The organism is Planomonospora alba (assembly GCF_039534085.1).
Lineage (GTDB): Bacteria > Actinomycetota > Actinomycetes > Streptosporangiales > Streptosporangiaceae > Planomonospora_B > Planomonospora_B alba.
This window is the reverse complement of the sequence record NZ_BAAAUT010000057.1, coordinates 1-42,683: the sequence shown is the minus strand read 5'-3', so window position 1 is coordinate 42,683 and position 42,683 is coordinate 1. Positions and strand designations below refer to the sequence as shown.

The 42,683-nt window shown below is 72.6% G+C and carries 36 protein-coding genes; 21 read left to right on the top strand and 15 right to left on the bottom strand.

The window, feature by feature from the left end; translation table 11 throughout:
- Positions 1–896, bottom strand: an 896-nt coding sequence (locus ABD823_RS27730) for a serine/threonine-protein kinase (protein WP_344864657.1), incomplete at its 3' end; no start/stop codon positions are given.
- 213 nt (positions 897–1,109) lie between these two features.
- On the opposite strand from ABD823_RS27730, the gene ABD823_RS27725 reads away from it, so the two are divergent.
- The 7 genes from ABD823_RS27725 to ABD823_RS27695 all read left to right on the top strand — a co-directional run bounded on the left by ABD823_RS27725 (position 1,110) and on the right by ABD823_RS27695 (position 5,851).
- Positions 1,110–2,243, top strand: a complete 1,134-nt coding sequence (locus ABD823_RS27725) for a CaiB/BaiF CoA transferase family protein (RefSeq protein WP_344864655.1) — start codon at positions 1,110–1,112, stop codon at positions 2,241–2,243.
- A gap of 165 nt (positions 2,244–2,408) precedes the next feature.
- Positions 2,409–3,254, top strand: a complete 846-nt coding sequence (locus ABD823_RS27720) for an ABC transporter ATP-binding protein (RefSeq protein ID WP_344864653.1) — start codon at positions 2,409–2,411, stop codon at positions 3,252–3,254.
- A complete protein-coding gene (locus ABD823_RS27715; protein ID WP_344864651.1) occupies positions 3,251–4,087 on the top strand; it encodes an ABC transporter permease in 837 nt (278 codons plus the stop codon). The genes ABD823_RS27720 and ABD823_RS27715 overlap by 4 nt, the downstream gene beginning before the upstream one ends.
- A gap of 19 nt (positions 4,088–4,106) precedes the next feature.
- Complete coding sequence (locus ABD823_RS27710; RefSeq protein WP_344864649.1) at positions 4,107–4,343, top strand: helix-turn-helix transcriptional regulator; 237 nt, start codon at positions 4,107–4,109, stop codon at positions 4,341–4,343.
- Positions 4,340–4,933 (top strand): hypothetical protein, encoded by a 594-nt coding sequence (locus tag ABD823_RS27705; protein ID WP_344864647.1) that lies wholly within the window; start codon positions 4,340–4,342, stop codon positions 4,931–4,933. The genes ABD823_RS27710 and ABD823_RS27705 overlap by 4 nt, the downstream gene beginning before the upstream one ends.
- A gap of 130 nt (positions 4,934–5,063) precedes the next feature.
- Positions 5,064–5,267: a helix-turn-helix transcriptional regulator gene (locus tag ABD823_RS27700; protein WP_344864645.1), complete on the top strand. Its 204-nt coding sequence runs from the start codon at positions 5,064–5,066 to the stop codon at positions 5,265–5,267.
- Complete coding sequence (locus ABD823_RS27695) at positions 5,264–5,851, top strand: hypothetical protein (RefSeq protein WP_344864643.1); 588 nt, start codon at positions 5,264–5,266, stop codon at positions 5,849–5,851. The genes ABD823_RS27700 and ABD823_RS27695 overlap by 4 nt, the downstream gene beginning before the upstream one ends.
- Before the next feature lie 148 nt (positions 5,852–5,999).
- Here the strand turns inward: ABD823_RS27695 and ABD823_RS27690 are convergent, their stop codons facing one another.
- Positions 6,000–6,467: a GyrI-like domain-containing protein gene (locus ABD823_RS27690; RefSeq protein ID WP_344864641.1), complete on the bottom strand. Its 468-nt coding sequence runs from the start codon at positions 6,465–6,467 to the stop codon at positions 6,000–6,002.
- Positions 6,468–6,658: 191 nt separating this feature from the next.
- On the opposite strand from ABD823_RS27690, the gene ABD823_RS27685 reads away from it, so the two are divergent.
- From ABD823_RS27685 to ABD823_RS27675, 3 genes are all read left to right on the top strand, one after another.
- Entirely contained in the window at positions 6,659–8,098 is a 1,440-nt protein-coding gene (locus ABD823_RS27685; RefSeq protein ID WP_344864639.1) for a GuaB1 family IMP dehydrogenase-related protein, read from the top strand.
- Positions 8,099–8,321: 223 nt separating this feature from the next.
- Positions 8,322–8,903 carry a general stress protein gene (locus ABD823_RS27680; protein ID WP_344864637.1) on the top strand — a complete coding sequence of 194 codons (582 nt, stop codon included), beginning with the start codon at positions 8,322–8,324 and terminating at the stop codon, positions 8,901–8,903.
- Positions 8,904–9,221: 318 nt separating this feature from the next.
- Positions 9,222–9,704, top strand: a complete 483-nt coding sequence (locus tag ABD823_RS27675; protein ID WP_344864635.1) for a hypothetical protein — start codon at positions 9,222–9,224, stop codon at positions 9,702–9,704.
- Between the two features lie 591 nt (positions 9,705–10,295).
- Here ABD823_RS27675 and ABD823_RS27670 read toward each other — a convergent pair.
- The 7 genes from ABD823_RS27670 to ABD823_RS27640 all read right to left on the bottom strand — a co-directional run bounded on the left by ABD823_RS27670 (position 10,296) and on the right by ABD823_RS27640 (position 21,396).
- Positions 10,296–12,380 carry a prolyl oligopeptidase family serine peptidase gene (locus tag ABD823_RS27670; RefSeq protein ID WP_344864633.1) on the bottom strand — a complete coding sequence of 695 codons (2,085 nt, stop codon included), beginning with the start codon at positions 12,378–12,380 and terminating at the stop codon, positions 10,296–10,298.
- A gap of 388 nt (positions 12,381–12,768) precedes the next feature.
- Positions 12,769–13,266 (bottom strand): hypothetical protein, encoded by a 498-nt coding sequence (locus tag ABD823_RS27665; RefSeq protein ID WP_344864631.1) that lies wholly within the window; start codon positions 13,264–13,266, stop codon positions 12,769–12,771.
- Positions 13,267–13,650: 384 nt separating this feature from the next.
- On the bottom strand, positions 13,651–14,646 hold the full coding sequence (locus ABD823_RS27660; RefSeq protein WP_344864630.1) for a LacI family DNA-binding transcriptional regulator: 996 nt from the start codon (positions 14,644–14,646) through the stop codon (positions 13,651–13,653).
- A 158-nt stretch (positions 14,647–14,804) separates the two neighbouring features.
- Complete coding sequence (locus ABD823_RS27655; RefSeq protein ID WP_344864628.1) at positions 14,805–15,761, bottom strand: carbohydrate ABC transporter permease; 957 nt, start codon at positions 15,759–15,761, stop codon at positions 14,805–14,807.
- Positions 15,758–16,732 carry a carbohydrate ABC transporter permease gene (locus ABD823_RS27650; RefSeq protein ID WP_344864659.1) on the bottom strand — a complete coding sequence of 325 codons (975 nt, stop codon included), beginning with the start codon at positions 16,730–16,732 and terminating at the stop codon, positions 15,758–15,760. The genes ABD823_RS27655 and ABD823_RS27650 overlap by 4 nt, the downstream gene beginning before the upstream one ends.
- Positions 16,733–16,837: 105 nt before the next feature.
- On the bottom strand, positions 16,838–18,193 hold the full coding sequence (locus ABD823_RS27645; protein ID WP_344864626.1) for an ABC transporter substrate-binding protein: 1,356 nt from the start codon (positions 18,191–18,193) through the stop codon (positions 16,838–16,840).
- A 371-nt stretch (positions 18,194–18,564) separates the two neighbouring features.
- Positions 18,565–21,396 carry a glycosyl hydrolase gene (locus ABD823_RS27640; protein WP_344864624.1) on the bottom strand — a complete coding sequence of 944 codons (2,832 nt, stop codon included), beginning with the start codon at positions 21,394–21,396 and terminating at the stop codon, positions 18,565–18,567.
- A 254-nt stretch (positions 21,397–21,650) separates the two neighbouring features.
- On the opposite strand from ABD823_RS27640, the gene ABD823_RS27635 reads away from it, so the two are divergent.
- From ABD823_RS27635 to ABD823_RS27620, 4 genes are all read left to right on the top strand, one after another.
- Positions 21,651–23,048, top strand: a complete 1,398-nt coding sequence (locus ABD823_RS27635; RefSeq protein ID WP_344864622.1) for a GH1 family beta-glucosidase — start codon at positions 21,651–21,653, stop codon at positions 23,046–23,048.
- Positions 23,049–23,052: 4 nt separating this feature from the next.
- Positions 23,053–24,057 (top strand): LacI family DNA-binding transcriptional regulator, encoded by a 1,005-nt coding sequence (locus ABD823_RS27630; protein ID WP_344864620.1) that lies wholly within the window; start codon positions 23,053–23,055, stop codon positions 24,055–24,057.
- A 211-nt stretch (positions 24,058–24,268) separates the two neighbouring features.
- A complete protein-coding gene (locus tag ABD823_RS27625) occupies positions 24,269–24,646 on the top strand; it encodes an FKBP-type peptidyl-prolyl cis-trans isomerase (protein ID WP_344864618.1) in 378 nt (125 codons plus the stop codon).
- 130 nt (positions 24,647–24,776) lie between these two features.
- Positions 24,777–26,300, top strand: coding sequence for an ATP-dependent DNA ligase (locus ABD823_RS27620; RefSeq protein ID WP_344864616.1), 1,524 nt, complete (start codon positions 24,777–24,779; stop codon positions 26,298–26,300).
- A gap of 46 nt (positions 26,301–26,346) precedes the next feature.
- Here ABD823_RS27620 and ABD823_RS27615 read toward each other — a convergent pair whose 3' ends face one another.
- The gene (locus ABD823_RS27615) at positions 26,347–26,892 is read right to left on the bottom strand and encodes a DUF1707 and DUF4870 domain-containing protein (RefSeq protein WP_344864614.1); all 546 of its coding nucleotides are present in this window, start codon (positions 26,890–26,892) and stop codon (positions 26,347–26,349) included.
- Between the two features lie 232 nt (positions 26,893–27,124).
- Here ABD823_RS27615 and ABD823_RS27610 point away from each other — a divergent pair, with 232 nt between their 5' ends.
- Positions 27,125–27,463 (top strand): hypothetical protein, encoded by a 339-nt coding sequence (locus ABD823_RS27610; RefSeq protein ID WP_344864612.1) that lies wholly within the window; start codon positions 27,125–27,127, stop codon positions 27,461–27,463.
- A gap of 10 nt (positions 27,464–27,473) precedes the next feature.
- Here ABD823_RS27610 and ABD823_RS27605 read toward each other — a convergent pair whose 3' ends face one another.
- The 5 genes from ABD823_RS27605 to ABD823_RS27585 form a co-directional block, all read right to left on the bottom strand.
- A complete protein-coding gene (locus ABD823_RS27605; RefSeq protein ID WP_344864610.1) occupies positions 27,474–28,604 on the bottom strand; it encodes a DUF4192 domain-containing protein in 1,131 nt (376 codons plus the stop codon).
- Positions 28,605–28,798: 194 nt separating this feature from the next.
- A complete protein-coding gene (locus ABD823_RS27600) occupies positions 28,799–29,656 on the bottom strand; it encodes an EI24 domain-containing protein (RefSeq protein WP_344864608.1) in 858 nt (285 codons plus the stop codon).
- Positions 29,657–29,783: 127 nt separating this feature from the next.
- Positions 29,784–30,377 (bottom strand): Maf family protein, encoded by a 594-nt coding sequence (locus ABD823_RS27595; RefSeq protein WP_344864606.1) that lies wholly within the window; start codon positions 30,375–30,377, stop codon positions 29,784–29,786.
- Between the two features lie 88 nt (positions 30,378–30,465).
- Positions 30,466–31,395, bottom strand: coding sequence for a hypothetical protein (locus tag ABD823_RS27590; protein WP_344864604.1), 930 nt, complete (start codon positions 31,393–31,395; stop codon positions 30,466–30,468).
- 148 nt (positions 31,396–31,543) lie between these two features.
- Complete coding sequence (locus ABD823_RS27585; RefSeq protein WP_344864602.1) at positions 31,544–32,260, bottom strand: peptidyl-tRNA hydrolase; 717 nt, start codon at positions 32,258–32,260, stop codon at positions 31,544–31,546.
- Positions 32,261–32,919: 659 nt separating this feature from the next.
- On the opposite strand from ABD823_RS27585, the gene ABD823_RS27580 reads away from it, so the two are divergent.
- From ABD823_RS27580 to ABD823_RS27555, 6 genes are all read left to right on the top strand, one after another.
- Positions 32,920–34,626, top strand: coding sequence for an ABC transporter family substrate-binding protein (locus ABD823_RS27580; protein ID WP_344864600.1), 1,707 nt, complete (start codon positions 32,920–32,922; stop codon positions 34,624–34,626).
- Positions 34,627–34,765: 139 nt separating this feature from the next.
- Positions 34,766–36,274, top strand: coding sequence for an ABC transporter permease (locus ABD823_RS27575; protein WP_344864598.1), 1,509 nt, complete (start codon positions 34,766–34,768; stop codon positions 36,272–36,274).
- A gap of 15 nt (positions 36,275–36,289) precedes the next feature.
- Positions 36,290–37,276, top strand: coding sequence for an ABC transporter permease (locus ABD823_RS27570; protein ID WP_344864596.1), 987 nt, complete (start codon positions 36,290–36,292; stop codon positions 37,274–37,276).
- Positions 37,276–38,430 (top strand): ABC transporter ATP-binding protein, encoded by a 1,155-nt coding sequence (locus ABD823_RS27565; protein ID WP_344864594.1) that lies wholly within the window; start codon positions 37,276–37,278, stop codon positions 38,428–38,430. Before ABD823_RS27570 ends, ABD823_RS27565 begins: the two co-directional genes overlap by 1 nt.
- On the top strand, positions 38,427–39,461 hold the full coding sequence (locus ABD823_RS27560; protein ID WP_344864592.1) for an ABC transporter ATP-binding protein: 1,035 nt from the start codon (positions 38,427–38,429) through the stop codon (positions 39,459–39,461). Before ABD823_RS27565 ends, ABD823_RS27560 begins: the two co-directional genes overlap by 4 nt.
- 127 nt (positions 39,462–39,588) lie before the next feature.
- Positions 39,589–42,683: AfsR/SARP family transcriptional regulator (locus ABD823_RS27555; protein ID WP_344864590.1), on the top strand; the 3,095-nt coding region annotated here is incomplete at its 3' end.

The following is a 42,683-nucleotide window of genomic DNA, read 5'->3' as shown; positions in this document are numbered from 1 at the left end:
GCCCCGGGGGGGCCCGCGGTCCGTGCGGGGCGGGTGCCCGGCTCCGCCCGGTGTCCCGCGGCCGGCCCGGGACGGCCCTCCGCGGTACGGCGCGCCGGCGCGGGCGCCTCACCGCTCACCCCGGCCAGCAGGACGTCCGCCTGCTCGGCGGTGAGGCGATGCGCGGGATCGCGCCGGAGCAGCCCGGCGAGGACCTCCCGCATCGCGGGGTGCACCCGGCCGAGGTCGACCTCCTCGCTCAGGAGCGCCCCGAGCGTGGCCATCGCGTCGCGGCGCTCGAACGGCCCCCGCCCGTCCGTCAGCATGGCGTACAGCGTGGCGCCGAGCGACCACAGGTCGGACCACGGGCCGGCCTCCCCGCCCACGGCGCGCTCGGGCGGCAGGAAGCTGGGCGAGCCGGTGACCATGCCGGTCTGGGTGAGGGAGGCGTCGCCCTCCACGGTGGCGATGCCGAAGTCGGTGAGCACGGCCCGGCCGTCCGGGGCGAGCAGGATGTTGCTCGGCTTGACGTCGCGGTGCATGATCCCGGCCCGGTGGGCGGCCTGCAGCGCCGCCAGCACCTGGCGGCCGATGGCGGCGACCTGGCGCACCGGCAGCACGCCGACCTCGTCCAGCCCGCGGGCCCGCACCAGCTCCATGATGATCCAGGGGCGGCCGTCCTCCTCGGCCACGTCGTAGACCGCCACGATGCCGTGGTGGTTGAGCCGGGCGGCGGTCCTGGCCTCGCGCGAGGTCCGGGCCAGCTGGCGCTCCTGCTCCGTCGGCGGCAGGTGGGGCGGGAGCAGCACCTCCTTGACCGCGACCGGGCGGTCGAGGACCGTGTCGTGCCCCTCCCACACCACGCCCATGCCGCCCCGGCCGAGCTCGCGCACCAGCCTGTAACGTCCGGCGATCATCCGTTCCCCGTGCGGATATGCCATTACGAAATCTCCCCGTTGCCAAACCGACGGCGGCAAGTTTCCCACAGGTGCCGGTCGCCGGGTGGGGCGTCTTGCCACGAGGATCCGAATGTTGTTCTACTTGCCCGGAGGAGAACCGCGGCCGGCCGGGCAGCCGCTCGGCGGCGCCGGATCCGGCCGCGTTCCGGGGACGCACCCGAGGAGACGCCGATGGAGCAGATGAGCAGGCAGGGCCCGCTGGCCGGAGTCCGCGTACTGGAACTGGCCGGTCTGGCTCCGGGCCCGTTCGCCGGGATGATGCTGGCCGACCACGGCGCCGAGGTGCTGCGGATCGACCGGGTCTCGGCCGTGGCCGCCGCCGGGGACGGGCCCCGCCGCGACGTGATGGACCGGGGCAAGCGCACGATCGGCCTGGACCTGAAGTCCCCCGACGGGATCGCCGCGTTCAAGGGGCTCGCCGCGCACGCGGACGTCGTCATCGAGGTCTTCCGCCCCGGGGTCGCCGAGCGCCTGGGCATCGGCCCGGACGACCTGCACGCCGTCAACCCGCGCCTGGTCTACGGGCGGATGACCGGCTGGGGCCAGGACGGCCCGCTGGCTCCGACCGCCGGGCACGACATCGACTACATCGCGGTCTCCGGCGTCCTGTCGATGCTCGGCCGCGCGGGCGACAAGCCCACGCCGCCGATCAACATCCTCGGCGACTTCGCGGGCGGCGGCCTGATGCTGGCCTACGGCGTGCTGCTCGCCCTGATCGAGCGGGAGCGGACCGGGCGGGGCCGGGTGATCGACGCCGCCATGGTCGACGGGGCGGCGACGCTGTTCGCGATGTTCTACCACGGCGTACAGTCCGGCTTCTGGGGCCCGCGCGGCACCAACCTGCTCGACACCGGCTCGCCCGTGTACGACACCTACGAGACGGCCGACGGCAAGTACCTGGCGGTGGGCGCGCTGGAGCCGCAGTTCTGGGCGCAGCTGGTCGCGCTCATGGGCCTGACCGACCTGCCCGACCGCGAGGACCGGGCCAACTGGCCGGTCCTGCGTGAGCGGCTGGCCGAGGCGTTCCGGTCTCGGACCCGCGCTGAGTGGGAGGCGGTCTTCGACGGCACGGACGCGTGCGTGTCCCCCGTGCTGGAGATGTCCGAGGCCCCCGAGCACCCGCACAACCGGGCGCGCGGCACGTTCGTCGAGGTCGGCGGAGTGCGGCAGCCCGCCCCGGCGCCCCGGCTGCTGGGCGTGCCCGAGCAGGACCTCTCCCCCGCCACCCGGCTGGCGGACCTGTCCTCCTGGGGCCTGCCGGACGAGACCGCCGCGAAGCTGCGCGAGGCCGGGGTGCTGGCCTGAGCGGCCCGCCGGCTCCTCCGCCGGGAGCAGCGGCCGCTCCTGCCCGGCGCGCCCCGAGCGCCCCCTGGACGTCTTCGGAACGAGGGCGGCACACCTGAGCACAGGTGTGCCGCCCTTCGTCGTAGGACTTGATTGAGATGTAGTACATCTACTACATTCATCCGCATGAGTACTGCGGTAAGCGTGCGCGGGCTGCGGATGTCGTACGGCGCGGCCGAGGTGTTGCGAGGGGTGGAGCTGGAGATCCGGCGCGGGGAGATCTTCACCCTGCTCGGTCCCAACGGGGCGGGCAAGACCACCACGATCGAGATCCTGGAGGGGTTCAGGAAGCGGTCGGCCGGCGAGGTCGGCGTCCTCGGCACCGACCCGGAGAAGGGCGGCGACGCCTGGCGGGCCAAGCTGGGGATCGTCCTGCAGAACTGGCGCGACCACAACAAGTGGGGCGTGCGGGAGCTCCTCGTCCACCTCGGCGAGTTCTACGACGACCCGCGCGACCCGGACGAGCTGCTGACCGCCGTCGGCCTGGCCGGGCAGGCCGGGCAGCAGGTGGGCCGCCTCTCCGGTGGCCAGCGCCGCCGGCTGGACGTGGCGCTGGGCATCGTGGGCCGGCCCGAGCTGCTCTTCCTGGACGAGCCGACCACCGGCTTCGATCCGGAGGCGCGCCAGGAGTTCCACCGGCTGCTCACCCGGCTCGCCGCCGAGGACGGCATGACGGTGCTGCTGACCACCCACGACCTGGTCGAGGCCGAGAAGCTGGCGCACCGGACCGCGATCCTGGTCGGCGGGCGGATCGCCGTCTGCGGGACCCCCGCGGAGCTGGCGCAGGCCGTGCAGGCGCCCTCGCAGGTGCGTTGGCAGGAGGACGGGCGCGAGCAGGTCCTGGCCACGGACGACCCTTCGCGGGCCGCGTGGGACCTGCACAAGCGGTTCGACGGGCCGGTACCCGGACTGGAGATCCGGCGGCCGTCGCTGGAGGAGAGCTACCTGGAGCTGATCGGGAGGGCGGCATGAACGCGAAGGCGCTGCGCATCGGGATCAAGCGGGGCTGGGCGGAGCACGCGCAGCTGCTGCGCGACCGCAGGGAGCTGATCACCAACCTGGTCGGCACGGTGGGGATGTTCGCGCTGCTGCTGCTGTGGATCGGCGACGGGAAGGTGGAGGAGACGGGCGTCTCGCTCGGCATGTTCATGACGGTCGGGTTCCTGGCCTTCACCGTCTTCTCCAACGCGCTGCTGACACTGCCGATGGCGCTGGCCACCGACCGGGAGGAGGGGACCCTGCTGCGGCTGCGGACCGTCCCCGGAGGGATCACCGCCTACCTCGTCGGCCGGGCCGTCACCCTGCTCTGCCAGATCGCCGTGCAGAGCGTCCTGATCGTGGCCACCGGCGTGCTCGTGGGCGGCACCCCGCTGCCGCACGACTGGCCGACGCTGCTGTGGGTCCTGCTGCTGGGCACGGTCGCCGTCGTCCCGCTGGGCGCCGCGATCGGCTGCCTGCTGCCGAACCCGAAGACCGCGGGCACGGTCCTGGCCCTGCCGATGATGGGCCTGATGGTCACCTCCGGGGTCATGTTCCCGGTGACCGTCATGCCCGAGGTGGTCCAGTGGATCGCCCAGGCGTTCCCGCTCTACTGGCAGGGGCTCGGCCTGCGCGCGGCCTTCCTGCCCGACACGATGCTCGCCGCGGAGATCGGCGGGAGCTGGCGCCTGCCGTACGCGGCGGCGGTGCTGGCGGCCTGGGCGGTGGCCGGCATGCTGCTCGCACCCGTGCTGATCCGCCGGGTGACCCGGCGGGAGTCGGGCTCGCGGCTGGCCGAGCGGCAGCTCGCCGCGCAGACCTCCTGACCCGCGGGAGGGCGCCGCCATGAGCACGGAAGAGGTCCACAACCGCATCCCGATGCTGCGGGCCGAGCGCGGCATCTCGCGCAAGGAGCTCGCGGCCGCGCTCGGGGTGCACTACCAGACGATCGGCTACCTGGAGCGGGGCGAGTACAGCCCGAGCCTGTACCTCGCCCTGCGCATCGCCGAGTACTTCGAGGTCCCGCTGGAAGTGGTGTTCTCGTTGAAGCCGTTCCCGCGGCTGGGGAGTGAGACGAAGTGACGGACGACCGCAGGCCCTCCTGGCGGATCAGCCAGGCCGAGGCCGTGCAGATGGACATCCTGCCGGGCTGGTACGCCACGCGGGCCCGGCGCCGCAGGCTCGCCGCGCTCGGCGCCGTCGCCGTGGCGCTCCTGTGGGTGGACGTGGTCCCGGCCTGGACCGCGGAGCGGGACGACACGCCGTGGCCGTTCTTCGCCCTGCTCGGGATCTCGACGGTGCTGGCCCTGCCGACCATCTCGCTGCTCAACGTCGCCACCCGGGGCGTCACCGCGCTGGCCGAGAAGCAGCTGGACGAACGGCAGGTGGCCGAGCGGCTCCGCGCCACCGCCCTGGCCCACCGCGTGATGCACGGCGTGCTGGCCTCGCTCGCCGTCGCGCTGCTCACCGCCGGTGTTCTCGTCCCTGACGAGATCGACGTGCCGGCCTCCGCCGCCCTCATGACGCTGATCGCGCTTTTCATGACGAACATGATGGCGCCGCTGCTCATCTCGGCCTGGCGGCTGCCCGACCCGCCGCCGGACGACGAAGACGAGGACTCCCGGACGGTGCCCGGTGCGGCTCAGCGCGTCGGCGGGAAGACCGCCACATAGAGGCCCACGCCCTCGGGGTGGTGGATCTCCAGGTCGGTGCTGAGGGCCCGGGGCGGGATTCCGCCGGACTCGGTCCGACCTGCGGGAGGGCGCCGCCACGAGCACGGAAGAGGTCCACGACCGCATCCCGATGCTGCGGGCCGAGCGCGGCATCTCGCGCAAGGAGCCCGTGGCCGCGCTCGGGGTGCACTACCAGACGATCGGCTACCTGGAGCGGGGCGAGTACGGCCCGAGCCTGCACCTCGCCCTGCGCATCGCCGAGTACTTCGAGGTCCCGCTGGAAGCGGTGTTCTCGTTGAAACCGTTCCCGCGGCTGTGGAGTGAGACGAAATGACGGAGGCGTACGTGATGGAGACGACGGAGAGCGAGCGGCGGAAGGCCGAGCGGGAGCGGCAGCGGGTCGAGCGGGAACGCCGCCGGATGGAGGAGGCCGAGCGCTGGTACCGGTCCTCCCGGTTCCGGCACCGCCGGGCGCGCCGGGCGCTGGTCGGTGTGGGCGCCGCCGCGATGTCACTGTTCTGGATCGCCGCGGTCGTCTGCTGGCTCCTCGCCCCCAGCGACCTCGCCATGTGGACCACGTTCGCCCTGGCGGGCGTCGGCGTCGCGGTCTACGCGCCGGTCATGTTCGTGCTCTCCGCGGCCACCCAGGGAATGATCAACCTCGGAGGCGCGCTCCTGGACGAACGCCAGCGGGCCGAGCGGGACAAGGTCTACGCCCTGGCCCACCGGGGCACCATGTGGGTGATCATCGCGACCGGGATCATGCTGGGCATCCCGACGAGGTCGGCACAGGTCGTCGCCGCCCCGGCCGCCGCGCTCATCCTCCTGGCGGTCGCCCTCCTGCTGACCCACCTGGCCCTGCCGCACCTCATCGCCGGCTGGCGGGTGCCCGACCCGCTCCCCGACGACGAGGACTGACCCCGCGCCCTTCACGGCCGTCCCGCCGCGCGGCGGGACGGCCGCGGCGCCCCGGTCGGCGGGCACGCTCCGGTCGTCGGGCCCATCGGCCGGAGCGCTCCGGCCGGCGAGCCGGTGGGCCCGACCGGCCCTCCGGCCGGTGCGCCGGTCAGCGCATCGGCGGGAAGACCGCCACGTAGAGGTCCACGCCCTCGGGGTGGTGGATCTCCAGGTCGGTGCTGAAGGCCCGGGGCGGGGTTCCGCCGGACTCGGTGTGCTTCCACATCCGCTGCCAGCACTCCACCAGCGCGCCCGGCATGCTCCCCCGGGCCTCCAGTCTCAGCGCCGGGACGGCGGGCACCCGGACGGCGACCATGCCCTCGGGCAGCGCGGCGGCGGTGCGCACGGCCACCCCGACGACCTGGGTGTAGAACCCGTGGTGGTCGCTCTCGTAGTCGGTCAGCACCGCGTACAGGCTCTCGTCGACCCGCCCCGGGACGTGCGCGAAGGCCCCCGGCACACCCGCCCGCTGCCACAGCGCCGGCAGCTTCGCCCGCGCCGGGTCCATCTCGTCGGCGTTGCACGTCCGCACGGCGTAGCCGACGACCAGGACCTCCGGCCGGTCAACGATGTTCACAGCTCCTCCTCACGGCCACCCCGACAAACACGCAAACCGGATCTTAGTGGCCGCCACCGACCATCGACCCCCATGGCCCGCATGGGAGCGGGAAAGGACTCCGCTCCGAACCGCGCGGCCGGGCGCTGACGCCGCGGCCCGCGCGGGAGCGGGGAGGGAACACCGTGCCCCCGTCGATTAAGCTGGACTCAGTGAAGTTCCTCAACGACATGGCCCCGGCCCACGACCTGACCTACAGCGACGTGTTCATGGTCCCGTCGCGCTCCTCGGTCGGCTCCCGGCTCGACGTCGACCTGTCCACCTCCGACGGCACCGGCACCACGATCCCCGTCGTGGTCGCCAACATGACGGCGGTCGCCGGACGCCGCATGGCCGAGACCGTCGCCCGGCGCGGCGGCATCGCGGTGATCCCCCAGGACATCCCGATCGACGTGGTCGCCGACGTCGTCGCCTGGGTCAAGAAACGCGACCTGGTCCACGACACCCCGCTCACGCTGAGCCCGCACGACACCGTCGGCAAGGCGCTCACCCTGCTGCCCAAGCGGGCCCACGGCGCGGTCATCGTCGTCGACGGGGACGGGCGCCCGATCGGCGTGGTCACCGAGGCCGACTGCCACGGCGTGGACATGTACACCCAACTGGACCAGGTCATGTCCGACCACCTGCTCGCCCTGCCCGCCGGGCTCGACCCGCGCGAGGCGTTCGACCGGCTGCACGACGGACGCCACCGGCTCGCCCCGGTCGTCGACGGCGACGGGCGCCTGGTGGGCATCCTGACCCGGACCGGCGCGCTGCGGGCCACCCTCTACCGGCCCGCCCTCGACGCCGCCGGGCGGCTGCGGATCGCCGCCGCCGTCGGCATCAACGGGGACGTGGCGGCCAAGGCCGCGGAGCTGCTCGAGGCCGGGATCGACTGCCTGGTCGTGGACACCGCGCACGGCCACCAGGAGAAGATGATCAACGCGCTCCGGGCGGTCCGCGCGCTCGGCCCGAGCGTGCCGGTCGCCGCGGGCAACGTCGTGACCGCCGCCGGCGTGCGCGACCTGGTCGAGGCCGGCGCGGACATCGTCAAGGTCGGCGTCGGGCCGGGCGCCATGTGCACCACCCGGATGATGACCGGCGTCGGCCGCCCGCAGTTCTCCGCCGTCCTGGAGTGCGCCGCCGAGGCCCGCCGCCTCGGCCGCCACGTCTGGGCCGACGGCGGCGTCCGCCACCCGCGGGACGTCGCGCTGGCGCTGGCCGCCGGGGCGTCCAACGTGATGATCGGCTCCTGGTTCGCGGGCACCTACGAGTCCCCGGGAGACGTCCGCACCGGCGCCGACGGCCGCCGATACAAGGAGAACTACGGCATGGCCTCGGCCCGCGCCGTCAAACTCCGCACCGCCGAGGACTCCCCCTTCGACCGGGCCCGCAAGGAGCTGTTCGAGGAGGGCATCTCCACCTCCCGGATGTACCTCGACCCGCACCGGCCCGGCGTCGAGGACCAGATCGACGCCATCGTGGCGGGCCTGCGCTCCTCCTGCACCTACGCCGGGGCGACCACCCTGGAGGAGTTCCACGAGCGCGCGGTGGTCGGCGTGCAGGGCTCGTCCGGCTACAGCGAGGGCATGCCGCTCCACCAGAGCTGGTGACGTCCGGCCCGCGCCGCGCCGGTCCTTGAGGACCGGCGCGGGCGCGCGTCCTGGGGAACCGGCGCGGGCGCGCCTCTCCGGGGACCGGTACGGATGCACGGATGCGCGTCCTCGGAGACCGGCGCGGGCGCGGGGCCGCAGGAGATCCGGGCGGGCGCGCATCGTCCCGCCCGTCATGGGTAGCCGCACTTCGAGCCACACCGACTCGGAAAGGCGGCAGGACATGACACAGTTGCACACGGGCGTCGGATCGCCGGTCGTCGTCGACCGCCGGACGCTGGTCGGCTACGACAACTACGAGGCCGCGCAGCGGACCGTGGACGCGCTCTCGGACGCCGGGTTCCCCGTGGAGCACGTCGCGATCGTCGGCAGCGACCTGCGGCTGGAGGAGACCATCACCGGCCGGATGACCAACGGGCGGGCCGCGCTCCTCGGCGCGGGCAACGGCCTGTTCTTCGGCCTCCTGGTGGGGGCCTTCCTCGGCCTGTTCACCTCGACGACGCTCTCGTTCTTCATGCTGGTGCTCTGGGCGGGCCTGTGGGGCGCCGTCATGGGCGCCGCGTTCGGGTTCCTCAACCACTACTACACGCGCGGCAAGCGCGACTTCTCCTCGCGCAGCTCCATCGTCGCGGGCCGCTACGACGTGCTGGTGGCCGCCTCGCACGCCGACCACGCCCGCGCCGTCCTGGACGGCGTCGCGCGCCCGGCCGACACCGTGGTCGTCGACCCGCCGCCCTCGGCGGGCGTGTACGACCCGGGCGCGCAGCGCCCGATCGCCCCGGAGCAGCGGCGCCCCGAGCGGTGACCGCCTCCGGCACCCGATCTCCTGCGGCACCCCCGGACGACGACCGCTCCCGGAGGGTTCCCGCGGTCCCACGCCGGGTTCCGGCGGCCTCACGCCGGCTCTCCCGCGCCCCCGCAGCGGTCCGCAGACCACCCACCCGTCGCCTGCCCGCAGGCGGCGGGTGGTTCTTTTTCCCACCCGGTACGGCTTCCGCCACCCCGGCCGAGGTCACGTGTAGCGATCATGCTCGCGCGGTGCGTAGTCTTCTCCCACCGCCCCCCGGTTCCCTCCACTGTCACGGCGGTGTCCCCTGCCTTACGACAACGACGAGGAGCTGTCGTGTCCGACGCGACATCAGAAGTACGCATACGCGCCCTGGAGCTCGGGGTCGCCGAACTGCGGGTGGAGGCCCACGAGCACCGGGCGACCACCGCCGCGATCTTCGAGGTCCTCAAGGACCTCCGCACGGAGGTGTCCGGTCTCCGCACCGACGTGTCCGAGATCCGCACGGAGATGACCGACCTCCGCACGGAGATGACCGACCTCCGCACGGAGATGACCGACCTCCGCACGGAGGTGAAGACCGAGATCGCCGAACTCCGCGCGGAGGTGAAGACCGAGATCGCCGAACTCCGCGCGGAGATGCACGCCGAGATCTCCGGCCTCCGCACCGAGGTGTCCGAAATCCGCGAGGACCTCGGCACCGTCAAGCGCTCCGTCGGCAACCTCGAGCTCTCGATGAAGCGCGTCGAGGGCGACGTGGCCGAGCTCAAGGCCGGTCACATGGAGCTGCGCAACCTGGTCGCGGGACTGATCCGGTAACCGGCCGGACCGTTCCGGGACGATCGGCAGGCCGTCGGGACCCTTCCGTCACGAGCACGGAGGCGGCCTGCCCTTCACCACCGAGGAGCCGTCATCGGCGTCGGCCTTCCCAGAACGATCGGCCGACCCTGTGAGGACATCCCAGGCGGCTTCCGCTCCTCACCTCTACCGAGGACGCGCCCAGGAAGCACATCGCACCGCCCGGCTGGTGCATCGGCGTTCCGAGCGATCCGCTTCCACGACCTCCGGCACTCGTGCGCCTCACTCCTACTGGACCAGGAGCCCCTTCCAACCTGACGGCGCTGGTCAGCGCAGGCGCAAGAAGGCTGGGCCGAGGTGGGATGAGGCCCCGGTGAGACAGCAGTCGGCCGGGATCCGACGCCCCGACCGGGAGCCTCGTTGCTGCCTTACCGTGCTGCTGGTCCCGGTGACGAACTGGGCGAGGTAGACGCCGCCTTTGCCTGTCGAGGATCGCCGGCTCGCCCACCGGGCCGTCGGATGGAAGCCGAGCGTCACACGCGGGCGGGATCGACCGGGCCGCGACGTGGCTGAGGGGGCGGGCGCGTGCCGTACCCGGCATGTCTGTCGTCATCATGACCCGTCGGACGCGTGCAGGATGAAGGCCAGCACATCGGCGAGCAGTGCCTGCTCCTGGTCTCGGGTCGAACCGGTGCCGTGGCCGCCGTGCTCCTCGACACGCAGCAGCACCGGCCGGCCGGAGGCTGTGGCCGCCTGCAGACGGGCGGCCAGCTTCGCCGGCTGCCACGGCGGCACCCGCGCGTCGCGCAGGCCGGTGGTCAGCAGCACCGCCGGGTACGGCACTCCGTCGCGAACCCGCAGGTAGGCGTCGATGATCAGCAGGGCGCGCAGGCCCTCCTCGGTGGTGACGCTGCCGAACTCGGGCACGTTGACCGGCCCGCTCTCGGTGAACTCGTTGCGCGTGGCGTTCACCGTCGGCACGTGCATCGCCATGGCCGCCCACAGATCGGGGCGGCGCACCAGCGCGCCGCCGGTGGGGATGCCGCCGGCGCTGGCGCCCTCGGCGGCCAGCCGCCCCGGGCGGGTGTAGCCGAGGGCGATGAGATGCTCGGCGCAGTCGATGAAGTCCGTGATGGTGGCCTCCTTGCGCTCGCCGCGCCCGGCCTCGTGCCATGCGCGGCCGTAGGTGCCGCCGCCGCGCAGGTGCGCGACGGCGTAGACGCCGCCGCGCTCGTACCAGGCGAGCATCTCGGGACGGAACTCCGGCAGGTCGATGAACCCGTGGGAGCCGTAGCCGGTGAGCACGGCCGGGTTGTCGCCGTCCAGCTCCAGATCCTTGTGGTGGATGACGGTGAGCGGGATCAGCGTTCCGTCCTGCGCGGGCGCGTGCAGGGTGCGGGCGTGCACGTCGCCGAAGTCCACCGGTGAGCGGGGCGCCAGCCCGGTGTCCTGGAGACAGTGGCCGTCGTAGCGATGCAGCCGTGGCGCGTCGGTCCAGCCGGCCACCAGGAGCAGGGCTTCGGGCCGCGCCGGGTGGGTGGTCCACTCCAGGATGGCGCCGTCCACCGGCATCGGGAGGTCGGCCACCTCGCCGCCGGACGGGGGCACGTGCCGCATCCGGCTGACTCCCCCGTCGAGATCGCGCACCAGCAGCCGGTCGCCCACCACCCGCACCGACTCCACCACCCGCTCACCCGCGGGCACGACCACCCGGGCTCGGGACAGATCGGGTGCGGCAAGCGGAACGGCCAGCACGCGGGAGCGCGGCGCGTCCCGGTGGGAGACCAGGTAGAGGGTGTCGTGGCTGGTGGCGAAGGCGGTCACGCCGTCGGCTGCGCCCGCGACCTTCCGCCACGGGCAGGTGGCCGGGTCGGCCAGCCCGGCGCGCGGCGCCACGTATATCGTGCAGTCGCTCAGCTGCTCGCTGGTCCAGGGCCAGGGGCTGAGCGCGCCGTGGGAGACGATCGCCAGCATCCACTCGCCGTGTGGCGGCACCACCAGGAAGGGCCGGTCGCGCGGGGTCAGCTCGATGTGGGGGTTGAGGCCGCGGGCCAGCACCGCCGTGTCCCGCGCCGGGTCGGCGCCCAGGTGGTGCAGGAGGGAGCGGCTGTCCAAGCGGTGCTGCTCTGCGTAGCGGTGGTAGACGAACGACCGGCTGTCTTCCAGCCAGCTCAGGAAGGCGAAACGCGTCGCGGGCGGGATCGTCTCCCGCAGGGCTCCGGAGTCGGCGTCGATCACGTGGATGGAGCCGTCCTCCGACCCGGAGGCGGAGACGGCGCAGGCGACGTGGCGGCCGTCGGGGGAGGGCACGTACCAGTCGATGGCGCGGTGCCCGCCGCCGGGCACCGTGCCGGGGTCGAACAGGACCCTGCTCGCTCCGCCGGCCTCGGTCACCGTCAGCACCGGCACGCGGGCGTCCGGCTCGCGTACCAGGGCGAAGACCTTGTCGGCTGCCATCGCGAGGCCGAAGTAGCGCGTGAGCGCACCGCCCAGCTCGCGGATCCGGGTCAGCAGGCCGGCGCGGTGCGGCAGGGCGTCCAGGTGCTCGCGGGCGTGCCTGGCCTGGCCGTCCAGCCAGTGCTGGAACTCCCCGCCTTCGGTTTCCATCCACCGGTAGGGGTCCTCGAGCGTGATGCCGTGGAGGGTATCGCGCACGACGTCCACCCGGGCGATCGGGGGTTCGGTGATGTCGCTCATATGTGGATGATCACATGTGGGAGATCCAGCGACTTGTCGGACATTGGATCACGCGTCCCTCCGCCGGGCTCGACTGACCGCCATGCCGGGTGCCGTCGACGAAGGCGACACCAGTCGCCGGACAGATCCTGAGCCGCCGAATCAGCTTCCCGCTTCCCACTCGGCTCGCGCCGTCGACGGTTCGACGGCAGGCCGCCCCGTCACACGTTCAGGAACGTACTCGTAGACCCGTGGAGCGCCTGAGCCGGGCAGCCGGGCGATGGAGGGCACGGTGTTCTCCGGCCGGATGAGCAGGTCGCGGGCTGTCCGATCGGCCCGCCAGGAGAGGGAAACGCTCACTCCAGCGCCTCATCGTCAGAGGCGGGTATCACCTCGATGCGATATGGACTCACGATGCGCGGACCTTCGACAACCCGTGTTTGAGGATCTGCTCCTCCACCGTGGTCGCCAGCCCTTCCGCATCATGCATCCTGCGCGCCAGCCAAGCCAGCCAGCGCTTAGTGCTCTCCCACCCCTGAGGGGCTTCCGCCCTCGACCACCCGGAAGCGATCCTTGACACCGACTCGATGCTTTCGTTGGCGAGTTCACCCTTCCCGGCCGCGGCTGGAACAAGAACGCTGTCCTCCAGTTCCGACACGGCACTCGGAAGGCGTCCGCACTGGACTTCCACAGCGTAATCCCGATACCGCTGGACGATGTGCTCCAACGTCGGAACTTCTCGAAGGGAAAGCGAACTCTGAGCCTCCAGACGATGCGCGGCATCCCTGAACTCATCTCCATGGAGATCGACCGGGATCCCCTCCGGCACCCCCTCCGTCGTTTTAAGCCCCTGACTCAAGGTGAGCGAAACCACCGGGAAATCCCGAGTCAGCGCATGCACGTGCACGTGCGGATGATATGAGGTGTCCCAGGTGGACCGGTCCAGCGTGATCCCTTGAAGTATGGGACCGATGCGGCGAATCAATCGGAGCGGCCTCCGCACCGTGAACCCAGGAAAGACAGAAGACCAGTCCGAGGTTATCCTCCGAGCCGCAGGGGCACTGAGCCTCACGGATCCACCGGAGTCATCGAACGCGATTCTTGCACATGGGCCATCATTTCACCTCATGGCGACTTCGATGTTCCCGGTGGATTTACCATGGGTTACGGAGATAAGCCATCCTCGCCGACGGGCCGCATACGCCAGGATGAGCGCTTCGCGCCCGTGACCGCTGTGGCGTTTCTCGCAGGAACCCGGTCCTCCGGACCGCCGACGACGGATCGCGCGAGGTCAGGCCGACTCGCGCACGACCAGTTCGGTGGGGAGGACGACCGGGTCGGCTGAGCCGCCGGAGGACAGGCCGAGCAGGAGCCGCACCATCGCGGTGGCCTGCTCGACGACGGGCTGGCGGACCGTGGTCAGGGGCGGCTCGGTGTAGCGGGCCGCCTCGATGTCGTCGAAGCCCACCACCGCCACGTCGTCCGGCACCCTGCGCCCGGCCTGGCGAAGCGCCTGGAGGGCGCCGATCGCCATCAGGTCGTTGGCGACGAAGACCGCGTCGAGCGCGGGGTCGTCCTCCAGGAGCTGCCGCATCGCCACCGCCCCGGACTCGCGGGTGAAGTCGCCGATCGCCACGATCGAACGGCGGTCGGAGCCCTGCATGACGTTCCGGTAGCCGGCCAGGCGGTCCTGCCCGCCGATCATGTCCTGGGGGCCGGCAACGGTGGCGATCCGGCGGCGGCCGGTCGCGATCAGGTGCCGTACGGCCGTCTCCGCGCCGCCCACGTTGTCGTTGTCGACGAAGGGCAGGTCCACCGGGACGGCGGGCCTGCCGTACGAGACGACGGGCACGCGCATGCGGGTGATCGCGGCGGGCAGCGGGTCGGCGCCGTGCATGGAGATGAGCATCACCCCGTCCACGTGGCCGCCGGCGATGTAACGCTCCACCCGGGCGTGGCTGCGGGCCGACCCGGCCAGCATCAGCACGACCTGCTTGTCGGCCTCCTCCAGCTCCGCGCTGGCCGTACGGATGACCGTGGAGAACATCGGGTCGTCGGAGAAGACCCGGGTGGGCGACTCCGAGACGATCAGGGCGATGGAGTCGGTGCGCTGGTTGACGAGGGTGCGCGCCGCCGCGTTGGGCACGTAGCCGAGCTCCTCGACGGCCCGCAGCACCGCCTCCCGGATGGCCGGGGCGACGGTCGGCTGCCCGTTGACCACCCGGGACACGGTGGCCCGGGAGACTCCCGCACGGGCGGCGACCGCCTCCAGGGTGGGGCGCTTCATTCACGGCCTCCGGCTCGACGCTGCGATCGGCATGACGATAGCCCATCCCGGGCCCGCGGGGGTGCCGCCGGACGGGCCGGGGCCCGCGCGGGCCCGTGGGGCTGCGCGGCGCCGGGCCCCGCGACCCGTTCCGGTCGCGGGGCCCGGCACGGCCGGGGTCAGCCCTTGACGCTGCCCGCCAGCAGGCCGCGGACGAAGTACCGCTGCATCGACAGGAAGACGATGAGCGGGACGACGAGCGAGACGAACGCCCCGGCGGTCAGGCGCTGCCACTCGTTGCCGCGGGTGCCGGCCATCTGCGCCAGCCGTACGGTCATCGGGGCGCTGTCGGGGGTGCCCCCGGCGAAGATCAGCGCCACCAGCAGGTCGTTCCAGACCCACAGGAACTGGAAGATGCCGAAGGTGGCCAGCGCCGGCGCGACCAGCGGGAGGATCAGCCTGCGGAAGATGACGCCGTGGGTGGCGCCGTCGACCCGGGCCGCCTCGACCAGTTCGCCCGGCAGCTCCGACATGAAGTTGTGCAGCAGGAAGACGCCGAGCGGCAGGGCGAAGCAGGTGTGCGCGAACCACACCTGCGCGAAGCGGGCGGGTCCCTCCAGCTCCCAGGCGGGCAGCAGCTGCGCGCCGAAGACCGACACGCCCTCGGAGAAGAACGACAGCAGCGGGACCAGCGCCATCTGCAGCGGGACCACCTGCAGCGCGAAGATGCCGATGTAGACCCAGTTGCGCCCGCGGAACGGCACCCAGGCCAGCGCGTACGCCGCGAAGGCGGCGAAGGCCAGCGGGAACAGCACCGACGGGATCGTGATGACGATCGAGTTGATCAGGAAGCTGGCCATCCGGCCGGAGGACGAGGAGGTGCTGAACAGCACCTCCTGGTAGTTCTCCAGGGTGAGCTGCGGGTCGGAGAAGAACGTCCACCAGCCGGTGGTCTTGATCTGGTCCTCCGGCCGCAGCGAGGACAGGAACAGGCCGAAGGTCGGGGTGGTCCACAGCACCGCGATGACGATCGCCGCGGCGCTGGCGGCCCTGCCGCTCAGCCGCTTCCTGACGCGGTGGGCGGTTCCCCGGGCGTCGGACCGTACCGCCGTCACGGCGGGTGAGACGGTGGTCATCGGGCGGCCTCCCGCTGCTGGCGGATCTGGTAGACGACGATGGGGGTGACCAGGACGAACAGGAACACGGCCAGCGCCGCGCCCTTGCCCGTCTCGCCGTACCGGAACGCCTGGTTGTACATCTCGTTGGCGATGACGCTGGTGTCGAACTGGCCGCCGGTCATGGTCCGGACGATGTCGAACAGCTTGAGCGTGCCGATCGACTGGGTGACCAGCACCACGAGTACGGCGGAGCGGATGCTCGGCAGCGTCACCCGGAAGAACATCTGGACCGGGGAGGCGCCGTCGAGCCTGGCCGCCTCGACGATCTCGGCGGGGATGCCCTTGATGGCCGCCGAGAGCACCACGGTGGCGAACCCGGCCTGGATCCACACCATGACGACGATGAGGAAGAGCGTGTTGAGCGGCGGCTCCAGCAGCCACTGCTGGGGCGTGCCGCCGAAGGCCACCACGATCTGGTTGAGCAGGCCGATCTGGTCGCTCTCCTCGGGCCGGTAGGCGTAGACGAACTTCCAGATGATGCCGGCGCCCACGAAGGAGATGGCCATCGGCAGGAAGACCAGCGACTTGGCGAGGGACTCGAAGCGGCTGCGGTCGACCAGGACCGCGTAGAGCAGGCCGACCGCGGTCACCACGACGGGGACCAGGGCGACCCAGATGAGCGTGTTGCGGAGCACCGTCACCGCTTCGGGCTGGGTGAACATCCAGATGTAGTTGTCGAGCCCCACCCAGGAGGCTCCGTCACCGCTCATGAACGACAGCAGGGTGGTGCGCACCGCCGGCACGATCAGGCCGATCGTGAGCAGCAGGAGCGCCGGGGCGAGCAGGATGGTCACGACCGGCCACGGCCGCCGCCGCATCGGCACGCGGTCCAGCAGGAGCAGCAGGAGGGCGACCACGGCGCAGAACGCGACCACGCCGAGCAGCAACTGCAGGAGTTTCGGCTGCTCCGCGGCGAAGTCGAAGTCCAGGTTCATCGAGGGAACTCCCGGAAGGGATGGGGCCGTTTGCGGAGGCGTCCGGCTCCGGGGAGGGAGGGACCCCGCCGGGAGCCGGACGCCGCAGGTGCCGTCGGACTAGGACTTGGGCCAGGAGGACTCGATGAAGTCGAGCACCGCCTTGGTGTCCTTGCCGTTGATCCAGTCGGTCATGCCCTTCCAGAAGGTGCCGGCGCCGACCGCGGCCGGCATCAGGTCGGAGCCGTCGAAGCGGAAGACCGTGTTCGGGTCCTGGAGCATCTGGATGGAGAGCTTGTCGATCGGGTTCTGCGCGTTGTTGATGTCGACGCCCTTGTTGGCCGACACGTACGTGGCCAGCTTCATCCGGGCGTTGGCGAAGTCACCGGTGGCCAGGTAGGCCTGGAACGCCTGGACCTCCGGGCGGTCGGCGAAGGCCGCGACGAACTCGCCGGCACCCAGCACCGGCTTCTTGGCCGGGTCGTTGCCGGGCAGGTAGAAGGCGAAGACGTCGCCGTCCTCGGCCACCGTGGTGCCCTCGGGCCAGAAGTTGGCGTAGAAGGAGGCCTGGCGGTGCAGCGCGCACTTGCCCTCGGTGATCGGCACGCCGCCCTCCTGGAAGGCGGTGCTGGCGATGCTCTTGACGGGGCCGTAGCCGCCGTTGACGAACTTGTCGTTCTTCAGGATCGCGCCGACCTTGTCCACCGCGGCGAGGACCTTGGGGTCGTTGAAGGGGATCTTGTGGGCGACCCAGTCGTCGTAGCCCTCGGGGCCGAGCTCGCGCAGCAGGATGTCCTCGATCCAGTCGGTGGCCGGCCAGCCGGTGGCGTCACCGGACTCGATGCCGGCGCACCACGGTTTGATGCCGCTGCCCGCGATCGTCTCGCTGAGGGTCATGAGCTCGTCCCACGTCTGCGGGACCTTCCAGCCCTTCTCGGCGAACATCTTCGGCGAGTACCACACGAAGGACTTCACGCTGGCGCCCAGCGGAGCGCCGTAGAAGGTTCCGTCGACGGTGCTGTACTTCAGCCAGTCGGGCGTCCAGTTCTGCTCGGCCAGCTGCTTGACCTTGTCGGGGGCCGCCTTGAGCTTGCCCGCCTTGGCGAAGCGCTCCAGCAGGCCGGGCTGCGGGAAGAAGGCGAGGTCCGGCGGGTTGCCGCCGTCGGCGCGGACCTGGATCTGCGCCTCGAACTCGCCGGTGCCCTCATAGTTGATCTTCATCCCGGTGCACTTCTCGAACTGTGCCCAGGTCTGCTGGAACAGGTCGGCCTCGGTGTCCCGGATCGGGGAGTAGACCGAGACCTTCTTGCCGTCGTGCTTGCCGTACTGCTCGTACGGAGCGCACTCGGCGGACGCGCTGGCGCCGCCGTCCGCCGAGGGTGTGGGCTCGGAAGACCCGCAGCCGGTGGCGACCAGCGCCAGACCCGCGGTGCCCGCCACCAGGGCGAGGCGCGCGGGCCGAGAGAGGAGCGACATGGACCCTTCCTCCATTACTTTGCCGGACCGGCCCCGGCTGACGGGGCCGGCTGACCACCTCGCGGCATCCGCGTGAGGCGCCGCGCGAACGGCGCCCGCCTGGGTGGCCGGGTGACTCCAACCGATGTGAGAGCGCTCTCCGAAGCTTCCTCGGCCAACAGCGTGATGTCAATCACTGTGATGTTATGGTTACGCATTTGAGAAATTCACCCCATCAGGGGTCATCAGCACCGGAATTCCGCATGAGAGCGCTCTCCGACAGCGGGGTGGACGCTCCCGGAAAACGAACGGGCGGGGACCATGCGGTCCCCGCCCGGTGCCGGTGCGAGTGTACGCGGGGGCGCGGCGCCCCCACCAATCCGGCGTGCGGATCAGCTCGAGGAGAAGGTGAACCAGTTGAGGTTGACGTACTCCGCGGGCTGGCCGCTGCTGAAGGTGATGTAGACGGTGTGGGTGCCGGTCACCCCGGAGATGTTCGCCGCGATCGTCCGCCAGCTCTGCCAGCCGCCGGTGTTCGCCACCGCGAAGTCGCCGATCGGCGCCGCCGTGGGGCTGTCGAGGCGGACCTGGACGAGCCCGCTGATCCCCGGCTCCGCGCCGGAGGCCACCCTGGCCTTGAACTGCCGCGCCGCCTCGGAACCGAAGCGCACGTCGTCGTAGCGGAGCCAGTCGCCGTCGGCGATGTAGCCGACGTTCCTACCGCCCCCCGTGTCGGTGGTGTCCTCCAGGACCGTGCCCGACTGCGCCTGGTAGTCCTCCGCCTGGATGGTGGAGCGGGCGTCGACCCCGCCGGCCGTCGGCGTGACCGTGGGCTTCGGCGTGGAGGTCGGGGTGGCGGTGGGCTCGGGGGTCGGGCTCGCCGTCGGACTCACCGTGGGGCTCGCCGTCGGACTCGCCGTGGGGCGCGGGCCGGAGCCGTTGCCCGGCTCGGTGCCGCTGCCCGCCGGCCCCCTCCAGGCCATCGCCCGGGCCGGCACGGCGAGCGTCTGCCCGTCGGAGAAGCGGACCGTGACGGCGCTGCCGGAGACGTTGTAGGCGACGTAGGTCCTGCCCGCCGAGCCGCTCAGCACCGCGTAGGTCGGCACGTTCGCGGTGACCGAGTGGTCGGGGGTGCCCCAGGCGTTCAGCGCGGTGATCCAGTGATTGGCGTGGGCGCGGGAGTCTCCGTCCTCGGGAGCGGGTTCGGCACCCTGCCAGAGCGACTGCGCCGCCGCCGGGTCGGCCATGGCCAGGAACTGCCAGATGATGTCGCGCCACTCGCTCTCCTGGCCGCCGTTGGAGGCCCGCAGCTCGCTGATGTTCTGCTTGATGTCGGCCTTCCAGGCGCCGTTGTAGAGCGAGCCGCCGGTGATCGGCAGCATGTTGATGCCGTGGATCTCCTCGGCGTTCGCCGTCCACCAGGTGGAGTAGCTGGCGCCGGCGCCCCAGACCATGCCGGCCGTGTCGTGGCCGTACGAGGAGGGGAAGACGGCCCCGTCGACGTCGAACCAGTACTGGCCGATGGCCTCGCGCTCGGTGGTGTACAGGTAGATGCCCGCGTCGCGCAGGGCGGTGTCCCCGGTCGCCTGGCCGAACAGGATCGCCGCGGTGTTGAACATCATCGACTCCGACGACGACTCCTGGTTGTTGCCGTGGCCGAAGCCCGCGTGCCCCGAGGCCCAGGCGTGCCCGGCGTAGGGGTCGAAGTTGCGCAGGAACGGGAAGCGCTCGTCGGAGCGGTCGTAGTTGGCCGCGTCCTTGACCAGGAGCTTCAGCATGCCGCCGTACTGGGAGTCGGAGACCCAGGCCGGGTCGTGCTGGGCGACCATCGCGCCGGCCAGCACGTAGTAGCCGTAGTGGAAGTGGTGGTCGTTGAGCTCGGAGTCGGTGCCGTAGCCCGCCGGGTAGCCGATCAGCGTCTTCCAGGTGGAGTCGTAGGCGAAGAGCCTGCCGGTCTCCCCCGAGCCGGCGGTGAGCCAGTCGGCCAGCCTGCTCTTGACCAGGCCGATGGCCTTGTCCCGGCCGGCGGTGTGGCCGATCTGGTTGGCGACCGGGATGAGCGCCGCGATCCGCCACAGGGCCTTGCCCGTCCAGTAGGTGTCGACGGCGCCTTTGTAGGGGTCGGCGGCGTTCAGCTCGGCGTCGATGGCGGCCCGGAGCTTGGCCTTGTCCGCGCCCGGCGCGAGCGGCAGCGCGGGCAGCACGCCGTTGAACTCCGCGCTCGTGGTGAACGACGCGCCCTCGCGCAGCCGCATCTCGCCGCGGGGCGAGACGTAGCGGTGCTCCGTCACCGCGTCGGAGGAGTTGCGCCACTGGTGGCGGTAGAGCGCTTGCAGGGTGCCGGTCTGGCTGCCCTGCTTGGCGGTGGTGGAGGCGGTGTAGGTGGCCCGCACGCGGGCGCTCGCCGCGTCGTAGCTCCAGCTCACCTTGGTGTCGGTGACGAAGGAGTAGGCGTACTTGGTGAAGAGTGGGAGCGCTCCCCGAGAGGGCAGGACGGCCACCGAGAAGAAGGCGGCGGGGGCGCTCGCGGAGGCCGTGCCGGTCAGCGACCAGTTCTTCCCGGAAGGGGCGAACAGAGCGTAGTCGCGCCCGTTGACCGTCACGCCGAGCACGTTGCCGTCGTTGCGCCAGACGCTGGCCGAGCCGGTGAACTCCACCAGCGCGTTCCCGCCCGCGACCTCGGCGTAGACGTACGGCGAGCCGTGCGCGATCGTGGTCCGCAGCGTGCGCGTCCCGTCGCTCCAGCGCGGGGTGACGTTCCAGTCGCCCCAGCCGTCGACCTCGGTCTTCGGCGCGTTCAGCCCGGAGACGCCCACGTTGAGGTCGCTGGTGTGGACGTACTCGTACATCCGCCCGTCGGAGCTGATGTTCGGCTTGTTCGGATAGCCGACGCTGATGCCCTTGGCGTTCGCGTGGAACGACAGCGGGTGGGCGTACATGTTCTCGGAGTACGGGTTGCCCGCGTAGCGCTGGAAGACCAGCGAGGACCACCAGTCGTTGGTCGGCACCGCGCGGCCGGCCATCCGGCTGGTGACCTTGGGGGTGACGGCGGCGCCGTCGGAGTCGGAGGGGCCGGCCGTACCGGCGGGGCGGGTGGCCGCGTAGCCTCCCGCGCCGACCGTCACCGCGGCCGCCGGGCCCGCCAGGGCGACCGGGGTGACCACGGCGGTCGCCAGGACCGCCGCCGCGGCGACTACTTTGCGTAAGGGGGATGGGAAGCCCATGGATACCTCCTCGGTACCGGGCTGCCGGCGCCATGGGTCGGCCGCCGGGGTGAGCATTGGATCAGAGAGCGCTCTCTGACGGAGGACCGTAGCCTCCGGTGAACCTTCCGTCAACAAGTCCGTAACGTTCGCTTCGCCCGAGTGGCGGACCTCTTGCCTTGACAGGTCCGTCCGGCAGCCACGATCCTGTGTGAGAGCGCTCTCTGCCGTGCGGGGCGAGGCGGAAGACGGCGAGGCGAAAGGGGACTGAAGACATGACCCTGTCCATGGGGGTGTCCGGGGGGATCTCGGAGGAGACGGCGGGCACCGGAGAGGTGATCTTCCCGGAGGGGTTCGTCTGGGGCACCGCGACGGCCTCCTACCAGATCGAGGGGGCGGCGAACGAGGACGGCCGCGGGCCGTCCATCTGGGACACCTTCTCCCGGACCCCCGGCAAGGTCTTCGCCGGCCACACCGGCGACGTGGCCTGCGACCACTACCACCGCTACCGCGACGACGTCGCGATGATGGCCGACCTCGGGGTGCAGGCCTACCGCTTCTCGATGGCCTGGCCGCGGATCCAGCCGGACGGCTCCGGCCCGGTCAACCCCCGCGGCCTGGACTTCTACGACCGGCTCGTCGACGAGCTGCACGGCCACGGCATCACACCCCTGGTGACGCTCTACCACTGGGACCTCCCGCAGGCCCTGGAGGACCGGGGCGGCTGGACCAGCAGGGAGACCGCCGAGCGCTTCGCCGAGTACGCCGCCGTCGCCTACGGCCGGCTCGGCGACCGGATCGCGACGTGGACGACGCTGAACGAGCCGTGGTGCTCGTCCTTCCTCGGCTACGGCGCGGGCGTCCACGCCCCCGGCCGCACGGACCCGGGCGCCGCCTTCGCCGCGGTCCACCACCTGCTGCTCGGGCACGGCCTGGCGGTGGCCGAGCTGCGCGCCGCAGGGGCCGCGCAGGTCGGCATCACCCTCAACCTCGCCCCGATCTCCGGCGACGACCCCGAGGCCGTCGCGCACATCGACGGGCTGCAGAACCGGATCTTCCTCGACCCGGTGCTGCGCGGCGAGTACCCCGCCGACGTGGTGGAGCGGGCCCGCCGGTTCACCGACTGGTCCTTCGTCCGCGACGGCGACCTGGACATCATCGGAGCGCCGATCGACGTCCTGGGCGTCAACTACTACAGCCCCACCGCCGTCCGGCTGCGGGCCGGCCAGCCGGCCAACCCGGTCCACCCGGGCAGCGAGGGCATCGCGTTCGTCCAGGGCGACGAGGAGAAGACCGCGATGGGCTGGTCGGTCAAGCCGTCCGGCCTGACCGAGCTGCTGACCCGGGTCTCCCGCGACTACCCGGGCACGCCGCTGATCATCACCGAGAACGGCGCCGCCTTCGACGACGTGCTCGCCGACGGCCGGGTCGCCGACGAGCGACGGATCGCCTTCCTCGACGGCCACTTCCGCGCCGCGCACGCCGCGATCGCGGCCGGGGCCGACCTCCGCGGCTACTTCGTGTGGTCGCTGATGGACAACTTCGAGTGGGCCGAGGGGTACGCCAAGCGCTTCGGGCTGGTCCACGTCGACTACGCCTCGCAGCGCCGCACGCCCAAGGACAGCGCGCTGTGGTACCGCGAGGTCATCCGGCGCAACGGGCTCCAGGCGTGACCCGGTGACCTCCGCCCGGCCCACCCTGGAGAAGGTTGCGGCCCGGGCCGGGGTCTCCAGGGCCACCGTCTCCCGCGTGGTCAACGGCTCGACCCACGTCAACCCGGAGATCCGCGCGAGCGTGCTGCGCGCCGTTGAGGAGCTGGGCTACGTGCCCAACCTCGCGGCGCGCAGCCTGGTGACCCAGCGGGCCGACTCGGTCGCCCTGGTGTTCTCCGAGCCGCCCACCCGCGTCTTCTCCGACGACCCCATGTTCTCCGACATCATCCGCGGCGTCAGCCAGGAGATGGAGGCGGCGGACAAGCACCTCGTGCTGATGCTCGCGGGCTCGCCGCGCGGCCGGGAGCGGGTCGAGCGCTACACCACCGCCCGGCACGTGGACGGGGTGATCGTGGCCTCGATGCACGGGGCCGACCCGCTCCCGACCGCGCTGGCCCGCCGGGGGGTTCCGGTGGTGTGCAGCGGACGGCCCCTGGTCCACGCCGGCCTGCCCTGCGTGGACATGGAGAACGCCGGCGGCGCCGAGCAGGCCGTACGGCACCTGGTGGCGGCGGGCCGCCGCCGGATCGCCACGATCGCCGGACCGCAGGACATGGTCGCCGGGATCGACCGGCTGACCGGCTACCGCACCGCCCTGCGCGACTCCGACCGGCGCTCCATCGTCGCGGTGGGCGACTTCACCCGGGAGTCCGGCGTCGTGGCCATGCGCCAGCTGCTGCGCGACGACCCCGCGCTCGACGCCGTGTTCGCCGCCAACGACATGATGGCGCTCGGCGCCCTGCAGGTGCTCCGGCGGTCCGGACGGCGCGTCCCGGACGACGTCGCCGTGGTGGGCTTCGACGACGTGCCCGCCGCCTCCTACGCCGAGCCGCCGCTGACCACGGTCCGGCAGCCGGTCTACGAGATGGGCCGCGAGCTGGGCAGGCTGGTCCTGGCGCTCGCCGCCGGCGGTGACGCGGACGGCCCGGTGATCCTGCCCACGGAGCTGGTCGTCCGCGAGTCCGCCTGAGCGGCGCCGGCGGCGCCACGGGAGCGCGCCCGCCGGAGCCGCCCCGCGCCCCGTGCCGTCCGGGCGCGCCTCGCGGCCGCGGCCCGGCTGCCCCACCGCCCCGTCCCGGGCCCCGTCCCGCTCCTTCCGGCCATCTCCGGTCCCCGGACCCCGTAGAGTCGTTCGGCCGGTCGGGCATCGGCCGGCACGCATCGGATCAAGGAGAGACCACGTGGCACTGGAGAAGCCGGAGATCGACTTCCCGGAGGGTGACGCGCCCGCGCAGTTGCAGATCGTCGACCTCGTCGAGGGGGACGGCCCGGAGGCCAAGCCCGGCCACCAGGTCAGCGTGCACTACGTCGGTGTCGCCTTCTCCACCGGCGAGGAGTTCGACGCCTCCTGGAACCGGGGGCAGCCCTTCGAGTTCCCGCTCGGCGAGGGCCGCGTCATCGCGGGCTGGGACCAGGGCGTCGCGGGCATGAAGGTCGGCGGCCGCCGCCGCCTGACCATCCCGCCCCACCTCGGCTACGGCAACCACGGCGCGGGGGGCGGCCTGATCAAGCCCGGCGAGACCCTCATCTTCGTCGTGGACCTGCTCGGCGTCCGCTGAGACCACCCGGCCCCGGCGCCCGCCGGGGCCCGCGGCGGGCCGCGCCCCCTTCCGGGGGGGCGGCCCGCCGTCCCGGCTCGCCCGGCCCCGCCCCGCCGGAATGTCACCGCGAGCTCATAGGCTGGTCCGCGTGCTGTTGATCGACCTCGCGCGCACCTCCGCGGCCGTGGCCGCCGACTCCGCCCGGCTGGCGAAGATCCGCCATCTCGCGGAACTGCTCGGCCGCGTCGGCCCGGACGAGGCGGAGACCGCCATCGCCTACCTCTCCGGGGAGCTGCCCCAGCGCCAGCTCGGCGTCGGCTTCGCGAGCCTGCGCGACCTCCCCGAGCCCCGGCTCGCCGCCACCGCGACGCTGAGCCGGGTCGACGGCCTGCTGCGCCGCATCAAGGCGCAGTCCGGCCCCGGCTCCCAGGCGGCGCGCAAGGCCCTGCTGGACGAGCTGTTCGCCTCGCTCACCCGCCCCGAGCAGACCTTCCTGTCCCGGCTGATCCGCGGCGAGCTCCGGCAGGGCGCCCTCGACGGCGTGATGATCGAGGCCGTCGCCAAGGCGTCGGGCGCCCCCGCCGCCGAGGTGCGGCGGGCGCTGATGCTGCGGGGCTGGCTGCCCGCCGTGGGCGCGGCCGCGCTGTCCGGCGGGGTCGAGGCGCTGCGGGCCTTCACCCTGGAGGTCGGCCGGCCCGTCTCGCCGATGCTCGCCCAGAGCGCCCCCTCCGTCGCCGCCGCGCTGGAGCGCATCGGCGGCCCGGCCGCCCTCGAGTGGAAGCTCGACGGCGTGCGGGTCCAGGCCCACCGCTCCGGCGACGCCGTCTCGGTCTTCACCCGCGCACTGGAGGACATCACCGCCCAGGTGCCCGAGCTGGTCGAGGCGGTCCGCGCCCTGCCCCTGACGGACCTGGTGCTGGACGGGGAGGTCATCGCCCTGCGGCCGGACGGCCGTCCCGAGCCCTTCCAGGTCACCTCCGGCCGCGTGGCCAGCCGGACCGACGTGGCACGGGCCCGGCGCTCGACCCCGCTGAGCGTGTTCTTCTTCGACGCGCTGCGGGTGGACGGCGCCGACCTCCTCGACCTGCCCGACGACACCCGCCACGCGGAGCTGGCCCGGGCCGTGCCCGCCGAGCTGCTCACCCCCCGGCTGGTCACCGGCGACGTGGCGCGCGCCGAGGAGTTCTTCGGCGACGCCGTGCGGCGGGGGCACGAGGGCGTGGTGGTGAAGTCGCCGGGCAGCCCTTACGCCGCCGGGCGGCGCGGCGCGGGCTGGATCAAGGTCAAGCCGCGGCACACGCTGGACCTGGTCGTGCTGGCCGCCGAGTGGGGCAGCGGCCGGCGGGAAGGCCGGCTCTCCAACCTCCATCTGGGCGCCCGCGACCCGGCCGGCGGCTTCGTCATGCTCGGCAAGACCTTCAAGGGCCTGACCGACGAGCTGCTCGCCTGGCAGACCGAGCGGTTCCTGGCGCTCGCGGAGGGCCCCGCGGACGGCTGGACGGTCAAGGTCCGGCCCGAGCTCGTCGTCGAGATCGCCTTCGACGGGGTCCAGCGCTCCAGCCGCTATCCCGGCGGCATGGCCCTGCGCTTCGCCCGGGTCGTCCGCTACCGCCCCGACAAGACCCCCGACCAGGCCGACACCGTCGAGACCGTCCGCTCCCTGATGCTCTGAGCCCGGGCCGCGCCGGTCCGGCCGGCCGCCCGGCCGATCCGCAGGATCACTTGACCATGCGCAGCGTGAGCGGGTAGCGGAAGCCGCCCTCCCCCAGCGCCGCCAGGCCGCCGACGACCGACAGCACCACGGCGCCGACCCAGAGCAGCGGCAGCAGCACGGCGCCCACGAACGTGATCGCCAGCGCCACGGTGGCGCCGAGGAGGGTCAGCTGGAAATTGAGCGCCTCCACCGCGTGCGCGCGGATGTAGGGGGAGGTCCGGCCCGCCGCGAGCAGCATGATCAGCGGGCCGAACACGAGCAGACCGGTCAGCGGGAGCAGGTGCGCCGCCGCCGCGCCCATGCGGTCCCCGCCCGTGTGCGCCCGCCCGTATCCCGCGACCGGCCGGTTCCGCACGGGAGCGTGCGGATACGGCACGGGCCCGGCCGGGCGGGAGCCGTACAGGTCATGCATGATCGGCATGAGGTCGCCGTGGACCCGGGCCGTCATCGCCCGCTCCAGGCGGTCGTCGAACTCGACCTTGTCCAGCCGCCCCTCCGCGTAGGCGGCCTTGACGTGCTCGACCACCTGCTCCCGGTCCCGGTCGCTCACCCTGAGGCCGGCGTATCCGGCCCCGGGGGCCGCCGCCGGCGCGCCGCCGTACCGAGGGCTCGCCGGGGGCGTCGCTGTGCCTGCCATGGAAACCGACCATCCCTTCGTCGCCTCTGTGACCTCCAGGTTCGTCCGTGACGGCCCTCCGGCGCATCGGGGTTCCCCCTTACCTGTTCCCTGGAGTTGTCCCGGGGGCCCGTCATGGGGCATCCCGGGGATGTATAACAAGGACATGAGATGGCGGGATCGCTACGGTTTGAGGCGTCTGCGCGGGCCGAAGATCGCGAAGTTCGATCGGGAGGCGACCGACGCCGACATCGAGGCGCTCATCGCCTTCGCCAAGTCACGCCGCGGCGTGGAGTTCTACGTCGAGCCGGAGACCTTCGCCACGGACACCACCGCCGTGGCCGTGGCCGACGACGGCGAGTGGACCCGGCGCCGGGTCGGCGCCCCCGCCGTGATCCGCAAGGTCGCCCGCGATCTCGCCCTCCCGGTCTACGACGTGCAGCTCACCGGCTATCCCCCCCGCATGCGGGCCTACAACGAGCGGCGCAGGCGCGAGGAGGCCTGATCCCCCCGCTTCATCCCGCCAGGCCGACCGGGTCCGCCGGCGGCTCCTCCAGCAGGACCACCATGGGCAGCAGCCAGGCCGTCCGCGGTGTGCCCATCTGCAGGTCCAGCTCCTCGGAGGTGGGCATGCGGTCCTTGAACGCGTGCGGCGGCAGCAGATGCCGCAGCGCGTGCAGGAGAAGGTTCGCCATGGAGTAGCCGGGGTCGATCTCGTGCGCGCGGCCCAGCGCGACGCCCGCCAGCGCGCAGTCGCCGCCGTGCCAGGCGGCCATGCCGAGCAGGGAGGCGGCCGGGGGCACGAACCTCCGCTCCAGCCGCCGGGTGAGGTCCTGCCAGAGCCTGCGGTGCGCGTGGTGGTCGTCGTCGGTGATCAGCGTCCACGCCTCGTCCCTGGTCCTGATCACCGCCAGGTCGAACCCGAGCCTGGCCGCCTGCTCGTCGTCGAGCCGCCCTCCCGCGGCGTAGGTGCCGATGGCCTCACGCACCCGGGCCGTCCCGTCCGCGACGAGCTCGGCCGCGAGCCCGTCGAGGTCGCCGCTCGCGGCGAGCCGGGCGCGCAGCTCCTCCGCGATCCGGGCGGTGGCCCGGCGCATGGCCGCCCGGGCGGGCCCTCCGACGGGCGTGAGCGAGCGCTCCAGGGTCCGGCGGTCGGGCAGCGCGACCAGCCCGTACGCGACGGCCCTGGCCGCGACCGCGCCGGCTTCGCGGTCGTACGGCGTGCCGGAGGGGGGACAGCAGCCCGAGCGTGCGCACAGATAGGACCAGTAGCGGCCGTCCTCCGCCCGGAGCAGGTCCACGAGCGCGATCCCGCTCCCCCGCAGCCGGGCACGCAGCTCGTCGGCCGCCGGGGTCACCAGCGGTCCGGGACCGTAGCCGACGGCGATGACCTGGCCGATCCGCTCCCTGCGCAGCAGCGGGAGGATCCGGTCCAGCTCCGTGCCGGTCAGTGGCAGGTCCCAGCGGACGGTGAGGTGCACGTCGCCGCGGGGCGGCCGCCCGCGCAGGCCGATCACGACCAGGCTCTCGGCGGGGTGGAAGCCCAGCAGGTAGGGGATCGCGCCGAGGACGTCCTCGGTGGAGCCGAGCAGCAGGTCGGGTGGGGCCGCCGGGAGGTCCGGCGAGTCCGGGGTGTCGGTCGTCATGGCCGACAGCATCGCCGGGACCGGGGGCGGTGATCCCGCCGGACGGGGCTCCTGTGGACGGACGGCACCCGGGCCGGCTCCTCCTGTGGAGAACGCCCCGGGAGCCTCGCCGCCCGGAGCACGGCGGACGGCGGACGGCGGGACCGCGGGCCGGCGCCGCGGGGGACGCCCCCGCGGGCCACCGGTCCGGAGCGTCAGTGCCCCTGTGCGGAGGGCCCCTGCGGGAGCGCTCCCGGCGGGAACCCGTCGCCGGGGTCGCCGCCGGGCGGGACGGCCCGCGGCGGGAGGCCCCCGCCGGGAGCGCTCCCGGGCGCCAGCCGCGTGCGGACCATGACGGCCGCGCCCGCGACGGCGGCGGGCATCGCGACCACCGCGCCCAGCGGGATGAGGAAGAGCAGGAAGAGGAGCACGCCGAAGCCGACGGTGAGGGCCTTGTCCGCGCGCAGCAGCGCGAACCGGTCCTTGCGGGCCAGGCCCCGGCGCTCCATGGCCAGGGCGGTCAGCTCGACGGTGAGGAAGAAGCCCGAGACCAGGGCGCCCAGCACGGGGACCGCGGTCTGCCCGACCACCGGCACGAACCCGAGGAAGAAGAGCGGGACGGTGAACAGCAGCGTGTAGCCGAGCGTCACCAGGCTGTCCTTGATCGACCGGGGGATGGACCTCCACAGCGGCAGCTCGTGGCCGGTGGGCACCTCGCCGTAGGACTCCTCGACCTTCTCCGACAGCTTCTCGTAGAAGGGCTCGCCGACGACCAGGGTCACCGCGGCGAAGGTCACCGCGGCCAGCACGAGGCCGGCGCCGAAGACCACCACACCGACCAGCACCCTGAAGACGTTCCGGACGCCCTCGCTCCAGCCGTCGGCGAACGGCGTCATCCACTCGGCCAGATCCGCGGCGTTCGTCCCCAGGAAGTAGAGCCCCAGCGCGTAGAGCACGAACACGATCAGGGCGGGGATCAGGCCGAACAGCCACCACCCGGGGTGGCGCGCGACCCAGCGCAGCCCCTGCAGGAAGAAGCCCATGCCGCCGGTGAAGGAGCGGATCACACTCATGCCGCGAAGGCTATCGGGATCGGCCGCCCACCGCGCGGCGGCACCGGGGGCACCGGAGGCACCGCCGTACAGGCTCCGGCGGATCCGGTACGGCGGGCGGGTCCGGGCGCGGGGGCCGGGGACCGGTTCAGGGGCGCCGCCACAGACCGGGGACGGACACGTCCAGGGCGGCGAACAGGCGGCGCAGGAGCGGCAGGGAGATGCCCAGCACGTTGCCGTGGTCGCCGTCGATGCCCTCGACGAACCAGCCTCCGGGACCGTCCAGGGTGAAGGCGCCGGCGACCCGGAGGGGCTCGCCGGTGGCGACGTAGGCGTCGATCTCGGCGTCGGTGGGGGTACCGAACCGGACGACGGTGGAGCCCACCTCGGAGACCTCCCTGCCGGAGGCCGTGTCGATCACGCAGTGCCCGGTGAGCAGGCGGCCGCTCCGGCCGCGCATCCGCCGCCAGCGGGTCGCGGCGTCCTCGGGCGAGGACGGCTTGCCGTACGCGCGGCCGTCGAACTCCAGCACCGAGTCGCAGCCGATGACCAGGACGCCGTCCAGGTCCCGCGCCACCGCCGCGGCCTTGGTCCTGGCCAGGACGAGGCAGAGGTCGGCGGGGGTGTCCGCGGTGACGGCGTCCTCGTCGACCCCGCTGACGATCACTTCGGGATCGAGTCCGGCGCTGCGGAGCAGGGCGAGGCGGGCGGGTGAGGCGGAGGCGAGTACGAGCCGGGTCACGTCTCCGAGCCTATCGGCCGGTACGGCGGGCGCGCCGCCCGGCCGCCTCCTCGGGAGGCCGGGGGCGCCACCGGGGGGCGGTGACCGCTCAGAGCGAGCGGACGGAGGAGAGCGCGGTGGTGATGTCGCGCCAGCGGCCGCGCTGGGCGTCGGGGATCGTCACGAAGACGAGGGCGGGCTTCTTTGCCCGGTCGGTCTCGATCACGGTGACCGCGGCCATGGAGGAGCGGCTCTTGCCCTTCACCTTGTACGTCACCCGGTAGGCCAGCAGCCAGCCGTCCTCGACCGGCTGGGAGGCGGTCCACTTGATCTCGGCGCCCTCGGGGTGGTGGTTGAGCGTCCAGCGGGCGGCCAGCAGGGCGGTGTCCTTCGCGGTCGCCTGCACCAGGATGGGGACCGGGCAGCTGACGAGCATCGCCCGGTGCCCGGCGCCCTTCACGGGCGGCAGCACCTGCTTGGTCGAGAACGGCGAGGCGCCGTGGCTCTTCCACGGCTTGCCCAGCCTGGCCAGCGAGACGCCGGACTTCTCGTCCTTGATGCGGCGCTTGGCCGCCGACGCCTTCCCGGGGAGCCGGCCGAGCTTCCTGTCGGCCGGCGGGCCGGGCAGGCGGGGGTCCGCGAGCGCGGCGGTGACCGCGCTCCCGTCCGGGGTGGGCGTGGGCCCGGGGGCGGGGGTCCCGGCCGTGGGAGACGCCGTGGGAGACGCCGCCGAGGACGCCGCGGCGGAGGGCGGCGGCGAGCTGGGGCCGGACGAGGGCGCCGCGGCAGATGGCGCGGCGATCTGCCCCGGCGGCTCCCCGCCCGGCCGGTCGGAGGAGTCGGTGGAGCCGGAGGAGAGGAATCCGACCAGGGCGGCGACCGCCGCCACGGTCACCGCCGCGGTCCCGGCGAGGATCCGGTAGATCACCCGCATCGGCAGGTCGCCGATCCGGGAACGCTTGATGGGCGATGCCGGGGGGACGCGGGGCGGTTCGGCCACGATCTTCGGCAACTCGGATGTCTCCGCCTCGGCGGCCATGTACGTAGGGGTAACACCCGTCTCCCGGGTCCCCGGAGTCCCACCCAACCCATCGAGCACGATCGGGAGCGTACGACAAATCCGCTTTTCCCGTTCGCGTTCCCCATCACACTTCGGGAACGAGTAGGTCCCGTTCTCCTCCCGTTTCCTACCTGGAGATCCTCCGTTCCGCGGCGGCGACCGGGCGGGATCCGCCCGGGCGCAGCCACGGCGCGTCCGCGACGACGGTGCACGAGCCCGGCTCGATCTCGGTGAAGCCCGCGTCCCGCACCACCGGCAGGTCCCCGGCCGCCAGAGCGTCCCAGGAGGCGGGGTCGGCCGTCCGCACGGCGAGCGCGAAGCCCCGCTCCCGCCACTCCTCCCGGACGCCCCCGTCCGCGCCCCACCAGGCGAACTGCGCGGCGTGCCCGGCCTGGGCCATGGCCTTGCCCGCCGACATCCGCAGGTGCGGGTTGATCCAGAGCACGGCGCCGCCCTCCCCCGGCGGGCCGGGCTCGGCGGAGTCGGCCAGGTCGGTGCCGGAGACCTGGAGCCGGGACAGGTCGCGGGGCCAGTCGTCCAGGGGGACCGGCGGGTGCACGCGGACCTCCGCGGTGCCGTGCGCGACGGTGGTCCCCGGCAGGTCGAGCACGCGCCGCCACTCGGCCCCGCGCGCCCGCCGCACGACCTTTCTGATCCGCCTCCGCTCCCAGCCGCGCACCGCCTCGGCCCATTCGCCGCCGTCCGCCGCGCGGGGGTCGCCGAGCAGGGCCAGTACGGCCAGCGCCGCGGCCTCCAGGGCGTCGGTCCGCTCGGGAGGGGCGGACCTCTCGATCCGGACGACCAGGGGGAGGACCCTCTCCTGCGTCACGTCTTCTCCGGTCACGCCTTCCAGCATGCCCTCCCCCGGGCGGCGACCGGGAATCGCGGTCCCGCGGCGCGTCCGGAGGGACCGCCGGGCATCGGAGGAAAAGGGGTCCGGCGCGGAAATCTATGAAAGAAATCTTTCACGAATATGCGGCACACCACGGCCCCGCAGGTGCCTTCCGGATGCGCGGGAGCGAGGGCGCGATGCGGCACCTCCCGCCTCCCGGAGGCGGCGACCGCGCCCCGGAAAGCGTCCCGACCGGTCGGCGGGGAGGATCACCCGAAAGGGCGGCCGTCACGGAGCGTGAAAGAAGATCCACTCCTCGGCGTCCTCACATCTCCGGCTTCACCAGGGAAATGAGGACGCAGACCTGAGAGCCCTCGGCGGGTCGGCCGGAGATCGTCACCCTCCGCCATCTCACATATTGGACGATTCGGTCAAACGTTACGTTTTTCCAGATAATCCTCTATTTCACACTTTCGCGCCTACCGACCGGCTTTGTTACAGGTTGGGCCGCCCGCGGTCTCAGGTCTGCAACACCCCCCGCGTCCCACTTGTCCAAGCCAGAGTCACGATGGTCAGCTTTGCTCAACCATGCTGGCGGCTTACTTCACATCGAACCCCTAAGGAGTGCTGCCGTGTTCCACACGCGGACATCTGGCAAGTTTCTAGCTGCAGTGGCAGGAGGTGCACTCCTGCTGAGCGCCTGTGCGGGCGAGAACTCGGCGAGCGAACCCGCCGCCTCGGGCTCCGCTCCGGCCTCCGCTCCCGCGGCGTCGACCATCACCTACGCCCACGAGCAGGAGTTCCACTCCTACAACGGCAACACCGCGGCTGAGAACGCCACCCGTAACAACGGCCCGCTCCAGCGCGTGCTGTCCGGCTTCTGGTTCTACGGCCAGAACGGCGAGATCACCCCGAACACGGAGTTCGGCTCCTACAACAAGACCTCCGACGACCCGCTGACCGTCGAGTACACCTTCAACGACAAGGCGGTCTGGTCGGACGGCACGCCGATCGACTGCGACGACGCCCTGCTGTTCTGGGCCTACAAGTCCGGCAAGCTCAAGGACTTCTCCACCGCCGGCACCACCGGCGTGGAGTACGTCAAGGTCCCCGAGTGCAACAAGGGCGACAAGAAGTTCACCTTCGTCTACGAGGAGCCCTTCGCCGACTGGCACGCCAACGGCCCCGGCGCCGTCGAGCTCCTGCCGGCCCACGTCGTGGCCAAGCAGGGCGGGCTGAGCGAGGACGAGTTCATCGAGGCCGTCAAGAAGACCGACGCCAAGAAGCTCGAGAAGGCCGCCAAGTTCTTCAACGACGGCTGGATCGCCGAGGGCTCGCTGCCCGCCGCCGACCTGATCCCGTCCTCCGGCCCGTACAAGCTCTCCAAGCTCGACGCCGGCCAGTCGCTGACCTTCGTCGCCAACGACAAGTGGTGGGGCACGCCGCCGGCCGTCCCGACCATCGTGGAGCGCTTCATCGCCCTGGACGAGCAGGCCCAGGCGCTGCAGAACCGCGAGGTCCAGATCATCGAGCCGCAGCCCGGCCCGGACGTGCTCAACCAGCTCAACGCGCTGGAGGGGGTGAAGGTCCACACCGGCAACCAGTACATCTACGAGCACCTGGACTTCAACTTCGACTCCAGCCCGTTCAAGGACAAGGCGCTGCGTGAGGCCTTCGCCAAGTGCCTGCCCCGGCAGCTGATCGTGGACAACCTGATCAAGCCGCTCGACCCGAACGCCAAGCCGCTCGACGTCCGCAACGTCGCGCCGTTCCAGGCCAACCACGCCGCGGTCGTCCAGGCCTCCGGCGGCGTGCCCGCCGCCTACGCCCAGCAGGACATCGAGGGCGCCAAGGCGCTGCTGGAGAAGGCCGGCAAGACCGGCCTCAAGGTCAAGATCGGCTACCAGACCCCGAACCCGCGCCGCACCTCCGCCGTCCAGCTGATCAAGGACGCCTGCGACAAGGCCGGCTTCGAGATCGTCGACGGCGGCTCCGAGGACTTCTTCGGCACCGTGATGCCCGCCAACAACTACGACGTCGCGCTGTACGCCTGGTCCGGCTCCTCGCTGGTCAGCGGCTGGGGCTCCACCTACACCACGCCCACCAAGTGCGACGGTGAGAGCAAGGGCAACAACAACGGCTGCTACTCCAACAAGAAGGTCGACGAGCTCGTCAAGAAGCTGAACTCGACCGTCGACGTGGCCGCGCAGGACCCGATCATCGGCGAGATCGAGAAGATCCTCTGGGAGGACCTGGCCACCATCCCGCTGTTCCAGCACCCGGGCCTGAGCGCGTGGGACGAGACCCTGCAGAACGTGGTCCCGAACCCCGCCCAGTCCACCATCACCTGGAACATGGACAAGTGGAGCGCCGCGTAACCCTCTTGTTCTAGGTCCGGTTCACCGCACGTGCGGTTGACGGAACACCCACCCCCCAGGGCCGGGGCCGGAGGAGCACGAACCCCCGGTCCCGGCCCTGGTCCGCACATACAGTCCTCACAGAGCAGGAGGTGACGAAATGATCGTCTTCATCGCGCGGAGACTGGTCATCTCGTTCTTCGTCCTCCTGGCGGCCACCTTCATCATCTTCGTCCTCACGGCGCTCTCGGGCGATCCGTTGGAAGACCTCCGCCAGGACGCCAGCCCCAACAAGGCCCAGAAAATCGCGGACCGCGTTGAGCGCATGCAACTCGACGACCCGATCCCCGTCCGTTACCTGAGCTGGCTCGGCGACATCGTCCGCGGTGACCTCGGGGTCAACCGCGACGGCCACAGCGTCGCCATCATGCTGGGCGAGGCCCTGTCGGCCACGCTCCAGCTCGTCATCGCCGCCACCGTGATGGCCATCATCATCGGCGTCATCATCGGCATCGTCTCGGCGCTCCGCCAGTACAGCGGCTTCGACTACACCGTCACCTTCGCCGCCTTCATCTGCTTCTCGCTGCCGATCTTCTGGGTCGCGGTCATGCTCAAGCAGTACATGGCCATCGAGTTCAACAACTGGCTGAAGGACCCGGTCATCCCGGCGCCGGTCATCGGCGCGCTCGCCCTGCTGTCCGGCCTGGTCTTCGGCGCCCTGACCGTCGGCGACCGCAGGCGGCGGCTGGTGTCGTTCGCCGTCGGCCTCGCCGTCGGCGGCGGGCTGTTCACGCTGCTGTCGGTGACCCGCTGGTTCGCCGACCCCGGCTTCGGGCTCCCGCTCGTGCTGGCCGTCTCGCTCACCGCCGCCGTGGGATTCACCGTCCTGGCCGCCGGGCTGCGGCAGCGGGGCCCGCTGTACGCCGCGCTCGCCGCCGCCGTGCTCGGCGCGGCGGCCTCGGAGGTCTTCGGCCCGCTGCTGGCCGACCCGACCTGGCTGGAGATCGCCGGCCTCGCCCTGCTGACGGTCGCGGTCTGCGCCGGCCTCGGCTACGCCCTGGGCGGCCTCCAGCGCCGCCAGGCGATCACCGCCGCCGTGCTGACCGGCCTGTTCACCGGCGGCGTCATCTTCGTCGACCGCATGCTCCAGGCGTTCAACTCCTACAGCGCCGCGGTGCGCGGCCGCCCCATCTCCACGATCGGCGCCCGCACTCCCAACTTCCAGGGCGACTTCTGGCAGATGAACCTGGACTCGGCCGGTCACCTGCTGCTGCCGACCATGGCGCTCATCCTGGTCTCGCTGGCGACCTACACCCGCTACAGCCGGGCGAGCATGCTGGAGGTCATGAACCAGGACTACGTCCGCACGGCCCGGGCCAAGGGCCTGCCGGAGCGGACCGTCGTGGTCAAGCACGCCTTCCGCAACGGCCTCATCCCGATCACCACGCTGATGGCCGTCGACTTCGCCGGCGTCATCGGCGGCGCGGTCGTCACCGAGAACGTCTTCGGCTGGCAGGGCATGGGCAACCTGTTCATCGACGGGCTCAACACGGTCGACCCCATGCCGGTCATGGCGTTCTTCATCGTCACGGGGACCGCGATCGTCGTGTTCAACATGATCGCCGACATCCTCTACGCCTACCTCGACCCGCGTATCCGGCTGTCCTGAGATCGGAGAACCACCATGACGATCAACACTCAGGCGACGGAGCCCGGAACCCCCTCTGACGCCCAGCAGGGCCTGGCGGTCGTCGCCCGTACCCAGGGGCAGATGGTCCGCCGCCGCTTCTTCCGGCACCGCGCCGCCCTCGCCGGAATGGTCACCTTCGGCCTCGTGATCATCCTCGCGTTCAGCTCCATCGGCTTCGCGGGCATCCCCGGCTGGTGGGACAAGAGCTACCTCGACACCGGCTCGCTGGTGAACCAGGGCAGGCCGACCCTCAGCGTGGTCCCCGAGTTCCTCGGCGGGGACGGCGTACGCCTCGGCGAGCACCCCTTCGGCCAGGACGACATCGGCATCGACTACTTCGCGCTGACCATGCGCGGCGCCCAGCAGTCGCTGATCATCGCGTTCCTCGTCGCCATCGTCGGCACCGTCGTCGGCACCCTCGTCGGCTCCGCCGCCGGTTACTTCCGCGGCAAGGTCGAGGCCGTGCTGATGCGCTTCACCGACGTGATGATCACCATTCCGGTCCTCATCATCGCGGCCGTGGTCGGCCGGATGATGGGCGACAGCGGCGCCGCGGCCCTCGGCGTCTTCATCGGCCTGGTGATCTGGCCGACCCTGGGCCGCCTGGTCCGCGGCGAGTTCCTCTCCCTGCGGGAGAAGGAGTTCGTCGAGGCCGCCCGGGCCATCGGGACCCCGGCCAAGCGGATCATCTTCCGGCACATCCTGCCGAACACCATCGGCGTCATCATCGTCGCCGCGACGCTCTCGGTCGCCAACGCGGTGCTGCTGGAGTCGGCGCTGTCCTTCCTGGGCCTCGGCGTCCAGCCGCCGGACACCTCGCTCGGCCAGCTCATCAGCGAGTACCGCAGCGCCATGGTGACCCGCCCGTGGCTGTTCTGGTGGCCCGGCCTGTTCATCATCCTCATCGCGCTCTCGATCAACTTCATCGGCGACGGCCTGCGCGACGCCTTCGACCCCCGACAGACCCGGGTGCGTGCCTAATGACGACTTCCCCGAACGTGCCGGCCGGCCCCTACGAGGACGGCGCGCACGAGCTCTCCTCCCACGTGACGGACTCCGCCGAGGAGGTGCACGTCGGCCTCACCCTGGACGCCGTGCGCCCGCCCTCGTCGGAGGAGATCCTCAAGGTCGAGGACCTGACCGTGGAGTTCCCCACCGAGGACGGCGTCGTGCGCGCCGTCCGGGGCGTCTCCTACAGCCTGCGGGAGCGGGAGGTGCTGGGCATCGTCGGCGAGTCCGGCTCCGGCAAGTCCGTCTCCTCGCTGGCCGTCATGGGCCTGCTGCCCAAGAGCGCCCGGATCAGGGGCCGGATCCTCTTCCGCGGCGACGACATGCTGAAGATGTCGCCCCGCAAGCAGCGGAGCCTGCGCGGCCGCAAGATCGCGATGGTCTTCCAGGACCCGATGACGGCGCTGAACCCCGTCTACACCATCGGCGACCAGCTCGCCGAGGCGGTGCTCGCGCACGAGCTCATGCCGCGCAAGACCGCCCTGGCGCGGGCCAAGGAGATGCTCGACCTGGTCGGCATCCCGCAGGCCGAGGCCCGGCTGCGCAGCTATCCGCACGAGTTCTCCGGCGGCATGCGGCAGCGCGCGATGATCGCCATGGCGGTCATCAACAACCCGGACATCATCATCGCCGACGAGCCGACCACGGCCCTCGACGTGACCGTCCAGGCGCAGATCCTGGAGAAGCTCCTGGAGGTCAAGGACGCGGTCAACGCCGCCATCGTGCTCATCACGCACGACCTGGGCGTCATCGCGGGCATGGCCCACCGGGTGCTGGTCATGTACGCCGGGCGCCCGGTGGAGCTCGGGGAGACCGACCCGGTCTTCGAGGAGCCGCGCATGCCGTACACGGCGGGCCTGCTCGGCTCCATCCCGTCGCTGGAGGGCGGCGGCGCGAGCCGGCTCCGCCCGATCAAGGGCACTCCCCCGTCGCTGATCAACCTGCCGTCCGGCTGCCCCTTCTCCCCGCGCTGCCCCCTGGCCACGGAGGTCTGCCGCACCGAGGAGCCGCCGCTGGCCGAGACCGACAGCGGCGCGCACTACGCGGCCTGCCACCACTGGGACCGGCTGGCCGCGGCCGAGGACCCGACCGAGTTCTTCCGCACCGAGAGTGAGACCGTGGCATGAGCGTGACGACCGAGGAGAAGGGCGCGCCCCAGCGCGAGCCCGACGGCGGCGGGCACCTGCTCGAGGTCAAGGACCTGGTGATGAACTTCCCGGTCCGCGGCGGCGGTTTCCTGCGCCGGGTGGTGGCCCACGTCCAGGCGGTCAGCGGGGTCTCCCTGCACGTCGACGAGGGCGAGACCCTCGGCGTGGTGGGCGAGTCCGGCTGCGGCAAGTCGACCACGGGCCGGGCGATCCTCCAGCTGCACACCCCCACCTCCGGGTCGGTGCGGTTCCAGGGCCGGGAACTGGTGGGCCTGTCCGCCAAGCAGATGGCGCCGGTACGGCGCGACATGCAGATCGTCTTCCAGGACCCGTACGCCTCGCTCAACCCGAAGATGCCGGTCAACGACATCATCGCCGAGCCGCTGAAGGTCCACGGGCTGTGGAAGGACGGCGGCCTGGACCGGGTCGCCGAGCTGCTGCGCCTGGTCGGGCTCAGCCCCGAGCACGGCAACCGCTACCCGCACGAGTTCTCCGGCGGCCAGCGCCAGCGCGTCGGCATCGCCCGCGCCCTGGCGCTGGAGCCGAAGCTGCTGATCCTGGACGAGCCGGTCTCGGCGCTGGACGTGTCGGTCCAGGCGGGCGTGGTGAACCTGCTGGAGGACCTGCAGGAGAGGCTCGGCCTGGCCTACGTCTTCATCGCGCACGACCTGTCGGTGGTCCGCCACATCTCCGACCGGGTCGCGGTGATGTACCTCGGGAAGGTCGTCGAGACCGGTCCCCGCGACGACCTCTACGACCGCCCCGCCCACCCCTACACGCAGGCGCTGCTGTCGGCGGCCCCCATGCCGGACCCCAAGCAGGAGCGCGCCCGCGAGCGCGTCATCCTCACCGGCGACGTGCCCAGCCCCCTGAACCCGCCGAGCGGCTGCCGTTTCCGCACCCGCTGCTGGAAGGCCCAGGAGATCTGCGCCACCGAGGAGCCCGCCCTCGTCGACCGGGGCAACGGCCACCCCGTGGCCTGCCACTTCGCGGAGGTCACCGAGCGCTGAGCGCGGGACCGCCGCACCGCGCGAGCCGCGGGAGGACCCTCCTCCCGCGGCTCGCCGCGTTCCGGCGCCCGGGGCGGCGCCGGCTACGGCACGACACGACCGCTCCGCTCCTGGGACAATTGCGATCATGCGCTTCGGCATCCTGGGACCCGTGGAGGTCCGGCACGGTGACGGGCGGCCGGTCGCCGTCGGCGGGCCCCGGCTGCGCGCGCTGCTCGCCCTGCTCCTGCTCGACGCCGGCCGGGTCGTCACCGTCGAGCGGCTGATCGACGGCCTCTACGGCGCCGACGTGCCCGGCGGCGCCGTCAACGCGCTGCAGGCGCAGGTCTCCCGGCTGCGCGGCCTGCTCGGCGACCGCGGCGGCACGATCGTCCGCCACCCGGCCGGATACCTGATCGCCGCCGACCCCGGCGACGTGGACGTCCTGCGGTTCGAACGGCTGGCGGCCGAGGGGCGCCAGGCCCTGGCCGCCGGTGATCCCCGGCGGTCCGCGGCCCGGCTGGAGGAGGCGCTCGGCCTCTGGCGCGGTCCCGCGCTCTCCGACGTCGGCGACGCGCCGTTCGCCGCGGCGCAGGCCGTGCGGCTGGAGGAGGCGCGGCTGGCCGCCGTCGAGGACCGCGCGGAGGCGCTGCTGGCGACCGGCGGGCACCGGGAGGCGGCCGAGGTGCTGCGCGGGCTGGTCGGGGCGCATCCGCTCCGGGAGCGGCCGGCCGGGCAGCTCATGCGGGCGCTGTACGCCGGCGGCCGGCAGGCCGAGGCCCTGGCCGTCTTCGAGGACGTCCGGCGGCGGCTGGCCGAGGAGCTCGGCACCGACCCCTCTCCCGAGCTGGCCGCGCTCCACCTCGCGGTCCTGCGGGCCGACCCGTCCCTCGGCTCCCCCGGCTCTCCCGGTCCCGCCGCCGCGCCCGCCGCCCCCGCCGACCCCCCGCCCGGGCTGCCCGCCCACCTCACGCCGCTGATCGGCCGGACGGCCGAGCTGGACCGCCTCGGCGCGCTGCTCGACGCCAACCGCCTGGTCACCCTCACCGGACCCGGCGGGACCGGCAAGACCCGGCTCGCGACCGAGGCCGCCGGGCGCCGGTCCGGTGACGTCCGCTTCGTGGAGCTGGCGCCGCTCGTCGACGGGGCGGAGGTGCCGCAGGCGGTGCTCAGCGCGCTCGGGCTCCGCGAGACCGGCCTGCTGGCGGCCCCGAACCGGCAGCAGGCCGCACCCGACCTGACCGGCAGGCTGGTCGCGGCCCTCGCCGACCGCAGCGTCCTGCTGGTCCTCGACAACTGCGAGCACGTGGTGGAGGCCGCCGCCCGGCTCGCCGACCGGCTGCTGAGCGCCTGCCCGGGGGTGCGGGTGCTGGCCACCAGCCGCGAGGCGCTGGGCATCACCGGCGAGGCGCTGTACCCCGTCCCGCCGCTGGCGCTGCCCGGACCGGGCGCTCCCCCCGAGCAGGCCGCCGCGGTGCGGCTCTTCCTCGACCGGGCCGCGGCCGTACGGCCCGACTTCACCGCGGACTTCGGCACCGGCGGCGGTCCCGGCGACGCCGCCGCCGACGCGGTGCTGCGGATCTGCCGGGCCCTCGACGGCCTCCCCCTGGCCATCGAGCTGGCCGCGGCCCGGCTCCGCTCGCTCACCGCGGCGGAGGTCGCCGCCCGGCTCGACGACCGCTTCCGGCTGCTGTCCCGCGGCAGCCGCACGGCACAGCCCCGCCACCGGACGCTGCACGCGGTGGTGGGGTGGAGCTGGGACCTGCTGGACGAGACCGAGCGGACGATGGCCCGGCGGCTGACGGTCTTCGCGGGCGGGGCCACCCTGGAGGCGGCCGAGCGGGTCTGCGGGGTGGACGACACCGACGGCGTGCTCGCCTCCCTGGTGGACAAGTCCTTCGTCGAGGTGGTGGGCGGCCGCTACCGGATGCTGGAGACGATCCGCGCCTTCTGCGCCGAGCGGCTCGCCGAGGCGGGCGAGGAGGACCGGCTGCGCCGGGCCCACCTGGCCTACTTCCTCGGTCTCGCCGAGACCGCCGACCCCCATCTGCGCCGCGCCGAGCAGCTGGAGTGGCTGCGGCTGCTGGACCGCGAGCACGACAACCTGCACGCCGCGCTGCACCGGGCGGCCCGGGCCTCCGACGTCGGGCCGGGCCTGCGGCTGCTGTCGGCGCTGTCGTGCTACTGGTGGCTGCGTTCCCTGCGCAGCGAGGCGACCGCCCTGGCCCGCGAGCTCCTGGAGAAGCTCGGCTCCGGGCCGCCGGACGGTCTCGCCCACGAGTACGCCCTGTGCGTGATGACCGTCGCCTCGGGCGGCGGCCACGGCCCGGGCCTGGAGGCGCACCTGGAGGCCACCAGGAAGATCATGGCCGAGCAGGACTCCCTGCCCCGGCAGCCGTTCATCCACGTCATGTGGGCGATGGTCGCCGGCCCGCCGGAGCCGGAGGTCGCGGCGGAGCTGATGCGCCGCTGGCGGCGGTTCGAGCCGGACGACCCCTGGCTGACGGCGATCATGCACTTCGGCTGGGCGTACTTCCAGCTGTTCGACGGGAACCTGGAGGAGGCCGGGCGGGAGTTCGCGCTCGCGCTCGCGGAGTTCCGCGCCATCGGCGACCGGTGGGGCATCGCGCAGACGACCTCCGGGCTGGCCGACCTCGCCGACCGGCACGGGGACCGGGCCCGGGCCGTCGCGCTGACGGACGAGGCGCTGGACCTCGCCGGGCGGCTCGGCGCCACCGTCGACGTGGCGGAGCTGCTCCTGCGCCGGGCCCACGGACGGCTGCGCGACGGCGACGCGGCGGGGGCGCGGGACGACTACACGCAGGCGGCCGGGCTCGGGCGGCGGACGGGCGCCTGGGAGGTCGTGGCCGCCGGGCACCTCGGTCTGGGCGAGCTGGCCCGGCACCGCGGCGACCTGGACGAGGCGCGCCGCCAGTGCGAGACGGCGCTCGCGCGGTGCTCCACGGGCTGGTTCGACGCCGAGGAGACCCGGACCCGGGTGTGCGTGGCGCTGGGCTGGATCGCCGAGGCGGAGGGCGACGCCGCCGGAGCCCTGGCCTGGCACCGGCGCGCGTTCACCTCCGGGCACCGGACCCGCGACCTGACCCTGGTGGCCCGCATCGCCGAGGGACTCGCCGGGGTCGCGCTGCTGGAGGGGGACGGCGAGCGGGCCGCGCTGCTGCTGGCCGAGGCCGCGGCGCTGCGCGGCGGCCCGCCGGCGGGAGACCCGGACGCCGACCGGAT

Excerpts from the sequence above, each read along its gene's own strand:
- ABD823_RS27725 (WP_344864655.1), top strand. The coding sequence starts at position 1,110 with ATGGAGCAGATGAGCAGGCAGGGCCCGCTGGCCGGAGTCCGCGTACTG.
- ABD823_RS27720 (WP_344864653.1), top strand. The coding sequence starts at position 2,409 with ATGAGTACTGCGGTAAGCGTGCGCGGGCTGCGGATGTCGTACGGCGCG.
- ABD823_RS27715 (WP_344864651.1), top strand. The coding sequence starts at position 3,251 with ATGAACGCGAAGGCGCTGCGCATCGGGATCAAGCGGGGCTGGGCGGAG.
- ABD823_RS27710 (WP_344864649.1), top strand. The coding sequence starts at position 4,107 with ATGAGCACGGAAGAGGTCCACAACCGCATCCCGATGCTGCGGGCCGAG.
- ABD823_RS27700 (WP_344864645.1), top strand. The coding sequence starts at position 5,064 with ATGCTGCGGGCCGAGCGCGGCATCTCGCGCAAGGAGCCCGTGGCCGCG.
- ABD823_RS27695 (WP_344864643.1), top strand. The coding sequence starts at position 5,264 with ATGACGGAGGCGTACGTGATGGAGACGACGGAGAGCGAGCGGCGGAAG.
- ABD823_RS27680 (WP_344864637.1), top strand. The coding sequence starts at position 8,322 with ATGACACAGTTGCACACGGGCGTCGGATCGCCGGTCGTCGTCGACCGC.
- ABD823_RS27670 (WP_344864633.1), bottom strand. The coding sequence starts at position 12,380 with ATGAGCGACATCACCGAACCCCCGATCGCCCGGGTGGACGTCGTGCGC.
- ABD823_RS27660 (WP_344864630.1), bottom strand. The coding sequence starts at position 14,646 with ATGAAGCGCCCCACCCTGGAGGCGGTCGCCGCCCGTGCGGGAGTCTCC.
- ABD823_RS27655 (WP_344864628.1), bottom strand. The coding sequence starts at position 15,761 with ATGACCACCGTCTCACCCGCCGTGACGGCGGTACGGTCCGACGCCCGG.
- ABD823_RS27645 (WP_344864626.1), bottom strand. The coding sequence starts at position 18,193 with ATGTCGCTCCTCTCTCGGCCCGCGCGCCTCGCCCTGGTGGCGGGCACC.
- ABD823_RS27640 (WP_344864624.1), bottom strand. The coding sequence starts at position 21,396 with ATGGGCTTCCCATCCCCCTTACGCAAAGTAGTCGCCGCGGCGGCGGTC.
- ABD823_RS27635 (WP_344864622.1), top strand. The coding sequence starts at position 21,651 with ATGACCCTGTCCATGGGGGTGTCCGGGGGGATCTCGGAGGAGACGGCG.
- ABD823_RS27610 (WP_344864612.1), top strand. The coding sequence starts at position 27,125 with ATGAGATGGCGGGATCGCTACGGTTTGAGGCGTCTGCGCGGGCCGAAG.
- ABD823_RS27605 (WP_344864610.1), bottom strand. The coding sequence starts at position 28,604 with ATGACGACCGACACCCCGGACTCGCCGGACCTCCCGGCGGCCCCACCC.
- ABD823_RS27600 (WP_344864608.1), bottom strand. The coding sequence starts at position 29,656 with ATGAGTGTGATCCGCTCCTTCACCGGCGGCATGGGCTTCTTCCTGCAG.
- ABD823_RS27590 (WP_344864604.1), bottom strand. The coding sequence starts at position 31,395 with ATGGCCGCCGAGGCGGAGACATCCGAGTTGCCGAAGATCGTGGCCGAA.
- ABD823_RS27575 (WP_344864598.1), top strand. The coding sequence starts at position 34,766 with ATGATCGTCTTCATCGCGCGGAGACTGGTCATCTCGTTCTTCGTCCTC.
- ABD823_RS27570 (WP_344864596.1), top strand. The coding sequence starts at position 36,290 with ATGACGATCAACACTCAGGCGACGGAGCCCGGAACCCCCTCTGACGCC.
- ABD823_RS27565 (WP_344864594.1), top strand. The coding sequence starts at position 37,276 with ATGACGACTTCCCCGAACGTGCCGGCCGGCCCCTACGAGGACGGCGCG.
- ABD823_RS27560 (WP_344864592.1), top strand. The coding sequence starts at position 38,427 with ATGAGCGTGACGACCGAGGAGAAGGGCGCGCCCCAGCGCGAGCCCGAC.